We start from the raw sequence: 57,671 nt of genomic DNA on the forward strand, positions 1-57,671 counted from the left end.
ATCGAGGACCTCGACGTCTATCCCCAGCTACCCCGCACCACCGGCGCGCCCACACTCAACTCTGAAGAGCCGGTAATCGGCATAGCTCCCTCAGCGCTGGCTCTTACTCATGGGCGCTCCCTTGGTGCTTTGATCAGGACTGGGATGTCAGTCGGCCCAGGACACCCGTTTGGGCCAGCAGAGCGAATCGGTCCGGCACTCCCCAGTGCTCGACGATCTGCCCGTCCACCACCCGTGCAACGTCGATCACGGTGAAGTCCACTTCACAACCGGTGGGTGGTCCGAAAAATGGACCTGTATTAGTGCCGTGCCCATGAGCACGGACCCAGACTGTGTCACCTTGTGGGCCAGGAGTCGTTGTTGAATCTTCAATGGTGAACTTGATGTCCGGGAAAGCTCCGTGCACATCCGCCATGGCAGCTTTCACATGCTCAATAGCTTCCGCGCCGGTGCCCGCCAAGCCGAATTGGTGATCGATCATGTCCGGGGAACATAACTCATCCGCCACTGCCCCGTCACCGGTGGCGAAACCTTCCTCGAACATTCGTTGCATGACCCGGACCGGATCGTTGGTGCCATTCTCATTCATGGCGTTCTCCGCTCAAGTGGGCTGTCCCACGCACGGCAAGGCAACCGACGGTTGATGCCTTTGACAGTAGACCTGTGGTGACGGCGCCACCAGAGTTTCCCTCGCCGGGTGAACTTGACCTCGGTTTCGCCTGGCACACAACACCGGTCAGAATGGTGGAATACGCGTTGGGCCGCGCAGTCTCGGTTCACGCTCCCACCATCGAAAGGTGATTTCACTCTTGCGGCTCATTCTCGTTCGACACGGTCAGACCAGCTCCAATGTCGGTCATTGCTTGGACACCGCGGAACCCGGTGCAGATCTGACGGAGCTCGGACGAGAACAGGCCGAAGCGCTCGTGGACACATTAAGGAGCGAACCAGTCCGAACGATGTTCGTGTCCAACCTCGTGAGGACGCAGCAGACCGCCGCTCCCCTGGCTCGCCACTTCGGTTTGGAGCCTCTGGTGCGCGAAGGTCTCCGAGAGATCTCGGCGGGTGACCTGGAAATGGCCAACGACGAGGAATCGATTCAGACGTACGTCCGCACCGCCGTGGGCTGGTCCGCGGGTAACTGGAACGCTCGGATCCCGGGCTCCGAAGAGAACGGCCACGACGTGATCCGGCGATTCGACGCCGTCGTGTCGGAAGCCATCGACAGCGCAGCAGACGGAGACGTCCCCATCCTCGTGTCCCACGGTGCCATCATCCGTGCCTGGACTGCGGCCCGGTGCGAGAACATCGGCGTGGATTTCGTGGCGCACAACGCGCTCTCCAATACTGGCGCCGTGGTGATCGAGAGCTCCGACGACCGCTGGGTGGTGACGCACTGGCAGGAGCAGGCCCTGGGCGGGGCGCCGTTCGAGGACCCCGCGACCGACGGTGCGGCAGCGGATCCCGTCCGCTGACCGCTCAAACGGTCAGCAACACCTTGGTGGCTCGACGTTCGTCCATGGCCGTGTAACCCTCCGCGGCCTTTTCTAGCGGCAGTGTCAGGTCGAAGACATCGCCCGGGGTGATCTCACCCTTCATGATCAGGTCGATCAGCTCCGGCAGGAACCGTCGCACCGGAGCGGGACCGCCATGTAGGTGCACCTCGGACATGAAGAGCTGACCGCCGTCGATGGACACACCGTGCGAGACGCCCACGAATCCCACGTGCCCACCCGGACGCGTGGACTTGATGGCCTGTTGCATGGCTTCTTGCGTTCCCACAGCCTCGATGACGCAGTGCGCGCCCAGTCCCCCGATCAGTTCTTTGATTTTCTCGACGCCGTCGTCGCCGCGTTCCTCGACGATGTCGGTGGCGCCAAACTTGGTGGCCAGGGCTTGGCGATTCTTGTGTCGGCTCATGGCAATGATGCGCTCGGCGCCCAGCTGCTTGGCGGCGAGAACCCCGGAAAGGCCCACGGCGCCGTCGCCGACCACCGCTACCGTCTTGCCCGGCCCGACCCCGGCCGCCACTGCGGCGAACCATCCGGTGCCCAGGACGTCCGAGGCAGCCAGCAAGTGCGGAATCTGCTCGTCGGCCGGCTGGGACGGGGTGGCGACCAGGGTGCCGTCGGCCAGGGGAATGCGCGCATACTCGGACTGCGTGCCGATCCCGCCCATGCCCACGTTGTTCACGCAGCGGCTCTGGTAACCGTCCTGGCAAATTTCGCACGTGTTGTCCGAGGCGAAGAAAGAGCCGATCACGAAATCCCCGACCTTCAGGTTCTTGACGTCGGCACCGATTTCTTCGACCACGCCCACGTACTCATGCCCCATGGGTGCGGGTTCGGAGATATCGCCGTAGCCGCGGTAGGGCCACAGATCGGAACCACAAATGCAGGTGGCCGCCATGCGGATGATCGCGTCCGTGGGTTCTTCGATGACCGGGTCCGGGCGATCTTCGACTCGGATATCGCCGGGGGCGTGAATCATGACACCGCGCATAACGAGACTCTCCTTGAATTAGTGTGCGCCGTATTCTTACCGGTCAGGCTGCGAATTCCCCGAACGGCGCCTAGAGGTGTGTGTCGTCGATCCAGCGATTGAATTTCATGCGTAGCGCGCGGTCCAACCCGGCCAGGATGCCGCCGATCTGCAGGGCAGTGTTCAGCCAGCCCGGCAGGTCGAACGTGGGAACGGTGAAGTCGAGCAGCCGTCCCAGAAAATTCAGGAGTTCCGGAATCTGGGTCACCAGAGCCAGGACCAACACAATCCAGGAACAAGCGGAAATGATCCTGTCAGCCGTCGGGTGATTGGCCGAGAATTTCGCACGCCGGTCCTCGCCCGTCCCCGCGCTTGGCCGGAATGATTCGGCGCGACGGCCGTCCAGATAAACCAGCCGCACGTATTGCATCCCGTACAGGGACAAAGCCGCTTCCACGGTCGCGTAATCGTCCACGCGCAATCGGGCGGGCGAGCTGTCTACTGCCACAAACTTGCCGTCCCGGTACAACCGGATCTTCTCCGAGAAATCGAAGAAGTCCACGTCCGCAACCAGTAATGAGCCCCGGTACTCCAGCTCGAAGGTCGACCGCCAGAGCCAGTCCCACTTCTTGTATGGCGGAAGGTGTTCCGGATTCTTGGCCACGCACGTTCCCTTCGGCACCGGGGGTTCAACTGGGACTTCTGTTGCCCAGACTAGGCGAAGGTTGACGAGGCTACAGCAAACGCGGCTGAGTGGCGGTTTCCTGCTGTTTCTTGGCCGGGCGTTTGCGCCGGGGCTTGGGCTCGCTCTCCCCCGCCTCATTCGCCGTTGCCGGCGACGACGCCGCTGCGGTTCCTTGCGATGGCTTGCGCGCCGGGCGGCGTCGTGCGGCGGCCGGTGCGGTGGTCCGACGGGACGTGTCCGGCACCAGGGTCTGCTGGCCGGCCAGTTCCGCTTGCTGCTCGCGCAGCACGTCGATGGCGCGCTCGAAGTCCTCGAGACCCTCGAAGGCCTGGTACACCGAGGCGAACCGCAAGTAGGCCACCACGTCCAGGCGCCGCAGCGGGGTGAGGATCGCCAGGCCCACATCGTGGGCGTCGATCTCGGCTGAACCGGAGGCGCGCACCGATTCTTCGACCTCTTGAGCAAGCATCGCCAGGTCGTCCTCGCTCACCGGACGACCCTGGCACGCCTTGCGCACGCCGTTCACGATGTTCTGGCGGTCGAACGGCTCGGTCACGCCGGAGCGTTTGATCACCGAGATCGAGGTGGTTTCTAACGTGGAGAATCGTCGCCCGCACTCCGTGCACTGACGGCGCCGTCGAATGGCGGTGCCGTCATCGGTGGTGCGGGAATCGACCACCTTGGAGTCATTGTGTCGGCAGAACGGGCAGTGCACGGATCAGCCTTCCCGGCCGGATGCTTCGGAGCGGATGGTCACGGCCCGGCCGTGGGCGGGCAGATCTTCGCTCGTGGCCAGTGCCACGATGTCGTCCTCGAGCTCGGCCAAGGCGTCCCGGCTGTACTCGATGACCTGCACGGCCTTCATGAACGACGCCGCGTGCAGACCCGAATTGAAGACCGCCGTGCCGCCGGTGGGCAGCACGTGGTTGGACCCGGCCGCGTAGTCACCCAGCGGGACGGGGCTGTAGGAGCCGATGAAGATGGCCCCGGCGTTGCGCACTCGACCCGCTACCTCGCGAGCGTTCTCGGTGTGGATTTCGAGGTGCTCGGCGGCGTAGGCATCGGCCACTTCGATGGAGCGGTCCAGGTTGTCCGTGAGCACCACACCGGACTGGGGGCCGCGCAGGGCAATCCCGATGCGTTCCTGGTGCTTCGCCTCGGCGACCTGAGGGGCCAACTCGGCTTCGACGGCTTGGGCGAACTCCAAAGAATCGGTGATCAGTACCGAACCCGCATCCGGATCATGTTCGGCCTGGGAAATCAGGTCTGCCGCGACAAAACGAGCGTCGGCGCTGTCATCGGCAATGATCGCGATCTCGGTGGTGCCTGCCTCAGCGTCCACGCCCACGATGGAGCGCAGCTGACGCTTGGCCATCGCCACGAAGATATTGCCCGGACCGGTCACCGTGTTCACGGGTTCCAGCTCATCCTGGCCGTCAGTCAGGCCGTAGGCCATGGCGGCCAGCGACTGCGCACCACCGATGGCCCAGACCTCATCCACTTCGAGTAGACCAGCTGCGGCGAGAATGACGGGGTGCGGGAGGCCACCGAAGTCCTTTTGCGGCGGGGTGCACAGCACCACGGACTCCACGCCGGCCGCCTGCGCGGGCACGACGTTCATGATCACGGACGAGGGGTACACGGCCAGCCCGCCGGGAATGTAGAGGCCCGCACGCTTGACCGGGGTCCAACGGTGGTTCAGGACGGCACCGGGCGCGATCTCCACCTCGACGTCCGCCGGGCGTTGGGCCTTGGCGAAGCGACGTGTCCGGTCGATGGCGGTTTCCAGGCCCTTGCGCACGGCGGGATCCAGCTCGGCAACGGCCTTCTGGATCTCTGCCGGATCAACCTTGATCCGGCCCTGGTCCACGCCGTCGAACTTCTGGGCGTACTCGCGGATCGCGGCAGCGCCGTTGGTCTGAACGTTCTCAATGATCGATCGCACGCTGGCTTCGGCCTCCGCCACGGACGACGCCGTCTGCCGGGGTACCGCATGACGCAGCTCGTTCCAGCTCAGGTGCTGTCCGCGCAGGTCAATGACCCGCAGGAAGCCGGAGGGAGTGGTTGCGGTTGCAGAATCCAGGGTTTGTTCAGTCACCCTTCCATTCTACAAGCGCGCGGCCACAGCCCCGGGTATCCCCGGCCCTGGATACTCGAGGCACCAATCGCACGCGCCTGACCTCCAGATGCCCGGTTACGCCTCCAGGCAGGCCGGTCCCAACAGCACCTTGAGATCCCCGAACAACGCCGGAGTGGGATTCACCCGATAATCAGGGCCCAGCCGAAGCACTTGCAGTGACCGGTGGGTGTCCAGGTGAATGCGCACTTCAGACTCGCCGCGGTGATTGCGCAGCACCTCCCCGATCTGGCGGATGGTGGCTTCCGTGGCGCGGTGCTCCGGCAATGCCACGCACACCGGGCCGGCCGAGCCATCCATACTGAGTTCCGGAACCGTGAGTTCCTGCGCGGAGATCGAGATGGACCCGTCGTCGCGGCGCTGCATACGGCCCTTGATCACACAGATCAGGTCCTCCGCGAGCACCCCGGCAATCGGAGCGTAGGCCTTGCCGAAGAACATGATCTCGATGGAACCCGAGCGGTCCTCGAGCTCGATCCGGGCGTACGCGTTACCCGAGGTCTTGGCAATGCGTCGCGAGAGAGAGGTGATCATGCCACCCACGGTGACAATGGCACCGTCGGGCCGGTTGTTGTCATCGGACAACAGCGGCTGGATGGCCGTGTCCGTGTACTGGCTCAGGGCGTCGTCGAGCCCGCGCAATGGGTGGTCCGAGACGTACAAGCCCAGCATCTCGCGCTCGAAGGCGAGCATGTCCTTGCGCTCCCACTCGGGGACGTCGGGAACCTCGACCGAGAACGTGTCGCTCTCGGGATCGTCGGAACCGCCCATCGCGAAGAGATCGAAGGTGAATTCGCCGTTGTCTTCCTTCTTCTTCTGGGCGACCACGTCTTCCACGGCCTGCTCGTGACACATGACCAGGCCGCGGCGGGTGTGTCCGAGTTGATCGAACGCGCCAGCCTTGATCATGGACTCGATGGTGCGCTTATTGCAGACCACCGCGGGCACCTTGGCCAGGAAGTCGTTGAAGGACGTGAAGCGTTCCTTCTCGTTGCGGGCGTTGACCATCGCCTGGACCACGTTGGCACCCACGTTGCGCACGGCTCCCATGCCGAACCGGATGTCCGTGCCCACAGGAGTGAAGTTCAGCTCGGACTCGTTGACGTCCGGCGGGAGCACCGTGATGCCCATGTGGCGGCACTCGGTGAGGTAGAGGGCCAGCTTGTCCTTGTCGTCGCCCACAGAGGTGAGCAGTGCCGCCATGTATTCGGCCGGGTAGTGCGCCTTGAGGTAGGCGGTCCAGTAGGACACCAGACCGTAAGCAGCGGAGTGCGCTTTGTTGAACGCGTAGTCGGAGAACGGGAGCAGGATGTCCCACAGCGACTTGATGGCCGCCTCGGAGTACCCGCGGTCGATCATGCCCTGGTGGAAGCCCTTGTACTGCTTGTCCAGCTCCGACTTCTTCTTCTTACCCATGGCGCGGCGCAGAATGTCTGCCTGGCCCAACGAGTAGCCGGCCACCTTCTGCGCGATCGCCATCACCTGCTCCTGATACACGATCAGGCCGTAGGTCGTATCAAGAATCTCCGCGAGCGGTTCTTCCAGCTCAGGGTGGATGGGCGTGATCTCCTGCGCGCCGTTCTTACGCAGCGCGTAATTGGTGTGCGAATTCGCGCCCATGGGACCTGGACGGTACAGGGCGATGGTCGCGGAAATGTCCTCGAAGTTGTCCGGGCGCATCAGCTTGAGCAACTGGCGCATGGGCCCGCCGTCCAGCTGGAACACGCCCAGCGTCTCACCGCGGGCCAGCAGGTCGTAGGACTCCTTGTCGTCCACGTCCAGCTGTTCCAGATCGAGCACGAAACCGTCTCTGTTAAGGGTGATGTTCTCGATGGCGTCCGAGATGATCGTGAGGTTTCGCAGCCCCAGAAAGTCCATCTTGATCAGGCCCAGACCCTCACACGTGGGGTAATCGAACTGGGTGATCACCTGGCCGTCCTGCTCGCGGCGCATGAGCGGGATGATGTCGATGAGCGGGTCCGAGGACATGATCACACCCGCCGCGTGCACACCCCACTGACGCTTGAGCCCTTCCAGGCCCTGCGCGGTTTCGAAGACCTTCATGGACTCCGGATCATCGGCCAGGGTGTCCCGGAGCTCGCCGGCCTCGTCGTAGCGCTTGGCGTCCTGGTCGTAGACGTCTTTGAGCGAAATGCCCTTGCCCATGACGTCCGGCGGCATGGCCTTGGTGAGCTTCTCACCCATCGAGAACGGGTAACCGAGCACGCGGGATGAGTCCTTGAGCGCCTGCTTGGCCTTAATGGTGCCGTAGGTGACGATCATGGCCACGCGCTCGTCGCCGTACTTCTCGGTCACGTAGTGGATGACCTCGGAACGGCGCCGATCATCGAAGTCGACGTCGAAGTCGGGCATGGACACGCGGTCCGGGTTGAGGAAGCGCTCGAAGATCAGTCCGTGCTGGAGCGGGTTGAGCTCCGTGATACGCATGGCGTACGCGACCATGGAACCGGCACCGGAACCACGCCCGGGCCCCACGCGGATACCGTTGTCCTTGGCCCAGTTGATGAAGTCGGCCACGACCAGGAAGTACCCCGGGAAGCCCATCTGGATGATGATGCCCTTTTCGTACTCCGCCTGCTCACGGACGTCATCAGGGATGCCGCTCGGGAACCGGTAGTGCAACCCCTTTTCGACTTCTTTGACGAACCAGGACTCTTCGTTCTCGCCCTCGGGAACGGGGAATCGGGGCATGTAGTTGGCGGTGGTGTCGAACTCCACGTTGCAGCGCTCGGCGATTTCCAGCGTGTTGTCGCAGGCCTCAGGGAAATCGCGGAACAGCTCGCGCATCTGCTCCGGGGATTTGAGGTAGAACTCGTCCGCGTCGAATTTGAAACGTTTGGGATCCTGCAGTGTGGAACCCGACTGCACGCACAGCAGCGCGGCGTGGGACTTGGCATCCTCCGCGTGGGTGTAGTGCAGATCGTTGGTGGCCACGAGCGGCAGGTTGAGTTCCTTGGCGAGCTTCAACAGGTCCTGCGTGACACGCTTTTCGATGCCCAGACCGTGGTCCATGAGTTCGCAGTAGAAGTTCTCGGCGCCGAAGATATCGCGGTACTCGGCGGCCGCCTGCACAGCCTGGTCGTACTGTCCCAGGCGCAGTCGGGTCTGCACCTCACCGGACGGGCAACCGGTGGTCGCAATCAGGCCCTTGCCGTATTGGTTCAACAGCTCCCGGTCCATACGCGGTTTGTAGAGCTGCCCTTCCAGGGACGCCTTAGTCGAGGCGCGAAAGAGGTTCTGCATACCCTGGCTCGTTTCGGCCAGCAGCGTCATGTGGGTATACGCGCCACCGCCCGAGACGTCGTCACGGCCGCCGTCCGCAAATTTCACGCGCGTTCGATCCTGACGGGCGGTGCCCGGGGTCAGGTACGCTTCCACGCCGATGATCGGTTTGATGCCGGCGTTGCGCGCGCGGTTCCAGAAATCGAACGCACCGAACACGAACCCGTGGTCCGTTGTCGCCAGCGAGTCCATGCCTTGCCGGTGGCATTCCTCGAACAAATCGTCCAGGCGCGCTGCACCGTCGAGCATCGAGTACTCGGTGTGTACGTGGAGGTGGGTAAAGCCTTTTTTGCCGGTCGCCGTGGTCACCGGACCAGTCTAGGGCGGGTCACCGACAACCTCACGTTCCGGCGGGAGCGATCTATGCCTCATCCCCGCGATCCCCGACGACGACGCCGCTCACCCGCCCAGTTGCCCTCGGTCACGGATCGTTCCGACCACGGTCCCGGCGCGTTCACAGTTGCGGTCCGCCGTCCCTGAGCGTTTCCACCGCAAACGCGAGGTCCGCGGGATACGCGCTCTCGTATTCCACGTACTCCCCCGTTTCCGGGTGAGCGAAACCGAGCCTCTTGGCGTGCAACCACTGCCGAGTCAAGCCAAGCCCGGCTGAGAGCGCTGGATCTGCTCCGTACGTCAGGTCCCCCGCACACGCGTGCTTGAGGGCGGAGAAGTGAACGCGAATCTGGTGGGTGCGTCCGGTTTCCAGGTGCACCTCCACCAACGATGCGCGTCCGAAGGCCTCCAGCACCTCGTAGTGGGTGATGGAATCACGGCCGTCTTCGAGCACGGCGAAACGCCATTCGTGTCCGGGGTGACGACCAATGGGTGCATCGATGGTGCCCTTGAGCGGATCAGGAATTCCCTGCACCACCGTGTGGTACACCTTGGTCACCGTGCGTTCCTTGAAGGCCCTTTTGAGCACGGTGTACGCGTTCTCGTTGCGAGCCACGACCATCAGCCCGGAGGTTCCCACGTCCAGGCGGTGCACGATCCCCTGCCGCTCGGGTGCGCCCGACGTGGAAATGGACACTCCCGCTCCGGCCAACGCCCCAACCACTGTGGGTCCCTTCCACCCGGGTGACGGGTGGGCTGCGACACCCGCCGGCTTGTCGACCACCACGTAGCTGGGCGTCACGTGAACCAGCTGCAGATCGGCCACATGCTGGGGTGCGATGCGCGTGGGATCCTCAGGTACCGGGACCTCCACCGCGTAGGTCTCCGACGTCTCCACGCGGTGGGACTTGGCCACCGGCCGCCCCTTGAACAGCACACGGTCGTCGGCGCATAACTGGGCCGCCGCGGACCGTGACAGGCCCGTCCAAGCCGCGACGGCGGCGTCGGCGCGGGCACCGTCGAGTGCGTCGGACACGGTGAAGCGCTCGGCGACGAACTCGGGTTCGGAACCTGTGGGACGGGTGCGGGAGTCAGTCATTCTTGGGGCTGGGTCCTTCGGTCTCTGGTTCCTGCGTGGCGGATTGGTCGGCCTTGACGCCGCGATGCCCAGCGGGCTGCGTCAGGTCCCGGTCGCCCAGGATCAGGACCATGATCACCGCAATACCCACGACCACGCCGCAATCGGCAAGGTTGAAGATCGCGAAGTTCGGCACGGCGATGAAATCGACCACGTGCCCCTGACCGAAACTCGGCTCGCGGAACAAGCGGTCGGTGAGATTACCCGCGGCGCCGCCGAGCACCAGACCCAGGCCCACGGCCCAGAACGAGTGCCGAACCTTACGCAGGGTGAAGGCGATGAACACCACCACCACGGCCATCACAACCGTGAAGATCCATGTGAAATCCGACCCCAGTGAGAAGGCAGCGCCACTGTTGCGGATGTGCTGCCACCACAGCAATCCCGGAATCACCGGGAACTGCTGGCCCAGGGGCAGTTCGGCCACGACCCACAGCTTGGTGAGCTGGTCAGCGCCATAGATCAGCGCGGCAACGAGCAAGGACAGAATGAGGCAGCGGCGGCCCCGACCCGAAGGTGTGGGAGCCGCCGCTGCCTCGCGAGCTTGATGCGACACCGAGTGTTACTTGACCACGGTGCGGTTCGAAGCGTTACCGGAGGGCGCGTTGCTGGGCGCCAATGAACCGGTGGAATCGATGTCACGCAGCTGACCGTTAATGAAGTTCTTCAGATTGCTGCGGTAATCGCGTTCGAAAGTACGCAGTTCGCTGACGGAAGCTTCCAGACGGGACTTTTCCTTCTCCAGCGTGGAGAGAGTCTCTTCCTTGGTCCGCTTGCCATCGGAAACGAGCTTGTCGGCCTGGGTGCGGCCTTCGGAGATGAGACGTTCGCGCTCGGAACGACCCTGCGCCACGTACTCGTCGTGGAGCTTCTGGGCCATGGCGAGCACGCCCGCGGCGGACTCGGCAGATTCGGTGCCGGGCTGGCCTGCATCCGTGGTGGTACCCGCAGTTGCCGTCGCGGTGGGAGCCGCAGCGGAAGCAGGAGTAGTGGTCTCGCGAACCTCGGTGGTCTCGGAGACCTCGACGGCTTCCTTGGGTGCAACCGGTGCGGAAACAGCGGAGTCGCTGCGACCCTCAGTCGCCGCCTGGCCACCGGAGGTTTCAACCTGCTTGCGCAGGTCCTCGTTCTCCTGGTTCAGACGACGCAGTTCGACCACGATCTCGTCCAGGAAGTCATCGACCTCGTCCTGGTCGTATCCCTCGCGGAACTTGGTGGGCTGGAACCGCTTATTAATGACGTCTTCTGGTGTCAAAGTCATGTGAGTGCTTCACTCCTACTTCTAATCAAGCCGCGAATGCCAGGCCTCGGTCAAGATATCTAACGCTAAGGATACAACTACGGCGTAACCAACGCGCGGTGATCGGGGTATCACCGCAACTTATCCCCGCAAGAGCATTCCCCAAAGGATCGATTGAATGATGCTCACGGCGAAGACCAAGATCAGGAAACCCAGGTCCAGGGCGACACCACCGAATCGCAACGGTGGCACCACCCGTCGCAACAAATTCATGGGCGGGTCCGTGATCGAGTAGATCAACGACGCCGCAATCAGCACGATGCCCTGAGGTCGCCAGTTCCGGGCGAACATCTGCACCCAGTCCAGCACGAGACGGCCCAGCAACGCCACATAGACGAGGTGGACCACCAGGTACAGAACGGAGATGAGAAGATCCACGATCAGCCCTCAGCCTGTCCGTAGGACTCCGTGTCCTCGTCAATGTCACTCGTGTGGCCCTGATCGCGCACCTCGACGTACGAGGGGGTGAGCAAGAACACCTTGGCAGTGACACGTTCGATGGAACCGTGCAGGGCGAACACCAAACCGGCGGCGAAGTCCACCAGGCGCTTGGCCTCGGCCTCGCCCATGTCCGACACATTCATGATCACGGGGGTGCCGTCACGGAACGCTTCACCGATCGACTTGGCGTCGTTGTAGGAGCGGGGGTGCACAGTGGTGATGGTGCGCAATTCGCTGTCGTCCTCTCGGGAACTGGGAGCCCTTCTAATGGGCGTCACGGGGGCTCGATACTCCGCGGAACGGCGCGCCACGGCACCGTTTCCGCTGTCACCGACCACTGCGGTGGAACCGCTTGCCGGTGCCTGCGTGACTTCCCGGGGACGGCTGGTCTCTTCGGAGGTGTAGTCGTCGTCGGTCTCGGCGAGGCCGAGATAAATCATGGTACGACGCAGCGCTCCGGCCATAGTCTCTCCTCAATCACTGGACGAGTGACAGAAATGTCACCCGCGAAATTATCTCTCATTACGCTACCGCACGGCGGGACGCGGCCCGAGGACATCCGAGCCGATGCGCACGTGAGTGGCTCCCGCTGCCACGGCGGCCTCCAGGTCCCGGCTCATGCCCGCCGAGACGGCGGTGGCCCCGGGATGCTCTCTCTGCAATTGCTGGGAGATCTCCCACAGTCGTTCGAAAGACTCACGGGGGTCGCCCTCCTTGGGGGCCACAGCCATCACTCCCGCAAGTTCCAGCCCGTCGGTGTCGACGATCAGCCGTGCGAGCTCGGCCACCCGAGCCGGGTGCGCTCCACCTCGCTGGGAATCTTCCTCCGCCTCCGGGTCCAGGTTCACCTGGATGCAACACTTCAGGTCGGCGGTCGCTGCGGGGCCCGGGGCGACGTCGTTCTGGTCCACGGCGGCGCGATGGTTACCCACGGCCTTACCCAGGGCAACGACCAGTGACTCTCGATCCACAGAGTGCACCCAGCTTGCGTAGCGCACCACCCGCTTGGCCTTATTGGACTGGAGTTGCCCGATGAAATGCCACACGGGCTCGCTCGTGTCCGCTTCCCGCTCGGTCAAAGACTCGGACACCTCCTGCGACTTGGGCAGGGCTTCTTGGTCCTTGTTCTCGCCGACGGCGCGCACCCCCAGATCCCGCAGCCTCACCACATCTTGGGCGGGGAAGAATTTTGTCACCACGATCAGTGAGGGCAGTTCACCACCGTGGGCGCGGTCCTCCGTCCGTTGCTCTGCCGCCTCGAGAATGCGCTGTCTCACCGCGGACAGGCGCTGGGCCAGTTCGGCGGTGCGCGCACCGTCATCGGTGCTCTGCATCTGGTCTTCGGAATGCGTCACGGAGTGTCCTTTCCCGCGGAGGTGGTTGCCGAAGGTACCCAAACAACACCCGCAAGGCGAGAGGTCGTCTTGTCGCGCCGGTACGAATAGAGCACATCGTGTTCCAGGGTGCACCATTCGGAACGATCGGCACTGCTCTCGCTCACCCTGACGTCTAGACCGTCGAGCAGCGTGCGGGCGGCTCCAGGCAGATCGAGCCCGGGGGTCTGCCACGAGGTTACGGTCTCGATCCCGGGCAGCAGGTCAGCCGACTCGGTACGCATGTCATCGGGGACTTCGTAGCACGAGCCGCAAATCGCGGGCCCCACCCACGCCGTGATGGATTCAGCACCGCGCTCGCGCAGTTCTCGAACAGTGTTCTGAAGTACACCGTCCAGCAGGCCCCGCCGGCCGGCGTGCGCCACGGCCGTGAGAGGGACGGTCATCTCGGCCCGTTCGGCGACGAAAACGACCGGAAGACAGTCCGCGGTGAGTACGGCCAGGGGTGTGCCATCATCGCTGATCGCCGCGTCCGCTTCGGGAGCTTCAGGGGCGTTCGACATCTCCTGGCCATTCGAGTGGTCGGTGGTACCGGTCGAGAAGGACACCACGGTGGTCCCGTGAACCTGACGCATGAATCTCAAGGACCCCACGGGCAGTCCTAGCGTCACTTCGAGCGCGGCCCGATGGGCCGCTACCTCCGAGGGGTCCTCCCCGGTGTGCGCCGCAACATTTCCCTCGTCCGCGTCCGTGAACGCAATGGCCGCACCCGCGTGCCGGTCGGTGAACCACACGACCCATCATCTCCTCACCACATGACAACGGGGTGGGTACCGCTTGGCGATACCCACCCCGTGATCCAATCTTTCGGGGGTCAACCCGGCGGGCAGAACCCGCTCAACTCACTTCAGGAAATCCGGGAAATCCAGGGAATCCTTGCGGGACGAGTTGGATGACGAGTTCGAGGACTCGCCCTCGGCGGGCAGATCGACGTCGAAGCCGGCGTCATCCGGGATGTCGTCTTCCTGCGACTGGCGGGAGCCGAAGGACTGCGAGTTGTTGTTGCCGTAGGAAGAGCCACCGCGCTGCGGGGAACGACCCACGCCCGAGGGACGCGACGCGTCGCCGCCGAAGGCAGCACGGGTGTTGGCCGCCTGACGCTCCGCCGGGGAGGAGTTGTTGGCGTTGGTCTCCTGCGAGACGGAATCGAAACCGGCGGCGATCACGGTGACGCGGGCCTGATCACCCAGGGCGTCGTCAATCACGGCGCCGAAGATGATGTTGGCCTCGGGGTGAGCCACTTCCTGGACGAGGCGAGCGGCCTCGTTGATCTCGAACAAACCAAGGTCGGAGCCACCCTGGATGGACAGCAACACGCCGTGAGCTCCGTCAATGGATGCCTCGAGCAGCGGGGACGCAATGGCGAGTTCGGCAGCCTTGACGGCGCGATCTTCACCCTGCGCCGAGCCGATGCCCATGAGTGCCGAACCGGCCCCCTGCATGACGGATTTGACGTCCGCGAAGTCCAGGTTGATCAGGCCCGGGGTGGTGATCAAATCGGTGATGCCGGAGACACCGGACAGCAGAACCTGGTCCGCGGACTTGAAGGCATCCAGCATGGACACGTTGCGGTCCGAGATGGAGAGCAGACGATCGTTGGGGATCACGATGAGCGTGTCCACTTCGTCGCGCAGGGTCTCGATGCCGTTCTCAGCCTGGTTGGAGCGGCGACGTCCCTCGAAGGTGAACGGGCGGGTGACCACACCGATGGTCAAGGCACCCAGCGAGCGAGCGATGCGAGCAACGACCGGCGCGCCACCGGTGCCGGTGCCGCCGCCTTCACCGGCGGTCACGAAGACCATGTCAGCGCCCTTGAGCACTTCCTGGATTTCTTCTTCGTGGTCCTCGGCAGCCTGGCGTCCGACATCCGGGTTGGCTCCGGCGCCGAGGCCCCGGGTCAGTTCACGACCGACGTCGAGCTTGACGTCTGCGTCCGACATCAGCAGTGCTTGTGCATCGGTGTTGATGGCGATGAACTCAACGCCGCGCAGACCTTCCTCGATCATGCGGTTGACAGCGTTGACACCGCCGCCGCCGATGCCGACCACCTTGATGACAGCCAAGTAGTTCTGGGGGGTTGAGGAGTCCATATGCACCTAACTCGCGTGGGGCTTACCGACAACCGTTCCGCTCATCCAATAAGTTCAAGAATTACTTGAGACTTGAGCGATTTATGCGCAAACGGGAATGTCGCATTTCATGTCGACCATAGAGTACCAATCACCTGCGCGTTCTCCATATCACGACCGTTTGTGTTTCCTGATAAGTCGCCACTCCCCCTAGTCACAGCGGAAGTGGGCAGATTCAAGGTGAGCTTGAAGCTGAGATATGCGGGTGAATGGGGATTATTCGATCGTGGGATGAAGCGGCGCGGAAACGTCGTACACGGTGCCGTCCGCCGTGGCCTGGTCGCCCACAAGAGCCGCGAGCACCTGGGCCTTCAACTCGCTGTCGGAGGAATCACCCCAGATCGCCTTCCGGCCGTCTGCGAAGGTGAGCTCGACCGACGATTCGGAGGGCGCGGAGGCGGTCTCGAGTTGGGTCAGTACGTTCGAGGGCAAGGACGCCAACACATTGGAGATCGCCGCAAACTTATTGGTGCTCAGCACGTCCCGACCGCCCTCGATCATGGGGACGTCGGGACGATCGCCCTCGCCGTAGGTTGCCAACTGCTGCCCTTGAGAATCCACGAGGATGAGGTCCTGCCCGTCCTTCACCGCGGCCACTCCCACGCGCTCGTGCAACTGCACGGTGATGGTGTGCGGCGGTTCCAGTACCACGTCCACGGATTTCACCTGGGGCACGTCACCCACGGCGGACCGTACGTCTTCCTTCGAAATCCGGGTCAGCGGAACGCCTTCGAATCGCTGCAGAGCTTCCTCGACGTTCTGGGGATCCGTCAGGCGGGCTCCCTCGACATCGATGGAACGGGTCGCGAACAGCGGTGAGAAGAACACGATGCCCACGAATAAGGCCGCCACCAGCAATGCGGCGAGCAGTGCGAGCCAGCGCTTGCGGCGGCGTCGGCGATGGGAACTACGGGGAAACGCGACCACGGTGTCCGGATCAGTGGAATCCGCATCGGTGTCGTCGGCGGCCGCTTCCGCTTTGGCGGACTTGCGGCGCTGTCGCCAGGTCGAGAACCGACCACCCGGTAGCGGTGTCTCCTCCAACTGGCCGGTGTCCACGCGCGAGACCTTGGACTCGTCGTTGACGCTGACCCGCACGGGCTCGTTCTCACCCGCGTCGTCGAACTCGTCGTGGGCGGCGCCGTCGAACGGGCTGTCCTCGCTCTGTCCGGTCAGCTGAGGGTCCTCGGCGTCGCGGTCGCGGCCCAGGCGCGGTTGATGTGGTGGTGTGGGCCTGACCATCAGTTGAGCGCCAACCCGTCCACAATCTTGGGACCGAGTGCGGTGACGTCACCGGCACCAACGGTCAGGATCAGGTCGCCCTCGGCCGCGGATTGCAGGACTGCTCCGATCGCCTCTTCCGCCTCGGGTGTCGACACCACTCGACCGGACGGTGCCAGATCCGAAATGCTGCGACCCGTGATGCCCGGTAGCGGCTCTTCACGAGCGCCGTAGACGTCCAGGACGTACGCGTGATCCGCCAGCTCGAGCGCGGCGGCGAATTCGGCGGCGAACTCACGGGTCCGCGAGTACAAGTGGGGCTGGAAGATGGCGTGCACCTTGTGCTCGCCCGCGACCTCGCGAGCTGCCTTGAGCGCAGCCTGGACCTCGGTAGGGTGATGCGCGTAATCATCGAAGACCCGCACCCCACGGGCCGTGCCCTTCAGGTCGAAGCGTCGCGCCGAACCGTGGAACTGACCCAACCCATCGACCAGGGCTTCGGGCTCCGCACCGGCTGCGAGGCCAGCGGTGAACGCCGCGGCGGCGTCGGCGATGTTGTGCGCACCGGGCACCAACAGGTCCAACTCGAGTGACCGGGGCTCACCGCCTGCCAAGGAGAAGGTCAGGGTGCAGTGCGAACCCACGCCGCGCGCCTCGATGCCCGAGACGACCACGTCCGCCGCAGGGTCCACTCCGTAGGTGAGGACGGCTTCGCCGGTCCCTCGACGCCGCTCGGCCAAATCGCGCGAGCCTGCGTCGTCCAGGCACGCGACCAGCGTGCCGCCGGGGCGAATGGTCTCCACGAAACGATCGAAGGACGCGAAGAACTCGTCCGGGGATCCGTAGTGATCCAGGTGGTCGGGTTCGACGTTGGTGATCACGGCGATTTCGGGCAGGTAGGCCAGGAAGGAACCGTCGGACTCGTCCGCCTCAGCGACGAACCAGGCGCCGTCGGCGAAGCCCGCGTTGGCTCCCAGGTCCGCCACGAAGGCTCCGATGGCCCACGACGGATCCAGGTCCGCCGTTCGGAAGGCCACGGTGGTCATCGAGCTCGTGGTGGTCTTGCCGTGGGTTCCCGCAACAGCCACCACGCGGCGACCGTGCATGGCGGAGGCCAGAGCCTCTGAACGGTGTACAACGCGCAGGCCGCGCTCCCGTGCGGCGACAAGTTCGGGATTGCTGGGCTTGATCGCCGTGGAGATCACCACTGTCCCGGCACCGTCAACGTTCTGGGCCCGCTGGCCCACGAAAACGGTGGCGCCCAGTTCCTCGAGCTCACGTAGGCCCTTGGAGTCCTTGGCGTCCGACCCGCTCACGTCCACACCGCGTGCCAACAGGAGGCGAGCCACGGCGGACATGCCCGCACCGCCCATGCCGATGAAGTGGACGCGCCCCAGCGCGTGGGGGTCGAGCTGGACCTGGGAGTTCACGGTGGTCTCCTCCGAACGGGAAGTGGGAAGTGATGAGTGGTCGGTGACTAACCTTAACGGCGTGCTGCGTGCTCCAGGACCAACCGCGCCATCGTCTGGGCGGCATCGCGGATGCCGTGGGCCGCTGAGGCCTGAGCCATGCTCGCCAGACGGGGCGCGTCGGTCACGAGCGCGGCGACCGTGTCCCGGTAGTACTGCGGGGTGAAATCGGAATCCTTGACGAGTTCCGCTCCCCCGGCCGCTACCAGCGACCGGGCGTTGAGAGCCTGTTCACCGTTACCGATCGGCAAGGGGACGAACACTGCCGGGAGCCCCACGGCGGCAACTTCACACACCGTGGCCGCTCCGGCTCGGGCGACCAACAGGTCCGCCGCGGCGTACACCTTCTCCATGCCGTCCACGTATTCGGTCTGCACATAACCCGGTGCCCGCAGCAGTTCACCCTTGTCGGTGCGGACCTCCTTGGTGCGCCCGGTCACGTGCAAGAGTTGATAGCCCTGTTCGGCCACTTCATGCGCGATCTTGGCCACGGTGCGGTTCATGGATTGAGCTCCGGAGGAACCTCCGGTCACCACCACGGTGGGCAGGTCCGGATCCAGTCCGAGGTCTTCACGCGCCCGGGCACGCAGGGCGCCCCGGTCGAGCTGGGCGATCTCCTGGCGCATGGGCATCCCCACGGCAACAGCCCCTTTGAGGGGGGTGTCGGCGAAGGCCGTGGCCACCACGGACGCGAAGCGGGCTCCCACTCGATTGGCGAGTCCGGGCCGCGCGTTGGCCTCGTGGATGATCACGGGAATTCGACGCCGCGCAGCGGCTAGGTACACGGGCGTGCACACGTAGCCGCCGACGCCCACCACCACGTCCGCTTGCTGGGAGTCGAGAATCCGACCGGCCTGCTGAACCGCCCGGTTAAGCCGTGCCGGTAGCCGCAGCAGATCTGCTGAGGGGCGGCGCGGCAGCGGTACCCGCTCAATGAGTTCAAGGGGCACGCCTGCGGCCGGAACCAGCCGGGTTTCCATACCCGACGCCGTTCCCACAGCGCACACGGAGGCCGTAGGGTCGGCGTCCCGAATGGCGTGCGCGATGGCGAGCAAAGGGCTCACGTGGCCCGCGGTGCCACCACCGGCGAGCATCACGTTCACCGTGGCCTCGGCGTTGTCCAGCGGTTCACTGGTCATCATGTGCCTTTCCACCCTGCGAAGTCATACGTCGCAACCATTGTGGCCCCCGACGCCGCGGGTCCCCGTCACCGGAGACCTCGTGGGCCTCCTGCCGATCCAGGATCGCGGACTTGTCTCCCACCTCGACCGACCGTGGCACGCGGGCGAAGGACATGACCACGCCCACCGCGGCCAAGCTGATCAGCAAGGCCGAACCACCGTAGCTGATGAAAGGCAACGGAATACCGATCACGGGGAGCAACCCGGTGACCATGCCGAGATTCACAAAGGCTTGACCGACGATCCAGGTGGCAACACACGCCGTGGTGATTCGGACGAAAATGCTGCGGGTGCGCAGGATGATGCGGGCCATGGCAACCACGATGATCGCGAAGAGCAACAGGATGATCGCGGTACCGAGCAGGCCGAGTTCTTCTCCGATGATCGAGAAGATGTAGTCGTTGTGAGCCTCGGGAACGTAGTTGTACTTGAGTCGCGACTGGCCCAGGCCCACGCCCCACCAGCCACCGGTGGCCAGCGCGTTCAGTCCCTGCTCGGCCTGCCAGCACGCATCGGTGGCACCGCATTCACCGAACAGCCAGCCCGTGATGCGGTCCACGCGGTGCGGGGCGGTGATGATGGCGCCCACGCCGAGCACAACGCCCACGGCGGCTGCCCCGGCAAAAATTTTGAGCGGCGCACCGGCAAAGAAGAGCCCCGCCGCATAGATCAGCACGAACACGATGGCGGTGCCCATGTCACCGCCGGCCGCAACCAGGCCGGTGGGTACCAGGAAGCCGATGGCCGAGGGCCACAGGGCCTTCCTCCAGTCCTTGACCTCGTCACCCTGTTTCGCGAACTGCGCGGCCAACCACACGCACAGGGCTAATTTCGCGGCTTCGGAAGGCTGCAGGGTCAGACCGCCCAGGCTCAGCCAGTTGCGGTTGCCGTTGACCTCCTCACCCAACGGAGTGAAAACCAGGAGCAGCAGCCCGACACCCAGCCCCCACAGCCCCCACGCGAACTTTCTGAAGAGCCACGCGGGAACGAACGACAAACCAATCATCACGATCAGTCCGACCACGCCGAACATGGCTTGGCGTTGGAAGAGGAAATAGGCGGAACTGTCCTCGGCAATGGCCTCGACCGCAGAGGCGGACAACACCATCATCATGCCGATCGCGGTCAGCATGATCACGGTGCCCGCGAGAGCCCAGTAGGAGTGGAACAAGGGCCCGTCCACCAGCTGGTGCCACAGGTGGCGCAGTTTGCTGGTCAGGGGACGCCCTCCCCCGCCGCTGGCCCGCACCACACCCAGATCCTCGTCACGTACGCCGGGGCCCGGGCGGGTCACCGTTGAGTAAGTTCCCTTCGGGTGATCGGCTACCGCGCCGTTGCGGGTCGTGTTGGAGCCTCGGCCAGGGGATGTCGCCATCAGAGTCCCAGTTCCTCGCGTACGCCGTTCACAAAGGCATCTCCGCGGTCCGCGTAGTCCTGAAATTGGTCCATCGACGCGGCCGCCGGTGCCATGAGCACGGTGTCTTTCGGATTCGCGAGCTTCCGCGCCTGTTGCACGGCGGCGTGCATGGCGGCGTGGCCGTCCGTGGGATCGGCGGCAGGATCGAGCGCGTCGGGGCCCGACGTCGCCACGACGGCCACATCGGGCGCGTGGCGTTCCAACGCGTCCAGCAGCGACTGGTTGTCGGTGCCGATCAGGATCACCGTGTGCAGACGGGAGGCATTGCGTTCGATGAGCTGGTCGTAGCTCACGCCCTTGGACAGCCCACCGGCGATCCAGATGACCGAGTCGAAGGCGGACAGTGCTGCCTGGGCTGCGTGCGGATTGGTGGCCTTGGAATCGTTGACCCAGCGAACGCCGTCGGACTCGGCCACCAACTGGATTCGGTGGTCACCGGGCTGGAAGGCGAGCAGCCCCTCTCGGACAGCCTCCGGAGCGACACCGGCCGCGCGTGCCAGAGCTGCGGCGGCCAGAGCGTTGGCGACCACGTGCCGGGTGGGCAGCGCTCCCGTGTCGGCAACGGTGCCCAGCTCGGCGGCGGTGTTCTTCCGATCCGCCACGAATGCCCGGTCCACCAGCAGGTCGTCCACCACACCCACCATCGACAGATCCGGGGTGCCGGTCGTGAAGCCGATGGCGCGGCAACCTTCCTGCACATCCGCTTCCTCCACGAGCCCGACGGAGCCCTCTTGCTCCACGTTGAACACGCACGCGACCCGGGTGTTCTCGTAGACGCGGGACTTGTCCGCCACGTAGTTCTCGTATCCCTCGTGCCAGTCCACATGATCCTGGGCCAGGTTGAGCACCACGGACGCCAAAGGCGCCATCGAGTGGGTCCAGTGCAGCTGGAAACTCGAGAGCTCCACGGCCAGGACGTCGTATTCGACCGGATCGCGCAATGCATCCAGAATGGGCGTTCCCACGTTTCCTACCGCGATCGCCTTGAGGCCCGCGGCCTGGAGGATGGATGCGGTCATTCCCACCGTGGTGGTCTTGCCGTTGGTGCCGGTGATGCACACCCATTCGGCGGTCTTGCGGCCTTCGCGTTCCCGCACCCGCCAGGCCAGTTCCACGTCACCCCAGATTTGGATGCCCTCTTCACGAGCGGCGACGAGCAACGGATGGGTGGGCGGGAAACCCGGAGAGGTGACGATCACGTCGGGGCGGTCCCCCGCGACGTCGGGAACGAATGTCATGGCGTCCTGGCCGAGGTTGACGTCCAGGGCCCCCACGATGCGCAGTGTGTCGGCGCGCTGTCGGTTGCGTGCGGTGTCGTTGCCGTCCAGTACGACGACGCGCGCGCCGAGTTCGATGAGGGTGTCCGCGGCCGCGAATCCCGAGACGCCGATGCCGGCCACGACCACTCGAAGGCCGCGCCAGTCGGCGTCCCAGCTGGTCAGCCCGGCTAGCCGCGGGTTATCGAGCACTGGGTTGTCATTACTCGCGTGAATCATCGAAGTGCCTCAGCTCCGGGGAAAGCCCCTCCGTTGTGAATCAACCAGTCACCGTAGAACACACCCAGTGCCGCGGCCACGAACAATCCGGCAATGATCCAGAACCGAACCACGATGGTGACTTCCTGCCAGCCCTTGAGTTCGAAGTGGTGCTGCAGCGGGGCCATCTTGAAGATGCGCTTTCCGCCGGACAGTTTGAAGTAGCCCACCTGCATGATCACGGACAACGTGATGACCACGAACAGACCGGCGATCAGGATGAGCAACAGTTCGGTCCGGGACAGCACGGCGAACGCGGCCAACGCGCCACCGAGTCCCAGCGAACCGGTATCGCCCATGAAGATCTTGGCGGGTGAGGTGTTCCACCACAGGAAACCGATCAGCGCGCCCACCAGGGCCGCGGCAACGATGGCGAGGTCCATGGGGTCGCGCACCTCGTAGCAGGCCGCCTGGTTCACGTTCTCGCACAGGTGGCCGGACTGCCACAGGGCAATGAGCATGTAGCCGCTGAACACCAGGATGGAGGCGCCGGTCGCCAGTCCGTCCAGGCCGTCGGTGAGGTTCACCGCGTTGGTGGTACCGGTCGCGATGAGGTTCACCCAGATCACGAACAGGATGGCCCCGATGATCGGCCCGGCAAAGGCGAGATCGACATTGGTGTCGCGGGTCCACGAGATGGCGGTGGATGCGGGGGTGTTGCCCGCCTCGTCCGGGAAGAACAGCACGAGCACGGCAAAGGCCACGCCGATGGTTCCCTGCAGGATCATCTTCCCGGCGGCCGTGAGACCCAAGTTCTGCTTCTTGGCGATCTTCTTGTAATCGTCCAGGAACCCCACCAGACCCATGCCGAGCATGAGCCCGAGGGCAAGGACTCCGGACAGCGTGACGCCGCCGTTTTCTGGCCAGGCCAACATGCTGACCACATGGGTCACCAGATAAGCGGCCACCACGGACAGCAGAATGGTCACACCACCCATGGTGGGCGTGCCGCGTTTGGTCTGGTGGCTAGTGGGCCCGTCGTCGCGGATGTATTGACCGTACCCGCGGCGGGCCAACATCTTGATGAGCGCGGGGGTGCCGAAGATCGAAAAGACGAGGCCCAGCCCCGAAGCCATGAGCAACTGAATCATGCGGGCTCGTTCCCCTTGCCGTTGGTCGTTTCATGGGTGGAGGCCGTTTGGTCGGACCCCTCGGCTGCCACGCGATCCCCCAGATGGTTGAGTCCTGCGGCGTTGGAGGATTTGAAAAGCACGATGTCACCGGGTTGCAATGCGCCCTTCAGATGATCCTCCGCTTCCTCCGCGGTGGCCACCCACTGGGCTTCGTCCCCCCAGGAACCTTCAAGGGTAGCCGCGGTGAAAATGGGGCGTGCCAGGTCGCCCACGGCCACCACGTGTGAAATGTTCATGCGGACCAGCAGCTGGCCCAGTGCGTCGTGGGCCGCCACGGACTCGTCTCCGAGTTCGTACATCCCGCCCAGAACGGCCACGGTTCGACGCGGTGCGGTCTGTCCGTCGCCACGCCCCATTTGCGCGAGGGTCTGCAGTGCAGCGCGCATGGACTGCGGGTTGGCGTTGTAAGCGTCGTTGATCACGGTCACGCCGTCCGGGCGCTCGGTGCGTTCCATGCGCCAGCGCGACTGCGCACCCTGGCCGTTGAGACCGGCCACGATGGCCTGCGGCTCGATCCCTGCAGCGAAGGCGACGGACGCGGCCGCCAGAATGTTTGACACGTGATGCGCGCCGATGAGTTTGGACTCGATCTCATGCGCGGAACCATCGGGCAGATGCAGGGTGAAACGCGGGCACCCGTCCGCGCCCACCGTCACGTCCTCAGCCCAGACCCGGTCGTCGCCGTGCTCGGGCGCGTTCGGCTCAGACCCGAGGCCGAAGGACACGATGTTGGCCTGGGTGCGGGTGCGCATCTCCCGTACACGGGGATCGTCGTCGTTGAGCACAGCGGTGCCGTTCGGGGCGAGACCCTCGACCATTTCGCCCTTGGTGCGCGCAATGTTCTCGACGCCGCCGAACTCACCGGCGTGCGCGGTTCCCACGCACAGCACGGCGCCGACATCCGGGTGCACCATGTTGCACAGGTATTCAATATTGCCCAGGTGATTTGCGCCCATTTCAATCACGAAGTACCGGGTGTCCTCGTGCGCGGTGAACACGGTGAGCGGGACGCCCACCTCACCGTTGTAGGAATTGCGCGGCGCCACGGTCGGACCCTGGGATCCGAAGATTCCGGCCAGCAGGTCCTTGGTGGTGGTCTTCCCCACCGAGCCCGTCACTGCGACCACGGTCACCGGGTGCTTCTCTCGCAGCCGGTCGATCACGTTGCTCGCGAGAGCGCCCATGGCCTCGACGACGTCGGGCACGACCACACCGGGGTAAGGCTCCCCCGCGTCGTTGGTCACCTCGCGCTCGAGCAGGTTGAGCACGGCACCGGCCTGGGCCGCCTGGGGTACGAACTTGTGCCCGTCCGTGGCCTCACCGGGTTTAGCCACGAACAGCGTCCCGTGAGTGACCTCGCGGGAGTCCGTGGTGACGGACGAGATCACCACGGACTCAGCGTTCTGGACACCGACCAGGCGGCCTCCGGTGGCTTGCGCCACCTGAGTGGCGGACAGGGAAATCATTTCTGCTCCTTACGGCCCGAGTGCAGCGCATCCAGCGCCGCCCTGAGCTCCACGCGGTCATCCAGCGGATGTGCCACGCCGTTGAGATCTTGGAAAACTTCGTGGCCGCGCCCTGCCAGAATGATGGAATCCTCCGGTCGGGCCATGCGGACCGCCGTGTGAATGGCTACCTCGCGCGGGGCGATCACGTGCACCTCAGCGGCACGTGCTCCGCGCTCTTGGGCCTCGCGTGCGCCCTGGGCCACCTGTTCGCGAATGGGTGCGGGATCTTCGTCGTGGGGGTCGTCATCGGTCACGATCACGATGTCCGCACCCTCCGCGGCGATCCGCCCCATGATGGGTCGCTTGGTGGTGTCGCGGCGTCCGGTGGCACCGAACACGATGATCGTGCGGCCACCTTCTTCGGTGGGTTCCACGGACTGCAGAGCTCGGACCATGGCATCCGGGTTGTGGGCAAAATCCACGACCGATGTGGGCCGGGTGCCGATCAGCTGCATGCGCCCGGGCACATCGGTGGTCAACGGATCGTGCTCGTCCAGAGCCTTCTGCAGGGTGTCCAGGTCCACCCCGGAGTCCAACACCATGAGGACGGCCAGGGCCGCGTTGGCCACGTTGAAGTCGCCCGGCAGCGCCGTGGAGACCGACAGCTGGCGGCCGTCGCGGTGCTGCAGGGTGAACGCGTGACCGATTCCTCGGCGGGTCAGGGAGTTCAGGGTCCAGTCGGCACCGGAGCGTTCGGGGCCCGCGTGGGCGTCGTCCCCGATATTGCCGCGCAGCGCAACGGAGGTGACGTGGTCCGAGCCCAGGTTCTCGCGGGCTCGGCGGGCCATTGCTTCTCCCCATTGATCACCTTCGGTCAACAGAACGACGGCGCGCTCCGCCCGCTCGGCGGTGAACAACTGGGCCTTGACCTCGAAGTAGGCCTCCATGGAGCCGTGGAGATCCAAATGGTCCTGGGTGAGGTTGGTGAATCCGGCCACGTTGTAACGGACGCCGTCCACGCGGTGGAACTCCAGGGCGTGGGACGAAACCTCCATGGCGGTGGCACCGATGCCCCGCTCGCGCATGAGCGACAACAACGAGTGGACGTGCGGTGCCTCGGGCGTGGTGAGCTTGGAGGGGATGGGGGTGTCTCCGGCCAGGATCTCGATGGTCCCGATCAGCCCGGTCGTGTGCCCCAGGGCCCGCAGAATGGAGGTCAGAAAGTACGTGGTGGTGGTTTTACCGTTGGTTCCGGTGACCGCGAACAACTTCTGCGCGCTGCCGTCCTCCGGCTGGGAGTTGTAGATCTCGGCGGCGATCCGACCCGTCCACGCTCGCGGATCGTCACTCACCAGTACGGGGAGGTCCACGGCTGCCTGCGCGACAAGGTCCGCGCCCGCCGCGTCGGTGAGAATGGCCACGGCACCGGACGCGGCGGCGTCGGCGGCGAATTGTGCCCCGTGCGTGCGCGCACCCGGAAGTGCCGAGTACAGGTCCCCCGGCTGGATCTCCCGAGAATTCAGGACCACGCCCGTGACGGGGACGTCCGAGGCACCCTGTGAGGTGACGATCTGCGCGCCCGTGAGATGAGCTAACTGCTCAACGGTGTGAGCCACGGGTCGGGACGGACGCACCGACTGCGCGTCGCGTCCCTGTTCGGCAGATGCAACCATGGAAGTCCTCTTCAAAAAGCTGTAGCGAGCGAACCCCGCTCACCGGGGCCGGTACGTACCGGTAAATAAGGTGGTGCTGCGAGTTTATCCCTGTGATTCTTCCCGAGCCGGTGAAGGCCACGTTTGGTCCAGCGCGTTCGTGGGAGTCACGGAGCGGTCGAGATTGTCCGGAACTTCCTTGGGGATCTCCACGGGATCCGTCGTAGAAGGAGGCACGTTGTAGTGGTGCAGGACCTGTTCCATGATCGTGGAGAAGGTTTCCGTGACGCCAATAGTGTGGACGTCCCCCTCGGGGCGCTGGAGTGTCACGGCCACCAGGTACTGCGGATCTTCCATCGGTGCCACGCCCACGAACGACGTGGTGTAGCCGTCGTAGCCACCCTGGTCGCTGGGCGCCTCCGCGGTACCGGTCTTGCCGCCCACGCGGTAACCGGGAACCGCTGCCTCCTTGGCGCCACCCTCGGTCACCACGGTCTCCATGACGTCCATGGTCTGCTGCGCTGCTTCGGGCGAGACCACTCGCTTGCCTTCCGGCTGTTCGGGAGTGGTGACCGAGCCGTCGGCTTCCTCCGTGGACTCCACGAGGCGAGGTTCGATCAGCACGCCGTCGTTGGCAACCGCCTGGAAGATCGATGCCGTGCGCAGCGGGCTCTGTGAAACGCCCTGGCCGAACAGCACGGTGAATTGCTGGCGGAAATCCCAATCGTCAGCGGGAGCCAGGATGCCGGAGGTCTCACCGGGGAGCTCGATGCCCGTGGACTGGCCAACCCCGAAATCCGCCATGTAATCGTGGCGGGTCTGCTTGTCCATCTTGGAGCCCATGATCACAGTTCCCGTGTTCATGGAATCCGCGATGATCCCGGCCACCGTGCGGTTCTGGGTGCCGTGATCAAAGGCGTCCGTGATCTTTTCCGAGTCGATCTGCAGGTGCGGAGGCACCGTGATCTCGGTGTCAGGATTGGCAATGCCCTGGTCCATGACGGCGGCGGTGGTCAGGATCTTCTGGGTCGAACCGGGCTCCACCGCGTGTGTCACGGAGCGGACGCCCAGGTCCTCCCCTTCGGCCTCGCCGGGCACGTTGGGGTCAACCGTGGACGAGTCCGCCATCGCCAGGACCTTGCCGGACTTGATGTCCATCACCACGGCGCTGCCCCATTCAGCATTGAGTTCCTCGGCGCGCTCGGACACTGCCTGTTGCGCGAAGTACTGGACGTCGCTGTCCATCGAGAGTTGAACATCAGCGCCGTCCTGCGGTGACTGCAACTCTTGCGGGGCAACGGGAATGCGCACCCCGTCACCGGAAATTTCGTAACGACGCTCGCCGTTCACGCCGCGCAGCTTGTCGTCCTGGGTCTGCTCGATACCGCCAAGGGCCTCGTTGTCGCCGCCCAGGAATCCCACGATGGACCCGCCCACCGCGCCGTTGGGGTAGCTGCGTTGGAAGGTCGGTTGACCGAACACGTACGGGAGATTGAGGTCCTGAATCTTGCCGTACTGCTCCGGGGTCACACCACGGGCCACGTAGTTGAAGGTCTTGTCGCCGTCCAGGGCGTTCTTGACCTCGGTGTCCGGGAGGCTGAGTGCATCGGCGATCTCGTACACCGCCTGGGTGGGAGTCACCACTTCGGTGGATTGGTCTTCCTTCACGCGGGTATAGGCCGCCACTGCAGTCTGATCCACCGTGATGTCGTAACGCTGCAGGGTGCGGGCCAGGACTTCACCGTTCGTGTCCTTGATGTCACCGCGTACAGCCGGAATCACCTCTGTTTGGGTGCGGCTCTCCGCCGCGGCTTCCGCGCGACCGGTGGGATCCAGCCCCTGCACCCAGAAGAGCTTTCCCGCGACCACCAACAGCAACGCCAGCAAGAGGGCGATACCCACCTGCGCTCGCGTCCAGCGGGGTCGCCAGGACGCGTTTCCGGTTGCGGGTGATGACACGATGAATCCTCAATTCCTAGCAGTCAGCGTAGCGGGCTACCTCCGAAGGTGCGGCTGTGGTTCCGGCACCGTTGCCGGAAGTGCATAGTTTACTGGCCGGGCTCGCGCTGTGCAGGCGCCGGGATGGAACCGCCGTTGAGGTTCTCCTTCTCCTGGGCCTTCTGCTGCGCCTTGCGGTCGGCTGCCTTCTTCTCGGCCTCTTCCTTGGCGCGCTTTTCCGCGCGTTCCTCGGCAGCCACGCGGGCGTTCTCCGCTGCTTCGGAGCCCTTCATCTTGGCCGGGGGCACCAGGATGTCCTGGGCGTTCCCCTTTTCTGCCACGCCCGACGCCGCCGCAACGGCACCGGTGCTCAATTCCACGGTTCCCACGTCCTTGGCCTGGACCATGCCCAGGTCGTTGGCGCGTGCGGCGAGGTTCTGGGGAGCGGCGTTGGCTTCGATGTCCTGCGTGAGCGCCTCGTTCTCCTGGGAGAGAGCTCGTTCCTGAATGGTGAGTTCGGTGAGCCGGTACTGACCCGAGGAGATCTGGATGTTGAGGAACAGGATGCCCATCAGCGCGGCCGCGAGGGCAATGGCGCACATCACTACGGTGGAGACTCGGCTGCGACGGGCCTGACGCTGCGGGACGACCGACAGCGGCGTGCGCGATTGTTCGGAGCGGAGCTCTTCCTGAGGGGTCGATGACGGCGCCGGATGTGACATAGCCGCGCTGCTCATCGTGTACTCCCTGACTTCATGGTGGTGCGAATCTTCTCTACAGCCCGCAACCGAGCCGAGGCCGCTCGGGGGTTGGTTGCGGTTTCCTCGTCGCTGGGCCTCTCAGCTCCGCGAGTTAGAACCTTGAGCGTGGGTTGATGTTCCGGCAATTCCACAGGGAATCCCTTGGGTGCCGTGGACCGCGCTTCACGCGCAAATTCCTGCTTCACAATTTTGTCCTCAAGCGAGTGGTAACTCATAGCGACGACACGCCCGCCGACCCTAATAGTTTCCAACGCGGCAGGAATTGCACGGGTTAAAACATCAAGCTCTTCATTAACTTCAATGCGTAACGCTTGAAAAGTTTGCTTGGCAGGATGCCCCTTTTTATGTTGCGCACTCATGGGCACGGCGGACTTGACCACGTCCACGAGTTCACCCGTGGTCTTGAGGGGTTTCACGGCGCGCGCGGCGACTATGGCTCGCGCAATGCGCGGGGCAAAGCGTTCCTCTCCCCAATTGCGCAAAATGGTGCGCAATTCATCCTCGCTGTACTCGTTGACGACCGTTTCTGCGGTGAACTCCGCTTGGGAGTCCATGCGCATGTCGAGTGGTGCGTCGAACGAATACGCGAAACCACGCTCGCGTTCGTCCAACTGCAACGAGGAAACACCCAGATCGAAGAGGACACCGTCCACCGCGTCCACACCGGCCACAGCTGCGGCATCGGCGATGTGCTCGTATGTGGTGTGAATGCTCCGGAACCGATCGCCGAAGGGTGCCAATCGGCGCCCCGCGAGTTCAAGTGCCTGCGGATCCCGATCAATCCCCACGACCGTGAGATTCGGAAAGCGTTTGAGCATGGCCTCACTGTGCCCACCCATTCCCAGGGTGGCATCCAGAACCACTGGTGAGTCAGTTTCGAAACCGGGTGCAAGAAGGTCCAGACAGCGCTCGAGCAGCACCGGTACGTGGCGCTGCTCTGCTGGTGTGTCCTGCATTCGGGCTCCTGATCTGTTCCGGGTTCAGCCCTGGTTGCTGTCACCCGCGTGGTTGACGGTCAAAGGTCCTCCGCGGTCCGGCTACCAGATCCCCCTCCGCCACTCGCCTCTCGAATCCGGCCTGACTCGGGGGAAGTCGAGTCAGGACGGTGACGTGGGCGGCTGGAGATCTCGTATCCGGTGCGCGTGAGCTGCGGTGAAATCAGAACAGTCCGGGGATCACCTCTTCTTCGGTGTCCGAGAACGCTGCCTCCTTCTCCTCCAGGTACTGCTGCCATGCCTGTGCGTCCCAGATCTCCGCGCGACTTCCCGCACCGATCACGGCGAGCTCTTTACCGAGACCGGCGTAACTGCGGAGTGACGCGGGGATAGTCACGCGACCTTGCTTGTCCGGAACCTCGTCCGAGGCACCGGACAGAAAAACGCGGATGTAATCCCGAGCCTGCTTGGACGACAGCGGTGCCGCTCGCATTTGTTCGTGCACACGTGCGAATTCCTCTTCACTGAACACATACAGGCAACGCTCTTGCCCACGAGTCAGTACGAGTCCGTCCGCCAGTTCAGCCCGAAACTTGGCCGGGAGGATCAGCCGGGCCTTTTCATCAAGGCGCGGCGAGTATGTTCCGAGAAACATCTCCACCACCTTGATTTGGGGGTCCTACTGCACCCTCGTTCCTCTACCGCGCTCCACTTTACTCCACTTACCTCCACCGTCAACGCAGCTACTCCACTTCCCCATGTTTCCAGGGAACCTGTCCCGCTCCTGACAGGTTTGAGGCAAAGAAAAACTCCCCGGTCAGCGACCGAGGAGCCAGAAATGAAGTTGTGGGGAGGAAAGTGGGGGAAAAGTGGAGGGACTAGTTTCCGCCACCCTGATTGCGCTGGTCCCACTTCTGTTCGAGGTTCTGCAAGAAGCCGGAGGAGGACTTGGGGCTGCCGCTCTTCTTGGGCCCGGCAGAGCTGGAGCCTGCGCGCTCCCCCTTGGCCGGAATGATGGCGACGTACACGCCGACCCCCATGACGATGAAGCCCAGCACACCCAGGAGAATCAGGTTGGTGGCGACACCGGCGAGGACAATACCCAGACCGACCACGGCAATCACCACGCCCAGCACCACGTTGCGCTTGGAACCACGCCCACGAGTGGGTTCCGGCTGCATGGTGGAAGCGAAGCGCGGATCTTCTTGGTGCAGTTGCTTTTCAAGCTGCGCCAGAAGTTGCTGTTCGTGCTCGGAAAGGGGCACGATTCCTCCTGCGTGTAGAGATGAAGATGACCGCGAAACCCAAATGATCATCACGTGTTATCAAGGATATCCCCTGCGGACCGGTTTGGCACGGTGGGATCAAGGAGCTTGGCGGGCCTGACCACTCCCGGACCGAAACGACTGTGAACTCGGTCCATGGCCTGCTCAGCGGCCCCCCATTCTTCCTCGCGGCCGTCCAGACTGAGCTGCAAAGCGTGGTCCGCGGCCGCCAGTTTTTCAGCGCGAACTCCCAGCAACCTTACCGATTGCTTTCTGGGTCCGAGGTGGTCCAGGAGCGCTGCCGACTCCGTGTACAGGTCATGGGCGGACGTGATCGGGTGATTCAGAGTCCGCGAGCGCGAAATGGTCGAGAAGTCCGAGTACCGCAGCTTGAGACCCACCCGTTCAGCGCGCAATCCGTGTCGGCGCAATCGGGCGGCCGTGTCGTGGGACAGGCCCAGCAGAACCCGCTTGAGTTGGGCGGTGTCCGAGATGTCCTTGTCGAAGGTCCGCTCTGCGCCCAGGCTCTTTTCCTCGCGCACGGGGGTGACGGGACGTGGATCGTGGCCGTTGGCCAGCTGGTGCAAGTGGTGGCCGGCGGCGTCACCCACGAGCGATCGCAACCTGGTGACGGGTGTCCGAGCGATGTCTCCCACCGTGCTCAGCCCGGCACCCTCAAGGATGGCCGCGGTGCGTTTACCCACTCCCCACAGCTTGGTGACGGGCAATTGGGCCAGAAAAGCCAGGGTGTGCTGCGGCTCCACGATGAGAAGCCCGTTGGGCTTGCAGTAGGCGGAGGCAATCTTGGCCACGGTCTTGGTTTCAGCCACCCCCACCGAAGCGGTCAGGCCGGTGCCGTTCTCGATCTCGGCACGGATGCGCCGAGCAATCACTGCGGGCGGCCCCAACCGGCGAATGGCGCTCGAGACATCCAAAAAGGCCTCGTCCACACTGAGCTGCTCCACGCGGTCGGTGATGTCCCGGAACATGCCCATGACCAGACCCGAATAATAGGTGTAGTCCTCCCGGTGTGGTTCCAGCACCACGGCGTGCGGGCACGCCGCGCGCGCTTGTACGAGCGGCATGGCGGAGTTCACACCGAACTTCCGCGCTTCGTACGAGGCCGACAACACCACGGACCGCGGGCCCAATCCGGCCACGATCACCGGTTTCCCTCGGTGCTGGGGTGTCCGCAGCAATTCGACACCCACGTAGAACATGTCCATGTCCACGTGCAGGATGGCGCAGCGGCGGTACTTCTCGAGTTGTTCAGGAGAGGGCCCGCGGGTGGGCCGGGTTACCGGACTGTCGTTCACCGAAAACCATCCCTCCCCGTGACTCGTGCTGGTCATTCAACGGCCACACAGGGGCCTCATTCCGTGAAAGCGCTCTGCGCGGCCAGCAATTCTTCTTCCGTTGTCCCCAGCCTAGGCACGGGCACCGACACGTTCAGAGCGGTTGTCATCCCGTTAGGCTGGAGCGGTGCTCCTGGCCACTGGTGGGAGCAGCATCAACCACATCACCAGGACAACGAGGTGCCCGCCGTATGACCGAGACGCCAGACCCCGCAGCCGCAGCAGGTGCCGAGGACGCACAGTTCTCGCGGGCGCTCAACGATCTATTGGCTGAATTCTTCTCGGTGGAACGCGAGCGCGTCTCACAGATTTCCCAGGACGCCCCTCGGTTGGTGGATTCCATCGAGCGGCTCACATCCGGCGGCAAGCGGTTACGAGCCAGGTTGAGTTATTGGGGTTGGCGCGCCGCGGGTGGCGAAACACTCGCGCCCGCCATTGTGCGGGCGGCGGCGTCGCTCGAACTGTTCCAGTCCGCTGCCCTCATTCATGACGACATCTTGGACCGTTCGGACACCCGCCGTGGGCAACCCAGCGTGCATCGGGACTTCGAACGGGTACACACGCAAAAAGGCTGGCGCGACGACGCCGCCCACTTCGGGATCAGCGCGGCCGTCCTGACCGGTGACATGAGCCTGTCCTTTGCCGAGCAGCTGTTCGCCCAGGCCTCCACATTGCTCCCCCGGGACTACGAACGTGCCGGCCGCGCGATCTTCGACACGATGCGCACCGAGGTCATGGTGGGTCAGTACCTGGACGTGCACGCGGAGGTCGCCCCCACGCCCGAAGATCCCGAAGAACAACTGACTCGCGCCATGGCGGTGTTGCGTTACAAATCGGCCAAGTACTCGGTGGAACACCCCGTGCGGATAGGTGCCGCCCTGGCCGGTACGGATGAGGATTTCTTGGCTCATTGTTCGGCGTTCGCGTTGCCGGTGGGTGAGGCGTTCCAATTGCGGGATGACGTTCTGGGAGTGTTCGGCAACCCTGAAACGACCGGCAAACCCGCCGGCGACGACATCCGCGAAGGCAAGCGCACCGCACTCGTCGCATTGTGTGCCAAAGGCGGGTCAGCAGAAGACATCGAATGGTTGGACTCCACCCTGGGCCGCAGTGACCTCACGGAGGACGAGATCCAGCGCGCGCGCACGCTCATGGAGATCAGTGGGGCGCTGGGACATGCCGAGGACCTGATCGGCGAACTCGTCGCCACCGCGGACCATCAGCTCGCGACACTCCCGACGAACGAGGTGGCCCGCGCCGGGCTGCGCGCACTCGCGGATGCCGCGGTGCGGCGCAGCCGGTAGGGCTACCAGCCCAGGGCTTGGGCGCGGCGTCGTACTTCGGTCTTGCGACCTTCGCGCAGTGCGTCCACCGGCCGACCCGGCAGGGACTCGTCCGCGGTGAACAACCAGCGGATGGCCTCGGCGTCCGTGTAGCGGGCGTCCCGCAGCACGGCAATGGTGCCCTTGAGAGCGTTGAGCGGCTGACCTTCGGCCATGAACCCCGCAGGGACCACGCGAATACCGTCGGAGGGGCGGCGGACTTCCAGGAACTCACCCTGATCCATCATGCGGTGCACCTTGGTGATCTGGATGTCCAAGGCTTCCGCGATGTCCGGCAGGTAGGTCCACTCCCCCACCAGGGAGTCGAGTTCGGCAAAGGTTTCGGCGCTGATATCGGATGAAGGATTCACGGACAATACTTTGCCACGGTTGGCCGTTGCGGTCAGTTCTTCAACTCGCTCAGTCGGGTCGGGTACTCTGGTCACGCTGTCACGGCTCGCGTGAGTCGGTGGCCTTCCCCTCACTCTCGTACTTAGGCAGGAAGCACGAACATGCCGGTTGAGCCGCCAGAAGATCGCCCGTCCGCTCGTTCCACGTGGGCCCGTCGAGCCACCAAAGGTTCGGCAGTCACCGCACTTGCCGCCCTGTCAGCACTCGGAACCCTGGGCACGGCACACGCGCAGTCGCCCGTGACACCCCAGAACACCGGCACCTCCCAGCACGCCCAGGCACCGGGTGAGATCACCGTGGCCGCCGGTGATTCGGTCTGGTCGCTGGCCACCAAGCACGGCGTCACGGTCACCGGGTTGATGAAGGCGAACAAGATTCCCGCCCACGCCATGGTGCGCCCGGGCGACCGCCTCGCGATTCCGGGTCAACAGGACAAGGCCTCGGAGACCAAGCCCGCCCAGACCGAGCCCGCCGAGAAGCCGGAGCCCAAGGAACCGACCGCTCGCCACACCATAGCCTCCGGTGACACCATCTGGGACCTCGCGGCCAAGCACGGGGTCAGCGTGCTCGAACTGCAGCAGGCCAACGGCCTCACCGCGTCCTCGCTGCTCCGTCCGGGACAGGCCCTCAAGATTCCCGGTTCTCAGGCCGCACCCAAGGCCGACGACGCCGCTCACGCGCCCGCCGCGGCGTCGGCACCCGAACCCGCACCCAAGACCAAGGCGCCGGCGGCGCCGAAGGCGACCCCGATGCCCGCCGTGGGCGATACATTCGCCGGTCGGACCTACCCCCAGCACGTGGTGGATTCCGCGAACAAGCACCACGCCGAACTGCAGCGGCGCGACCTGCCGTCCCAGCAAGCAGTGCAGTCGATGATCCGCGAGACCGCGGAATCCATGGGTGTGGACCCCAAGCTCGCGCTGGCCCATGCGGCCCAGGAGTCGGGTTTCCAGCAGGGCGTGGTCTCCCCCGCCGATGCCGTGGGAACCATGCAGGTCATCCCGTCCGCCGGCGAGTGGGCTTCCAGTCTGGTCGGACGCGACCTGGACCTGCTGGACACGCAGGACAACATCACCGCTGGTGTGGCCATCATCAAGGAACTCCAGGACAAGGCGCCGTCCAAGCACATGGGCATCGGGGCTTACTATCAGGGTCTGCACGGCGTGAAGACCTATGGTTTGTTCTCGGACACCAAGGACTACGTACGAGCGGTTACCGCTCAGGAAAAGCGATTTGCCTGATCATTCCCCCCACGATCGCCTGACCGGCACGCTGCTGGACCACCGATACCGGATCCAGCGGCGATTGGCCACGGGCGGAACGGCCTCCGTGTACGTGGGGCTGGACGAGCGTCTCGACCGACCGGTGGCGCTCAAGATCATCCACCCGCACTTCGCCGACGATCCCAAGTTCGTGGAGCGCGCCCAGCGCGAGGCGAAGTCCGCCGCACGCTTGCATCACCCGAATGTCGTGGCGGTGCTCGACCAGGGCCAGACCGCTGACGGCGTGGTCTATCTGGTGCTCGAGTACGTGGACGGCCCCACCCTGCGTCACGTGATCGCCCGCGAGTCCCCCATGACGGCCCGTCGCACTTTGGACCTGCTCGTCCCGGTACTGCGCGGCCTGGCGCAGGCTCACCGCTCGGGCATGGTCCACCGGGACATCAAACCCGAGAACGTCCTGCTGACCACCGGCGGTGACGTCAAGGTCGCAGACTTCGGTCTGATGCGCGCCGTGGACGAACACACCTCCACGAGCACCATCCTGGGCACGGTCGCGTACGCCGCCCCGGAGCTCGTGGGCCACGAACCCGTGGATCAACGCTGCGATGTCTACGCGCTGGGCATCATGGCTTACGAAATGCTCACCGGGTCACGCCCCTATACGGGCACTGCCCTTCAAGTCGCCAACGCGCACGTCAGCCGCGACGTCCCCGCGCCGAGTCGCATCTCCTCCGGCATCCCGGGCAGTTTGGACGAGTTCGTGCTGCGCTGCACCGCCCGCAATCCGGACGCTCGTCTCGCCGACGCCGCCGCCCTCCTGGATCTGGCCCTCGCCATTCATCGTTCGTTGCCGGCCGTGAATGATCCGGTGTCGCTGAATCAGGCGACCCATGTGATTCCTGCTTCCGATGAGACGCAATCATTGCCGCAGTCCGGTCAGGCGCTTTTTTGGGGAGATGCAGAAACCACGGTGCTGTCGGCTCAGCCGCAGGATTCACGGTCGACCGAGCCGATCTCTAGTTCTGGGGTTCGGGATGCGGCCACGCGCGCGATTCCCGCTTCCGGAATTCTGCCGACCTACGATCTGGACGCCACCCAGACCGTGGCCATCACCGCCGCCGGCTCCACCGCACACCGGACCCCGGAGCAGCCGCGCGTCACACTCAACCCGCAGCCCTCGCCGCTGCAGCTGGCGATCGGTTCCGTGGTATTCGTACTCCTGTTGGCTTTGGCCGGTTTCCTGGGGTGGTGGCTCGCCTCCGGCCCGGGAACGGCGGCCAGTACCGTGCCGGATGTATCTGGTGTCCCCGTGGCCAACGCCGAACGCACGCTCAGCGCGGCGGGGATCAACAATGTGGGTGTGCACACGATGACCAATGCCCAGATTCCAGCGGGTTCGGTAATCGGCACGGACCCCGATGAGTCCGCACGTGTTCACGGCATCGAACAGGTGGTGTTGTTGGTCTCCGAGGGCCCCGCACAGCTGGACGTGCCGATGTTCGAGGGGATGACCCTGGACGAGGCCCGCAATGCGATCAGCCAGGCCGGCTTCACCGTGGGCGGTGTGCAGACCCAGTACTCGGATCAGCCGGACGGAACGGTGTTGCAGCAACAACCATCGCAGGGTTCCAAGGCCGAGGAAGGGACAGCGGTGGACCTTACCGTGGCCACGGACAGCCCGCCGGACCAGGTCCCGAACGTGGTGGGCCAGAACGTCGATTCAGCCAGGGAATCGCTCGAAGAACTCGGTTTCACGGTTGAGGTGAACCGTCCCGTGGGCTCGACACTGGACCGCGTGGTTCATCAGCGCGAGGACGGCGACACGGTGATCCTCACGGTGTTGTGAGTCTGTACCCATCACGTAGGACGGCGGCACCGCTGGATGACGTCCATGACAGGAATCATTCAGCGGTGCCGCATTCGTGGTTCTAAGGGATCAGTTCTGCTTGGAGAGGTACTCCGCTACGAGGAACGCGATCTCAAGGGACTGCATGTGGTTCAGGCGCGGATCACACAGGGTCTCGTAGCGCTCCGCGAAGGAGGACTCGTTGACCGGGTCCGAACCGCCCAGGCACTCCGCGACGTCGTCGCCGGTCATTTCCACGTGAATGCCGCCGGGGAAGGTACCCAGGGCCTGATGCACCTCGAAGAAGCCGCGGACCTCGTCCACCACGTCGTCGAAGTTGCGGGTCTTGTAGCCGGAGGGCAGGGAGACCGTGTTGCCGTGCATGGGGTCAGTGACCCACACGGGCTTGGCCCCGGAACCCTCGACCGCCTGGATGATGGCCGGGAGCTTCTCGCGGATGTTCTTGGCACCCATGCGAATGATGAACGTGAGACGGCCCGGTTCGCGATTCGGATCCAGGGCGTCGATCAAGCGCAGTGCGTCCTCGCCCGTGGTGGACGGGCCGAGCTTCACGCCGATCGGGTTGCGCAAGCGCGAGAGCAAGTCCACGTGAGCGCCGTCGAGCTCGCGGGTGCGCTCACCGATCCACAGGAAGTGGCCGGACGTGCCGTAGGGCAGGTGCGTGCGGGAATCGATGCGGGTCAGAGCGCGCTCGTAATCGAGCAGCAGCGCCTCGTGACCGGCGAAGAACTCGGTGGTCTTGAGCGCATCGAAGTCAGCGCCGCAGGCCGCCATGAACTTCACGGCGTGATCGATTTCTCGAGCCATGGACTCGTACCGGGCGTAGGCGGGGTTGGCCGCGAAGCCCATGTTCCATGCATGCACGCGGCGCAGGTCCGCGAAACCACCGGTGGTGAAGGCGCGGATCAGGTTCAGCGTGGACGCGGACGTGTGGTAGCCGCGCAGCATGCGGTTGGGATCGTGGACGCGGGAGGACTCGTTGAAGTCGAACCCGTTGACCATCTCACCGCGGAAGGTGGGCAGGGTCTGATCACCGCGGGTCTCGAGGTTGGACGAACGCGGTTTGGAGAACTGTCCCGCCATACGGCCCATCTTGACCACGGGCAACGAGGCGCCGTAGGTCAGGACGACGGCCATCTGCAGGAGGGTCTGGACACGACCGGAGATCTTGTCAGCGGTAGCGCCCGCGAACGTCTCGGCGCAGTCACCACCCTGTAGGAAGAAGGCCTCGCCCGCGGCCACGGAGGCCAGGCGCTCACGCAGCAGGTCCACCTCGCCCGCGAAGACCAGCGGCGGAACGGCGTTGAGCTCTTCGATGGTGGAGGCGAAGTCCGGGTGCTCCGCCCACTGCGGGTGCTGACCAATGGTCCGATTGCGCCATTCGTCCAGGCCGGGATAGTTGGCGGCACTGGGCGAAGGGGTGGTCATGGCGCGTGATTGTTCAGACTGAGTTACAGAGGTCATTACCCCAGTCTAGGCGTTTCGGTCCGAGGACTGGTCATCGTTTCCATCATGTGAACGCCCCGGGAATTTGGAACCGAGCTGCTCCGCCTGCTGCGTGACGGATGCGGACACGGATCGACCCTTTTCCCGTGCCGATTCGGCAGCGTCTTTGACCTGGGTCCGGAACTGTTCGCGCTTCTGCTCCGCCAGTTCCTTCTTGTAGTTGGCCGCGTACACATCCGCGGTTTCCTGACCGGAGAGTTCCTGGATCGCGGCCATGATCTTGTCGGTAACCTCACGCATTACTGCGTGATCACCGTGCTGACCCTTGAGGTGGGAGAAGTCCAGGGGCTTACCGAAGATGGTGGTGACCTTGGCTTTGCGAGGGTCAGGAAACTTGGAACCGAGGGGCTGGATCTTGTCCGTACCCACCATGGCGATCGGGACCACGGGAGCACCGGTTTCCAGGGCCAAGCGCGCCACACCGATCTTGCCGCGGTACAGACGACCGTCCGGCGAGCGCGTGCCCTCCGGGTAGATGCCCAGCAGTTTGCCGTCCTGCAGGGCCTGACCGCCGGCGCTCAGGGCCTTGGCACTGGCCTTACCGCCGTTACGGTCCATGGGGATCTGATTGATGGCACGGAAGAAGGCGCCCACGATCTTGCCCTTGACGCCCGGCCCCGTGAAGTACTCGGACTTGGCCAGGAAGTACACCTGGCGGGGCACGGCCACCGGCATGAACACGGAATCGGAGATCGACAGGTGGTTGCTCGCCAAGATCGCCGTGCCCTGCGACGGGACGTTCTCCAGACCGATGGCCTTGGGGCGGTACACCGTGTTCACTACGGGGCCCACCACGTAACGCTTGAGGAACATGTACACCATGACTCGGATCCTTCCGGAAAGCTTCTGTTGCCCTGTTGACCGCGGCTTCGAACGGGTTTGATATGCGCGGATCAGCAGTGCGCGTATCGGATTCCCCGCTGGATTCTCTCACGACAATTGCTCGGACTGGCACAATGGCGCCATGAGCTTCGATCCCGCCACACACGGCCATCAATTCTTCCCGGGTTCCGCGTCCGTGGGCGTGCTGGTACTGCATGGTTTCACCTCCACGACCGCCTCGGTCATCGAGTGGGCGCGCGCCATTCACCAAGCCGACGACGCCGCCGGCCGCCACCCGTCCGTGTCCGTTCCGTTGCTGCCCGGTCACGGCACCACGTGGGAAGACCTGGCCAAGGAGAGCTGGCACGCGTGGCGTGACGCCGTGGATGAGGAGTACTGGGCATTACGCTCCCGGCACGAGCACGTGGTGGTGTGCGGCCTGTCGATGGGCGGCGCGTTGGCGGTTCAGCTGGCCGCACGATATCCGGTGGCAGGTCTTTTGAAGGTGAACCCCGCACTGGCTCTGACGAATCGCGCGGCCGCGTACAGCCACGTTGTCAAGCACGTGGTGCCTTCCGTTCCGGGGATCGGTAGCGACATCAACCGGCCTTCCAAGGGTGAGACCACCTACGACCGCACACCCGTGGCCGCCGTAGCGCAACTCAATATCCTGATTCGCCAGGCGATCAAGACCCTGCCCGCCGTTACAGCGCCGGCCATCGTGTTCCGTTCGACGACAGACCGGATTGTGGCCGACGCCTCTGTTGACCTGATCCGCGAGCGCAGCGCGGGCCCGGTGGAGGTCATTGCGCTGCCCAACAGTTTTCACGTGGCCACCATGGACTACGACCAGGGCTTGGTGGAGACAGCCTCCCGCCATGCGGTGCAGAACCTCATGCGCGGCTTTGGTCTGACGGTCGAGACGGGCCGAGCGGCGGCGTCGGCGTGAGCAAACGAGACCCCGAGGATCCCCAGCCGGACGACGATTTCCGCCGCATCATCGAGGGCAACGACTGGGAGAACGTGCCCCGCGACGATGAGGACGCCGAGCCGTGGGCGGACGAGATTCCATGGGAACCGGCGGAGCAACCCGCGACCGAAGTGCCGCTCGAACTCTTCGAATCCGAGGAGGACGAGTCCTACAACCCCGATCCCGGTGACATCACCCGCGGCGTGAGCGCCAAGATGGTGCGGGCCGTTACGGTGATCCTGGCGGTCCTCGTGATCATGATCGGCTTGGCTGCGCTGCCGGGCCCGCTGCCCACGGTGGTGTGGGCTGCAGGTGTCGCCGGAGTGATCGGTGGCCTGTACCTCGTGTATCGCGCCCTGCCCGAAGATCCCCGCGATGACGACGGCGCGGTGGTCTGAATGAATGTGCCGCTTCAAAGGTGGACACGTCCATAAATGCCACATCATGACCTGGATCACACAGTAGGCTGGCTCCATATCTCCACGAAGAAGGTGCTAAATGAGACGCGTGAGCGTACCCCCCGTAGTTGACCCGCTTCCGCACAACAGCGTGGCCGAGATCCTGGCCCGCCAAGCGAGCGAGAACCCGGACATTGTCCTGTACACGATCCTCCATGAAGGCAAGGAACGCGACGTAACGGCGCGTCAGTTCCGCGAAGAAGTCATTGCCGTGGCACGAGGCCTGGCCGCCCGGGGTATTCAGCCCGGGGACCGCGTAGGCATCCTGAGCCGCACGCGCTACGAGTGGTCGCTCGTGGACTTCGCCCTGTGGTGGGTGGGCGCGGTTCCCGTGCCCGTGTACGACACGTCCTCCCCGGATCAGATCGCCTGGATCCTGTCGGACTCCGAATCCAAGGCGATCTTCGTCGAAACCGATGAGCTCGCGGAGCGCGTCCAGGCGGCCGCCGCCATCACGCCGTTCGCAGCGTCCTCACGGATCTGTGTCTTCGACACTGCCGATCCCAAGTCGTCCTTGGAAACCTTCATTGCCGAAGGTGCCGACCGGACCGATTTGGAGGACCCGCACGACGGTGATTCTCTGGATCGGACCGCCACCATCATTTACACCTCGGGTACTACCGGGCCGCCCAAGGGTTGCGAGCTCACGCACCGAAACTTTATTGGGTGCTCGGCCAACACGATTCCCGTTGCGTCTGAGGTGATCTATCCCGGTGCCCGCACGCTGATGTTCCTTCCGCTGGCTCACGTGTTCGCACGTTTCGTGGAAGTCGTCGCGTTGGACGCCGGTGTCACCCTGGCGCACACCCCGGACGTCTCCGGACTGATGGAGGACCTGGGTCGCTTCAAACCCACGTTCATCCTTGCCGTACCGCGCGTGTTCGAGAAGATCTTCGTGGGCGCGCGCCTGAAGGCTGCCGCTGCGTCCCCGGTCAAGAAGTTGATCTTCGCCCGTGCCGTAGCAGTGGCGGTCGAGTGGTCCAAGGCTTCGCAGGCGGGCAAGGTTTCGCCGTTGCTCGAGGCTCAGCATCGTCTGTACGACAAGCTCGTCTACTCCACGCTGCGCAACGCCATGGGTGGCGACGTGCGCTATGCGGTATCCGGAGGTGCACTCCTGGGTGCGCGCCTGGGGCACTTCTTCAACGGCATCGGCGTGTACGTGGTGGAGGGTTACGGTCTGACCGAGACCACCGCACCTATCTCCGCGAACTTCCCGAGCATCAACCGCCTGGGTACCGTGGGCCACCCGATCCCGGGCCATGAGATCGCCATCGCTCACGACGGCGAGATCCTGGTGCGCGGCAACAACGTGTTCCACGCGTACCACGGCATGCCGGACAAGACCGCAGAAAGCTTCATCGACGGTTGGTTCGCCACCGGTGACCTGGGTGTCCTCGACGAAGAAGGCATCCTCACCGTGACCGGTCGCAAGAAGGAAATCATCGTGACGGCTGCGGGCAAGAACGTGGTCCCCAATACCCTGGAGGATCCCATCCGAGCTTCGGCCACCGTGGGTCAGATCATCGTGCTGGGCGACAACAGGTCATTCATTTCCGCGCTCATCACGTTGGACCCGGACACCCTGCCCAAGATCCTGCCGACCCTGGGCCTGGACTCCTCGCTCACACCCGCTCAGGCGGCCAAGGAGCCGGCAGTCATCGACCACGTACAGAAGATCGTGGACCACGCCAACGCCAAGGTGTCCCGCGCCGAGAGCATCCGTAAGTTCACCATCCTGGATCGTGACTTCACCATCGAGGACGGTTATCTGACGCCCTCCATGAAGCTCAAGCGCCCCAAGGTCATTGAGGACTTCTCGGACGAGATTGAGGCGATCTACGCCAAGTAAGTCTTGGCGCATAGCTCACCATGACAGAGCGGGGCCCTGCGGATCAGTGATCCACCGGGCCCCGCTCTGTCATGGCCCTGCCACGTGGCGACACCGAGTGGCTTGCTTACATCGCGACCTGTCCCAACCGCCGGCGAGAATTAACTATCGGTCGATGACGCTCAGCGTTGCTCCGGCACGTCCAGCCCTAGCAGCGCGTTCTCGACCACTTCGGCCAGTGCCGGGTGAATCCAGTACTGACCGCGAGCCATTTCGTGGGCCGTCTGACCGAAGGACATGGCCTGGATGAGCGGCTGAATCAAGTTGGACGAGTCCTTACCGATCAAGTGCGCGCCCAGCAGCAATCCGGTCTTCCTGTCCGCAATCAGTTTGCAGATTCCCACGGAGTCCTCCATGGCCCAGCCGTAGGCAACATCGCCGAAGTTCTGTTCCTTGACGGTGATGCCCGTGTCGTTCTGCTCGGCCCAGACGCGTGCCTGTTCCTCCGTCATACCCACAGTGGCGATCTGTGGCTCGGTGAACACCGCGGAGGGCACGAACCGGTGATCGGTTGCACGCAGGTCATCGGGGTGGACCACGTTGTGCGAAACCGTGCGCGCCTCCGCGTTGGCCACGTGCTTGAGCTGGTACGGAGAGCAGATATCGCCCAGAGCCCAGAGGCCTTCAACGGGTTGATCATCGCTGAGCACGCGCTGGTACTCGTCCACGGCCAACAGACCGGAATCGTAGACATCCAGGTTTGCCGCCTCCGGATTCAATGTGTCCGAGTTGGGCACGCGGCCGGTGGCCACGAGCACCACGTCCGCCGTACCTTCCCAGGTCTCCAGGGATTCGTCCGACGCCGCCGCGGTCACCGTGAGCTTGCCGTCCGGGGTCTGCTCGATGCCGGTGATGGAACGGTTCAGTTGCAGGTCCCATTGCAGGGCGGCCTCGCGCTTGAAGCGCTCGGCAATCGTGTGGTCGTGTTGGCGCAAAAGTCGTTCGGACCGGTTGAGTTGGGTGACCTTGGATCCCAGCCCGTTGAACACGTGGCAGAACTCGGCGGCAATATAGCCACCGCCCACCACGATGATCGACTCGGGCAACTCGTCCAGGCGCATCACGGTGTCCGAGGTGTGCACGCCAGGAAGATCAATACCGGGAACGTCCGGGAGCTGAACCCTGGAGCCGTTCGCCAGGACAATCTGGGGCGCGGTGATCTGCTCCCCCGATTCCGTTTCCAACACCTTGGGCGCCACGAAGTGCACGTATTCCTGGATCACGGTCACGTTGTCCAGGGATTTTCGGTAGGTCAGACCCCCGTTGGCGATGGCGTCGATGCGGCTGAAAATCCGATCCCGCATGGCCTGCCAATCCACGGAGTCCCTGGATGCGTGCACCCCGAGACGGGAAGCATCCAGAGCCTCACGGGCCACCGTGGCCGGGTACACGTACATCTTGGTGGGGATGCACCCCACGTTGAGGCACGTGCCACCAAAAGTACCCGGTTCCACGATGGCCACGTCCAGATTGTGGTACTCCTCCGTGAGGATGGAATTACCGGAGCCAGAGCCAACAATGATGAGATCGAATTCGCGCATGGATCCCATCCTAAATAGCTTGGCAAATCAGCGATCAGGCGGGGTCGATCACCAGCACCAAGTCGCCGCCGCTCACCTGCGCCACGTCCCTCAAAGCCACGCGGGACACGGTTCCGCCGGTGGGCGTGGTGATGGAGGCTTCCATTTTCATGGCTTCGATGGTGGCCACCGCCTGACCCGGCTCCACGGTGTCGCCCTCGGCAACCGTGACCGTGACGGCCCCGGCAAACGGCGCAGCCACGTGACCCGGATTGGCGGAATCGGCCTTCTCGAGCTCCACGGAGTCCGTCTTGACGGAGTTGTCCCGGATTTCCAGCAGGCGCAGCTGGCCGTTCAGTGTGACCATCACGGTGCGCATGCCCTTGTCGTCCGGCTCCGAAATCGCCTGCAGGGTTACGAGCAGCCGCACTCCCTTGCCCAACGAGATCACGTGCTCGAAGTCCTGGCGCAGACCGTAGAGGAAGTCACGCGTGTGCAGCACGGACAGGTCTCCGTACTTGACCTGTGAGGCCTCGAACTCCTTGGTCGGCGCGGCGAACAGCAACCGGTTCAGCGTGGCCCGGCGGACCTCACCCGGCTGGTTCAATCCTTCCTGGTCCTCATCGCTCAGTTCCTTGTCGCCCAGGGTCACGTTGCGACCCTTGAGTGCCTTGGAACGGAACGGCTCGGGCCAGCCCGCGGGCGGGGTTCCGAGTTCACCGGCCAGGAAGTTGATCACGGAGTCCGGGATGTCGAACTTGTTGGGGTTGGACTCGAACTCGGCCGGGTCCACGTCCATACCCACGAGCTGCAGCGCCAGGTCACCCACGACCTTGGAGGACGGGGTCACCTTGACCAGGTGGCCCAGCATCTTGTCCGCGGCGTAGTACATGTCCTCGATGGCCTCGAACTTCTCCCCCAGGCCCAGTGCAATCGCCTGCTGACGCAGGTTGGAGAGCTGGCCACCCGGAATCTCGTGACGGTACACGCGACCCGTGGGGCTGTTGAGTCCCGACTCGAAAGGCTTGTAGATCCCACGCACGACTTCCCAGTACGGCTCCAAGTCGCTCACGGCGTCCAGGCCCAGGTTGGTGTCGCGCTCGGTGTTCTCGAGGGCGGCCACCAACGCGGAGGCCGAAACCTGCGACGTCGTACCCGCCATCGAAGCCGAGGCGACGTCCACGGCGTCGACACCCGCTTCCGAAGCGGCCATCAACGTGGCCAACTGGCCGCCCGCGGTGTCGTGGGTGTGCAGGTGCAGCGGGAGGTCGAAGCGTTCGCGCAGTGCGGTGACCAGCTTGCGGGCGGCCTCCGGACGCAGCAGTCCGGCCATGTCCTTGATCGCCAGGATGTGGGCGCCCGCATCCACGCACTTCTGCGCCAGATCCAGGTAGTAGTCGAGGGTGTAGACCTCTTCGTTGGGATCCAGGAGATTACCCGTGTAACACAGGGCGACTTCCGCCACAGCAGTTCCGGTCTCCCGGACGGCCTCGATCGCGGGGCGCATTTGCTCCACATCGTTGAGTGCGTCGAAGATCCGGAAGATGTCCACGCCAGTCTCGGCGGCCTCGGCGACGAACGCGTTGGTCACTTCGGCCGGATACGGCGTGTAGCCCACGGTATTGCGACCGCGCAGCAGCATTTGGATGGGGATGTTGGGCATGGCCTCGCGCAGGCGGCGCAGGCGATCCCAGGGGTCCTCACCCAAGAAGCGCAGAGCGACGTCGTAGGTGGCACCGCCCCAGGCCTCGACCGAGAAGAGGCCCGGCAGCGTGTGAGCGTAGGCGGGTGCGGCCGCGAGCAGGTCGCGGGTACGTACACGAGTTGCCAACAGTGACTGGTGAGCGTCACGGAAGGTGGTGGACGTGACGGCCAGCGGCTTGTACTCGCGCAGTTCCTGGGCGAAACCCTCCGGGCCCTTCTCCTGAAGCACCTGACGCCAACCGGCCGGGGGTTCGTGGCTCGACGCGCCGTCGAAGGGGCTGCGGTAGGGCTCGTCCGACTTGTCGCCGGGGTAGTGCGGGAGCTTGGTGCGCGGGTCGATCCCGTCCACGCGATCACCGTTGGGCTTGTTGACCGTGACTTCGGCCAGGTAGGTCAACGCACGCGTCGCACGGTCCGCGGAGGTCTTGCCCTTCAGCAGTTCGGGGTGATTCTCGATGAAGTCCGTGGCCACGTCCCCGGCGATGAAATCGGGGTCGTCCAGCACGGACTGCAAGAACTGAATATTGGTCGCGATACCGCGAATTCGGAACTCCGCCAGAGCACGGCGCGCGCGGTGAACGGCGGTCGTGTAATCAATGCCGCGACACGTGAGCTTCACGAGCATCGAATCGAAGTGCGGCGAGATCTCGGCGCCGGCGTAGAGCGTACCGCCGTCCAGTCGGACACCCGCGCCACCGGCGGAACGGTAGGCCGACACCTTGCCGACGTCCGGGCGGAATTCGTTGGCCGGATCCTCCGTGGTGATACGGCACTGCAGGGCCGCGCCGCGAACGCGCAGGTTGTCCTGGCTGATCCCCAGGTCCGCCAGCGTCTCGCCTGCGGCGATGCGCAACTGCGCCTGCACCAGGTCGATGTCCGTGACTTCCTCGGTCACGGTGTGCTCCACCTGGATGCGCGGGTTCATTTCGATGAACACGTGCTCACCGGCGCGCTCACCGGCGGTGTCCACGAGGAACTCCACGGTTCCGGCGTTGACGTATCCCAATTCCTTGGCGAACTTCACGGCGTCGCGGTGCAAGGCCTGGCGGATGTCCTCGTCCAGATTGGGCGCCGGGGCGATCTCGATAACCTTCTGGTGGCGACGCTGGAGTGAGCAGTCACGTTCGAACAGGTGCACCACATTGCCCTCGTTGTCCGCGAGGATCTGCACTTCGATGTGCCGGGGGCGCAGCACGGCCTGCTCAATGAAAACGGTGGGATCTCCGAACGCGGTATCCGCTTCGCGCATGGCCGCGTCAAGGGCACCTGGCAGGTCCTTGGACGTCTCCACACGGCGCATACCGCGACCGCCACCACCGGCGACGGCCTTGACGAACAGCGGGTAGCCGATCTTCTCGGCCTCTTCGATCAGGGCCTCCCTGTCCGCCGAAGGTTCCGTCGATTGCAACGTGGGGATACCCGCGCGCTTCGCTGCGCGCAGGGCCTCGACCTTGTTGCCCGCAAGTTCCAGGATGTCCGCCTTGGGCCCGACAAATTTAATGCCCGCGGCATCAGCGGCGCGGGCAAGATCGGGGTTCTCGGACAGGAAGCCGTAACCGGGGTAAATGGCATCAGCGCCGGATTCTTTGGCAACTCGAACGATCTCATCGACGTCCAAGTAGGCGCGCACAGGATGGCCCTCTTGGCCGATGGGGTACGCCTCGTCAGACTTCTGACGGTGGATGGAATTGCGGTCTTCATGCGGGAACACAGCCACGGTTTTCGCGCCGAGTTCATATGCGGCACGAAATGCACGGATAGCGATTTCGCCGCGATTAGCCACCAGGATTTTGGAGAACATGTACTGCCGTTCCGCACCCCCGGACCAGTGGGCCTCAAAGGGCGCTGCGTTAGAAAGCGAACTAGCTGTCTCAGCATACGTGAGACCTACATCATACCTATGGACTGACCACACCATGTAAGGGAACTGGTCAATCTGTGACGAAAAGACTATGGGTCCAGCCGTTAGCATGGACAGGGTTGTGTCCCGGTGACCGGGGCACCGTACGGGAGAGGTCGAAGTGCAGATCGTCAGCATCAGCAGCCTTAAAGGCGGCGTGGGTAAATCATCGGTAACTCTGGGCCTGGCTTCGGCGGCCTTGGAAGCGGGCATCCCCAGCCTGGTCATCGATCTGGACCCCCACGCGGATGCTTCGACGGCCCTGGGCGTGCACGCCCAACCCTCCCGAGACATCGGTTCGCTTCTCCGCAAGCCCAAAAAGGGCGCTGTGTCCAAGATCACAGTGCAGTCTTCGTGGACCGAGCACCCGATCACGCCCGAGTCCTACCCCCGGACCACCCTGGACGTAGCACCGGGCTCCGCCGCGTCCTCCCACCTGGACCGCTCCGGCTTCACGGTCAAGGATCTCAAGCGCCTCGAAACCGTGATCCAGGGCGTGGACAAGTACGAGTTGGTGCTCATCGACTGCCCGCCGAGCCTCACCGCGCTGACGCGCATGGCCTGGGCCGCTTCACACAAGGTGCTCTCCGTAGCCGAGCCGTCACTGTTCTCCGTGGCCGGTACCAAGCGTACGATGACCGCACTGGCCCAGTTCGAGGGTTCCAAGCTCTGGGCCGTACCCGCCGCAGGTGTGATCGTGAACCGGGCTCGCGACGATTTCTCCGAACACGCGCACCGCATCAGTGAACTCCACGAGTTGTTCGGTGAGCTCTTGGTACAACCGACCCTCCCGGATGCTCCCGTCATGCAGCAGGTTCAAGGTGCGGCATGGCCCGTGCACAGGTGGCCCGGCGAACAAGCAGCGGTCCTGGCCGAGCGATTCAGCACCATCCTGACCGGCCTACTCAAGTAGTCACCGGCTCGCCACAGACTCGGCGCCGGTCGGGAACATTTCCGAAAGGTGCCATCATGCACTTCACGTCTCAACACCGTCTCGACGGCGGAATCGTCGAACGAGAGTTCAACCATCACGGGATCCCTGGCATCTTGTGGATACCGGCTTCCTCCTCGGCGCCCGTTCCGCTGATCCTGCTCGGTCACCCCGGTGGCTTACCGGGAATGTACCCCCGGCTGCTCGGAAGGGCCCGGCGTAGCGCCGCAGATGGCTTTGCTTCGGCCACCATCGAGCTGCCTGGGGGCGGGGGTCGGCCACAAGAGCTTGCCATCGAGGCCGCCCGCAGCGATCTGGTGCACGCATTGAAAGCCGGGGAACCGGTGTCCGAGGACATTATTGATCGGCTCATCCTGCCACTTGTCGAGCAGGCCGTTCCGGAATGGCAATTGACGATGGATGCGCTGCTATCGCTGCCGGAGATCGACGGGCCCGTGGGCTACTCGGGTGGCGTGCTTGCCCTGGGTGTTCGGCTCGCCGTGGTCGAACCACGGATCACGGCCGCCGGCCTGTTCGCCGGCAGCTTCGTGCCGACCTCGACACTCGAGGAAGCCCGCCGGGTCACCGTTCCGGTTCATGTTCTGCTGCAGTGGGACGATGAAGGCAATGATCGGCAGCAAGCACTGGAGCTGTTCGACGCCCTGGGCTCCGCCCAGAAGACCCTTCAGGCCAATATGGGCGGCCACACTGGCGTGCCTTCTTTCGCCGCCGACGACGCCGCTCGATTCTTCGCCCGACACCTCACCTGAGGCTCCTACGCCCGCCACATGCCGCGCCGTCGAACCCGCCGCCAGCTGGCACCCTCACAACCGCCGCCCACGACGAACGCCGCCACGAACCCATGGGTTCATAGCGGCGTTCAAAATCTCGATCGTCGGCGTCAGCCGGCATTCTGCTTACGGCGGCGGGCCCGTCGGGCGGAGAGCTCGTCCTCCGGGAACTCTTCGGCGGCGTCGGCGGCGGTGACGCCGGTGTGCTCGGAAGGCATCGACGCCAAGGCGCCCTCGATCTCGCGCCAGACGCGGCCCACCGCAATACCGAAGACACCCTGACCGCCCTGAACCAGGTCAATGACCTCGTGGGGTGAGGTGCATTCGTACACGCTGGCGCCGTCGGACATCAAGGTCAATTGCGTGAGGTCTTCGATCCCGCGCAGGCGCAGAGCACTCACCGCGGAACGAATCTGCTGCAGGGAGACGCCGGTGTCCAGGAGTCGTTTGACGACCTTGAGAACCAAGATGTCGCGGAAGGAGTAGAGCCGCTGGGAACCGGAACCCTTGGCGCCGCGCACCGTGGGCTCGACCAGACCGGTGCGTGCCCAGTAGTCGAGCTGTCGGTAGGTGATGCCGGCGGCCTTGCAGGCCGTAGGCCCGCGGAATCCGACGGTCTCGTCAAAACTGACCAGATCTTCGTCGAAGAGCATCCCCTGCGTTCCGCCCGTGAGGGAGGTCTGGAGCGGATCTGCTGCGTCCAGCGGCAGGTTTCCGTGGCTCACATATCCTCCTCGGGATCGGCTGGGGTGGTTCATGGCGGAGCGACCAGATGGTGTTCTCGGTGCTGATTAGACGGTAGACCTCGGGGTGCGGCGGGTCAAAGACATCCGCGCGGGTCCTCAACGTGTCGCAGAGTCAGTCTGCTTGCTGACGCACTGGTCAGGTCTGGAAATCGTCCGGGTCCACGTGGTCCAGAAAGTCACGGAACTCACGCACCTGGGCGTCGGCTTCGGCCTGGTCCGGGGCGGTCTGTTCGCGCAGTTCTCCGTCCGCGCTGAGCACCAGTCCGGAATCGTCCAGGACGGACTGCGCACACACGATCTGGCACTTGGTCCGCACGGCCACCGCGAGCGCGTCCGAGGCTCGGGCATCCACCACGGTGCCCTGGTCGAATTCAATGGCGGCGTGGAACACGGTGTCCTCCACGGTGTGGATCACCACCCGGTTGATGTTTCGGCCGACCGCGTCCACCACGGAAATCAGTAGGTCATGGGTGAGCGGCCTGGGCGGCTTGATGCCCTGCATTGCGAAGACGATCGACGTCGCCTCGTTGGTACCCACCCAGATGGGCAGGTGTCGGGAACCATTGAGCTCGCGCAGGACTACCACCGGTTGTCCAGTGGGCACGTCCATGCGGACGCCAGCAACTTCCATGGGTACGTCCGGGGAGGCCACCTATCGCTCCTGTTCGAATGGACGGAGGGTGTCTTTGAGCTGGGAGTTCACGAGCGCCGTGGTCATGGTGAGGCACAGTGACGCGATCTCCCGTGCCCGTTGCGGGGCTTTCTCGCGGGACACCGGGTCACGACGGCTGATCAGCGGGGCGATGGTGCCCTCCACCAATCCGATCATGCGCTCCGAAGCACCTCGCAAGGCCCTCAGGTGCCGCGGTTCAATCCCATACGCGCTCAGTCGCTTGGCCGTAGCCGCCACTGTGAGCGAGTAGTCGTCGAAATATCCCGAGCGCTCCACGAGCCACCCGTTGTTCATCAGCTCGCGCAGCAGCGTGGTTTCGGCGCCTGTGCGCGCGGCCACTTCACGCAGGGTGTAGCGCCGCCCCGACATTCGGACCGCACTGGCCATTGCCTGCTGCGGATCTTGCGGTTCGTTGGCCGGAGCGGACGACGTCGCTCGCTCACTTTGGCGCGGCTCCTGCGGTTCCGTGTCCGCTCCCGGATCCTCCCCTCGATCCAACCGGTCACGAATGACCTTGAGCGGGAGGTACCGCTCCTGCTGCAGGCGCAGCACCGTAGCCAACCGTTCGATGTCTTCTTCCGAGTACTTGCGATACCCCGAGGGCGTGCGGTGCGGACGCACCAACCCTTGGTCCTCCAAAAAGCGGATCTTAGAGGCGGACAGGCCGGGGAACTCAGGCTGCAATTGCCGCAGAAGTACCCCGATACCCACCAGCGAGGTATGCGAGTGACCGGATTCAGGCATGAGGAGTGTCAGGAGTCCTTTTGTACGGAGTGGTAGAAGGTGAAGCGGAACTTGCCGATCTGGACTTCGTCCCCGTTCTCCAACTGCTTGGAGTCCACCCGGTCACCGTTGACGTACGTACCGTTGAGCGAAGACTGGTCAACCAGTTCGTACGAGTTGGAGCGCCGCAGGAAGCCGGCATGCCGGCGAGACACCGTGACGTCGTCCAGGAAAATGGAGCACGCCGGATGGCGTCCTGCAATTACTTCGTCCCGGTCCAACAGGAATCGCGAACCCGTGAGCCCGCCATTGGTTTCGAGCAGCAGCGCTGACCCCGGGGGCAACGCCGCGACAGCATTCTGCTCGCTCTCGGTCATTCTGTGCCGAGCGGCAGTGGAAAGTACATCCGCGACGATCTGAATGGATGTGGTTTCCGGACCCGAGTTAGGTACGGAGTTGTCCTGCTTTGACATAAGTATCTCTCCTGGGTGTGGAGTATGCGGGTCAGTCCAGCTGTTGCTGATACTGGTCAGCGTCCAAGAGGTCCTTGGTCGCCTCCGGAGAATCAGCACGGATCGTGAAGAGCCAGCCGTCCTCGTAGGGGGAAGCGTTCACAGCGCCGGGGTTGTCCTCGAGCTCGGGGTTGACCTCGGTGATCTCACCGGAAACCGGTGCGAACAGGTCACTCACGGACTTGGTGGATTCGATCTCGCCCACAACAGAGCCTGCGGATACTTCGTCCCCAACCTGAGGCAAGTCAACGAAGACCACTTCACCCAGTTCATCCTGGGCATGATCCGTGATGCCCACCCGGTAGGTGTTGTAGTCTTTGAGGTCTTTGACCCATTCGTGCTCCGAGGTGTACGCGAGTTCCGCGGGAATGTTACTCATGCCGCTCAGTTTAGGGCACGGAGGGTGTAACTTGTCTGCGTGCCTCGCACCTACTTGCGACAACGACCGGAGATGACACCCTCCCGAACCGCTCGCTTCATTGTTTCGGCTTTCGCCATCGCCCTGGTGGTGGGAACCGGGTTGCTCATGATTCCGGTGGCGTCCACCGGCCCCGGCGGAACCGACCTGCTGACCGCTCTGTTCACCGCAACGTCCTCTTTGTGCGTCACCGGTTTGATCACCGTGGACACGGCTACGTACTGGACCCCGTTCGGGCAGACCGTCATTCTGTGCCTCATTCAGGTGGGCGGCCTGGGCGTGATGACTCTGACCACCATGTTGGGTATCGTCCTGGCCCGAAAGTTCGGTCTTTCCATCAAGCTCCTGGCACGAGCGGAGACCAAGTCGTTCGGTTCCGGCCGCGTACGCCATGTGGTGTTGAGGATCGTTGCCACCACGGCCGTGATCGAGTTCGCCGCGGCCGTGCTGCTGTTTCTGAGGTTCCTCCTCCACTACCACTACTCCCCCGGTCAAGCCGTGGCCCACGCAGTGTTCCATTCCGTCTCCGCGTTCAACAACGCAGGGTTCGCGCTTTACACGCTCAACGTCATGGACTTCAACGAGGACCCGTTCATCTTGTTGCCCTTGGCCGGCTGCGTGATCCTGGGTGGGTTGGGGTTTCCCGTGCTCTATGAATTGCGCCATCATCTTCGGTTGCCGCGGATGTGGTCCATGAATACGCGTCTGGTCCTACTGGCCACGCCCGTTCTACTGATTGGCGGCACCATATTCATCGCGGTCCTGGAGTGGTCCAATCCCGGCACCTTGGGTCCCCAGCCGGTGGGATCCAAGATTCTCAATGCTTTCTTCCAATCCACCATTGCCCGCACCGCAGGGTTCAACAGCCTGGACATCGCCCAGATGCATCCGGTGTCCTGGCTCGGCATGGATGTGCTCATGTTCATCGGCGGTGGGCCGGCCGGCACCGCGGGTGGTTTGAAGGTCACAACCTTCGGAGTGCTCTTCTTCATCGCATGGACGGAAATCCGGGGCGGTGCGGCCGTTCCAGTTCTGGGCAAGCAGCTCTCCCGTTCCGTGCAGCGCGAGGCCATCACGCTGGTGGTGCTCGCCATGGGCGCCGTGATTGCCGGGACCATGTTGCTCATGCTCTCCGACATCGCGCTGGGACTGGACCGCGCACTTTTCGAGGTGGTCTCCGCCTTCGCCACGGTCGGCCTGTCGACCGGTATTACCGCTTCTTTGTCACCGTTCGCGCAGGTCGTCCTCATCTGTCTCATGTTCCTCGGTCGCCTAGGGCCGGTCACGGTAGCCACTGCCCTGGCCGTGGGGCGACAACCACGCGCCTACGAACTTCCCAAAGAACGCCCGCTCATTGGCTAATGAATTTCCGATCGAAGGTTTGAGTCATGTTCGACAAATTTCGCACGAGTACCCCTGCTAACCGCACCGACAACGCCGTAGTGGTGATTGGGCTCGGCCGCTTCGGGGGTTCGCTGGCCGTGGAATTGATGTCCCGCGGCACCGATGTCATGGGGATCGACATCTCCGAGTCCATCGTTCAGTCCTTCAACGGAAAACTCACCTCGGTCGTTCGCGCTGACGCGACCGATGAGGACGTGCTGCGGCAATTGGGCGTGGACGAATTCGAACGCTCAGTGGTGGGTATTGGGTCGGACATCCAAGCGAGCATCCTGGTGACGTCCCGGCTCCTGAAGTTCCAATGCCCCGAGGTCTGGGCCAAGGCCATTACCGCCCCGCACGCGGAGATTCTCGAACAACTGGGCGTTCATCACGTGGTCAATCCCGAGCGGGACATGGGCTTGCGCACCGCACACCTTATTCAGGGCCACATTTTGGATTTCGTGCCCATCGACCAGGGGTTCGCAATGGTCCGCTGCACCGCCCCTGCATCCGTTCAGCAACGACCCATGGACCTCTTGGACGTCCGACGGCGCTACGGGGTCGCCATTGTCGCGGTCTGCCGACCGGGTGGCACGTGGGAGCCCACCGAGCCGGGCACCATGTTGTACGACGACGATCAGATCCTGGTCACCGGGCCGACCGATCAGGCCGAGCGGTTCTCCAGCATGGGGTGAGTCTTCGTTGCGTTAGGTGCGGAACCGCGTGAGGCGACGCAGCTGCGATGCGGTGGCGGGCGGCGTCGTCGGCGGGAGGCACACTGCGTTAAGTCTTGCCTGCAGATCCGCCTCGTCCAGCTCCAGGCCAATGGCCACGAGCGACGACGCGAGCGGTTCGGCCTTGCCGCGGCTCATCGAATCCACGGTGACGTACCCCGCGACCGAGTGGACCACGAAACGGCGTGGGCCGGAACTCGTAGCGATGTCGACGATCGCCTTGATCCGATAAACGGAGTCCGGCGGGTCCAGGGCGAACTCGGACAGCGCCAAGGGATCGACCGGACCGTCGTGTTCGACTGTCACGGACTGATGGTGCACGTGATGGTGGTGGGCGTGACGGTGCTCGTTCCTGAGCTCCCCCAGAGTTTCGCCCGGGTTCCACAGCGCCAGCTGGCCGAATTCGAGTTCGTCGGACTCACTGGCGTCCACGAACAACGCGGGGTCGAACACGCCGTGGGGCGCCTCAATGATCATGGCGTGAGGATTCGCCTGCTGAATCCTCGTTTCGAGAGAGGTCCTGGCATCCGGGTCCGTCACCAAATCCGTCTTGGTCAACAGGACGACGGCGGCCGCCCGCACGTGCTGCTCCAAATCCCACCCGGCGGCTTCCGCCTGGGGGACGTGAGCGGCGTCGACTACCTCGATCAGCCCGCCGAAGCGGATCTTCGGCACGCGCGAATCCATCACGAGGCGCAGCAGGGCTGGTGGCTCTGCGACGCCGGAACCCTCAATGACGATGGCATCCAGTCGGAGGTCCGGACGCGTCAACTTCTTGAAGGCATCATCCAGTTGCTCGGGGTCGGAGATACAGCACAGACACCCGCCCGCCACGGACACGGGTTCGTCCACCTGACCCGCGACCAGGGCTGCGTCAACGTTCACGTCACCGAAGTCGTTGATGATCACGCCAATGCGGGCACCACTCGCGGCGAGGAATCTATTGAGGACCGTTGTCTTCCCGGCGCCCAGGTATCCGGTGAGGATGAGAACGGGAATGCGCGCGGAGCCGGGCAATGGGACGGGACCTCCTGGTGAGACGGTGGGGTCGCCAGTGTAGCCGGTGGCTCAAACTCCGAATGTTGCGCGGTTGCGCAGGCAGATGAAAACCGCCACCGCGCTTCTTGATGGCGACACGCCCAACGGTGTGGTCAGACCAAGCGTAGAATTGCGGTACCCATCGTGTCGATGCGTTCGGAGCCAGCCATGGGAACTGCACGTGCCACCCGCCCAACAGGTCGTTCGACGGACACCGTCTCCATACTCTGGAAATTCGGCGTCATGCTGGTGGTGGGTGCGGTCATCTTCTTCATTCCCCCGCCCGAGGGGGTCGATCCGCGCGGCATGCACATGCTCGGGATCTTTGTGGCCACTATCATCGGGCTGATCCTGCAGCCGCTACCGACACCGTCGCTAACCCTCATCGGCCTGGCCGTGGCCATGGTGACCGGAACCATGAGTGTCCCGGACGGCGAAGCTCTCGCCGGTTTCGCCAACTCCACCGTGTTGCTCATTGTCGCGGCATTCTTCATCGCGGATGGATTTCTGCTCACGGGCTTGGGACGACGCGTGGCGCTCATGTTCGTATCGAGACTCGGTAAATCGCCCATGGGTATCGCCTATGGGATGGCCGCCACTGATCTAATCCTTGCACCGGCGACTCCCTCTAATACCGCTCGCGCGGGTGGTGTGGTCTATCCGATCATCCGGTCGATTGCCGAGGTGCAGAACTCCACACCCGAAACCGATGAGTCCCGCCGCAAGCTCGGCTCCTATCTGACGTTCACGGCGTCGCACGTCAATGTGGTCACCTCCGCCATGTTCGTCACCGCTATGGCGGGTAACCCGGTGGCTCAGCAGGCGGCCATCGACATGGGAATCGAAGTCACGTGGGGTAACTGGGCTCTGGCCGCCATTGTCCCCGGCCTGTTGAGCCTCGCGGTCGTGCCGTGGGCGATGAGCAAGATTTACGGCCCGACCGTCAAGAAAACCCCCGAGGCTCCCGACATGGCCCGGCGCGAGCTCACCACCATGGGCAAGATCTCGCGCGGTGAGATCACCATGATCTTCACCTTCGTTCTACTTCTGGTGCTGTGGATTTTCGGCTCCAGCATCGGTATCGACGCCACCACGGCGGCCTTCGTGGGCATCGCCATCATGCTCCTCACCCGCGTTTTGACGTGGAAGGACATGGCGGCCAACGGATCCGCGTGGAACACCTTGATCTTCTTCGCCGTACTCGTCGGCATGGCCGGCCACCTCAACGACCTGGGCGTGATCGACTGGATCGGCTCCGTGGTCCCCGGAATGGTCGGCGGCATGCCCTGGGGTCTGGCCTTCGGCATCCTGGCGCTCGTCTACTTCTACGTGCACTACCTGTTTGCCTCCAACACCGCACAGATCGTGGCCATGTACGCGGTGTTCCTCGCCGCGGCAGTTGCAGCCGGAACTCCCCCGCTGTTCGGTGCCCTGGCCTTCGGTTTCATCGGCAACCTGTTCGGCACCCTGATGCACTACT

General features: G+C 64.1%; 51 protein-coding genes (1 of these 51 running past the window's edge). 12 read left to right on the top strand and 39 right to left on the bottom strand.

The features are described 5' to 3' along the window. Positions 1-133: 133 nt before the first annotated feature. A complete protein-coding gene (locus tag RF638_RS11255; protein ID WP_368842044.1) occupies positions 134-589 on the bottom strand; it encodes an ester cyclase in 456 nt (151 codons plus the stop codon). A gap of 208 nt (positions 590-797) precedes the next feature. Here RF638_RS11255 and RF638_RS11260 point away from each other — a divergent pair, with 208 nt between their 5' ends. Further along, positions 798-1,475 carry a histidine phosphatase family protein gene (locus RF638_RS11260; protein ID WP_368842045.1) on the top strand — a complete coding sequence of 226 codons (678 nt, stop codon included), beginning with the start codon at positions 798-800 and terminating at the stop codon, positions 1,473-1,475. A 4-nt stretch (positions 1,476-1,479) separates the two neighbouring features. Here RF638_RS11260 and RF638_RS11265 read toward each other — a convergent pair whose 3' ends face one another. The 27 genes from RF638_RS11265 to dinB all read right to left on the bottom strand — a co-directional run bounded on the left by RF638_RS11265 (position 1,480) and on the right by dinB (position 32,612). Continuing rightward, the gene (locus RF638_RS11265) at positions 1,480-2,502 is read right to left on the bottom strand and encodes a zinc-dependent alcohol dehydrogenase family protein (RefSeq protein WP_368842046.1); all 1,023 of its coding nucleotides are present in this window, start codon (positions 2,500-2,502) and stop codon (positions 1,480-1,482) included. Between the two features lie 70 nt (positions 2,503-2,572). Then, positions 2,573-3,145, bottom strand: a complete 573-nt coding sequence (locus RF638_RS11270; protein WP_095798407.1) for a hypothetical protein — start codon at positions 3,143-3,145, stop codon at positions 2,573-2,575. A gap of 70 nt (positions 3,146-3,215) precedes the next feature. Then, positions 3,216-3,881: a transcriptional regulator NrdR gene (nrdR, locus tag RF638_RS11275; protein ID WP_368630913.1), complete on the bottom strand. Its 666-nt coding sequence runs from the start codon at positions 3,879-3,881 to the stop codon at positions 3,216-3,218. Positions 3,882-3,884: 3 nt separating this feature from the next. Then, positions 3,885-5,264, bottom strand: a complete 1,380-nt coding sequence (gene hisD, locus RF638_RS11280) for a histidinol dehydrogenase (RefSeq protein WP_368842047.1) — start codon at positions 5,262-5,264, stop codon at positions 3,885-3,887. Positions 5,265-5,360: 96 nt separating this feature from the next. Next, positions 5,361-8,915, bottom strand: coding sequence for a DNA polymerase III subunit alpha (gene dnaE, locus RF638_RS11285; RefSeq protein ID WP_368842048.1), 3,555 nt, complete (start codon positions 8,913-8,915; stop codon positions 5,361-5,363). A 145-nt stretch (positions 8,916-9,060) separates the two neighbouring features. After that, positions 9,061-10,038 carry an RluA family pseudouridine synthase gene (locus RF638_RS11290; RefSeq protein WP_368842049.1) on the bottom strand — a complete coding sequence of 326 codons (978 nt, stop codon included), beginning with the start codon at positions 10,036-10,038 and terminating at the stop codon, positions 9,061-9,063. Next, positions 10,031-10,633: a signal peptidase II gene (gene lspA / locus RF638_RS11295; protein ID WP_368842050.1), complete on the bottom strand. Its 603-nt coding sequence runs from the start codon at positions 10,631-10,633 to the stop codon at positions 10,031-10,033. Before lspA ends, RF638_RS11290 begins: the two co-directional genes overlap by 8 nt. Positions 10,634-10,639: 6 nt before the next feature. After that, positions 10,640-11,338, bottom strand: coding sequence for a DivIVA domain-containing protein (locus RF638_RS11300; protein WP_368842051.1), 699 nt, complete (start codon positions 11,336-11,338; stop codon positions 10,640-10,642). Between the two features lie 120 nt (positions 11,339-11,458). Then, positions 11,459-11,755 (bottom strand): YggT family protein, encoded by a 297-nt coding sequence (locus RF638_RS11305; RefSeq protein ID WP_095798401.1) that lies wholly within the window; start codon positions 11,753-11,755, stop codon positions 11,459-11,461. Positions 11,756-11,757: 2 nt separating this feature from the next. Continuing rightward, positions 11,758-12,282 carry a cell division protein SepF gene (locus tag RF638_RS11310; RefSeq protein ID WP_095798400.1) on the bottom strand — a complete coding sequence of 175 codons (525 nt, stop codon included), beginning with the start codon at positions 12,280-12,282 and terminating at the stop codon, positions 11,758-11,760. Positions 12,283-12,345: 63 nt separating this feature from the next. Beyond that, positions 12,346-13,152: a YggS family pyridoxal phosphate-dependent enzyme gene (locus RF638_RS11315; RefSeq protein WP_129701172.1), complete on the bottom strand. Its 807-nt coding sequence runs from the start codon at positions 13,150-13,152 to the stop codon at positions 12,346-12,348. Between the two features lie 17 nt (positions 13,153-13,169). After that, positions 13,170-13,946 carry a polyphenol oxidase family protein gene (locus tag RF638_RS11320; RefSeq protein WP_368842052.1) on the bottom strand — a complete coding sequence of 259 codons (777 nt, stop codon included), beginning with the start codon at positions 13,944-13,946 and terminating at the stop codon, positions 13,170-13,172. A 108-nt stretch (positions 13,947-14,054) separates the two neighbouring features. Next, positions 14,055-15,302 carry a cell division protein FtsZ gene (ftsZ, locus tag RF638_RS11325; protein ID WP_016995772.1) on the bottom strand — a complete coding sequence of 416 codons (1,248 nt, stop codon included), beginning with the start codon at positions 15,300-15,302 and terminating at the stop codon, positions 14,055-14,057. A 255-nt stretch (positions 15,303-15,557) separates the two neighbouring features. Continuing rightward, positions 15,558-16,583, bottom strand: coding sequence for a cell division protein FtsQ/DivIB (locus tag RF638_RS11330; protein ID WP_368842053.1), 1,026 nt, complete (start codon positions 16,581-16,583; stop codon positions 15,558-15,560). Further along, a complete protein-coding gene (gene murC, locus RF638_RS11335) occupies positions 16,583-17,992 on the bottom strand; it encodes a UDP-N-acetylmuramate--L-alanine ligase (RefSeq protein WP_129701058.1) in 1,410 nt (469 codons plus the stop codon). The genes RF638_RS11330 and murC overlap by 1 nt, the downstream gene beginning before the upstream one ends. Positions 17,993-18,045: 53 nt before the next feature. After that, on the bottom strand, positions 18,046-19,170 hold the full coding sequence (gene murG, locus RF638_RS11340; protein WP_368842080.1) for an undecaprenyldiphospho-muramoylpentapeptide beta-N-acetylglucosaminyltransferase: 1,125 nt from the start codon (positions 19,168-19,170) through the stop codon (positions 18,046-18,048). After that, positions 19,160-20,587, bottom strand: coding sequence for a putative lipid II flippase FtsW (gene ftsW, locus RF638_RS11345; RefSeq protein WP_129701060.1), 1,428 nt, complete (start codon positions 20,585-20,587; stop codon positions 19,160-19,162). The genes murG and ftsW overlap by 11 nt, the downstream gene beginning before the upstream one ends. Continuing rightward, positions 20,587-22,125 (bottom strand): UDP-N-acetylmuramoyl-L-alanine--D-glutamate ligase, encoded by a 1,539-nt coding sequence (gene murD / locus RF638_RS11350; protein ID WP_368842055.1) that lies wholly within the window; start codon positions 22,123-22,125, stop codon positions 20,587-20,589. Before murD ends, ftsW begins: the two co-directional genes overlap by 1 nt. Further along, the gene (gene mraY, locus RF638_RS11355) at positions 22,122-23,255 is read right to left on the bottom strand and encodes a phospho-N-acetylmuramoyl-pentapeptide-transferase (RefSeq protein ID WP_368842056.1); all 1,134 of its coding nucleotides are present in this window, start codon (positions 23,253-23,255) and stop codon (positions 22,122-22,124) included. Before mraY ends, murD begins: the two co-directional genes overlap by 4 nt. Further along, positions 23,252-24,763, bottom strand: coding sequence for a UDP-N-acetylmuramoyl-tripeptide--D-alanyl-D-alanine ligase (gene murF / locus RF638_RS11360; protein WP_095798392.1), 1,512 nt, complete (start codon positions 24,761-24,763; stop codon positions 23,252-23,254). Before murF ends, mraY begins: the two co-directional genes overlap by 4 nt. Further along, positions 24,760-26,418, bottom strand: coding sequence for a UDP-N-acetylmuramoyl-L-alanyl-D-glutamate--2,6-diaminopimelate ligase (locus RF638_RS11365; RefSeq protein WP_368842057.1), 1,659 nt, complete (start codon positions 26,416-26,418; stop codon positions 24,760-24,762). Before RF638_RS11365 ends, murF begins: the two co-directional genes overlap by 4 nt. An 84-nt stretch (positions 26,419-26,502) precedes the next feature. Beyond that, a complete protein-coding gene (locus RF638_RS11370; RefSeq protein WP_368842058.1) occupies positions 26,503-28,356 on the bottom strand; it encodes a peptidoglycan D,D-transpeptidase FtsI family protein in 1,854 nt (617 codons plus the stop codon). An 89-nt stretch (positions 28,357-28,445) separates the two neighbouring features. Beyond that, positions 28,446-29,072, bottom strand: a complete 627-nt coding sequence (locus RF638_RS11375; RefSeq protein WP_315278579.1) for a hypothetical protein — start codon at positions 29,070-29,072, stop codon at positions 28,446-28,448. Then, a complete protein-coding gene (rsmH, locus tag RF638_RS11380) occupies positions 29,069-30,052 on the bottom strand; it encodes a 16S rRNA (cytosine(1402)-N(4))-methyltransferase RsmH (protein ID WP_368842059.1) in 984 nt (327 codons plus the stop codon). The genes RF638_RS11375 and rsmH overlap by 4 nt, the downstream gene beginning before the upstream one ends. Before the next feature lie 202 nt (positions 30,053-30,254). Then, positions 30,255-30,686: a division/cell wall cluster transcriptional repressor MraZ gene (gene mraZ, locus RF638_RS11385; RefSeq protein WP_129701066.1), complete on the bottom strand. Its 432-nt coding sequence runs from the start codon at positions 30,684-30,686 to the stop codon at positions 30,255-30,257. Between the two features lie 223 nt (positions 30,687-30,909). Next, positions 30,910-31,296 carry a DUF3040 domain-containing protein gene (locus RF638_RS11390; RefSeq protein ID WP_095798387.1) on the bottom strand — a complete coding sequence of 129 codons (387 nt, stop codon included), beginning with the start codon at positions 31,294-31,296 and terminating at the stop codon, positions 30,910-30,912. 50 nt (positions 31,297-31,346) lie between these two features. Beyond that, on the bottom strand, positions 31,347-32,612 hold the full coding sequence (gene dinB / locus RF638_RS11395; RefSeq protein ID WP_259913542.1) for a DNA polymerase IV: 1,266 nt from the start codon (positions 32,610-32,612) through the stop codon (positions 31,347-31,349). Positions 32,613-32,842: 230 nt separating this feature from the next. Between dinB and RF638_RS11400 the strand changes: the two genes are divergently transcribed. Further along, positions 32,843-33,955: a polyprenyl synthetase family protein gene (locus RF638_RS11400; protein WP_368842060.1), complete on the top strand. Its 1,113-nt coding sequence runs from the start codon at positions 32,843-32,845 to the stop codon at positions 33,953-33,955. 2 nt (positions 33,956-33,957) lie between these two features. On the opposite strand, the gene RF638_RS11405 is transcribed toward RF638_RS11400, so the two are convergent. Next, positions 33,958-34,350 (bottom strand): Rv2175c family DNA-binding protein, encoded by a 393-nt coding sequence (locus RF638_RS11405; RefSeq protein ID WP_095798384.1) that lies wholly within the window; start codon positions 34,348-34,350, stop codon positions 33,958-33,960. 135 nt (positions 34,351-34,485) lie between these two features. Here RF638_RS11405 and RF638_RS11410 point away from each other — a divergent pair, with 135 nt between their 5' ends. Together RF638_RS11410 and pknB are read left to right on the top strand one after the other, a co-directional pair. Continuing rightward, entirely contained in the window at positions 34,486-35,625 is a 1,140-nt protein-coding gene (locus RF638_RS11410) for a LysM peptidoglycan-binding domain-containing protein (protein ID WP_368842062.1), read from the top strand. After that, on the top strand, positions 35,618-37,453 hold the full coding sequence (pknB, locus tag RF638_RS11415) for a Stk1 family PASTA domain-containing Ser/Thr kinase (protein WP_368842063.1): 1,836 nt from the start codon (positions 35,618-35,620) through the stop codon (positions 37,451-37,453). The genes RF638_RS11410 and pknB overlap by 8 nt, the downstream gene beginning before the upstream one ends. A gap of 90 nt (positions 37,454-37,543) precedes the next feature. Here pknB and RF638_RS11420 read toward each other — a convergent pair whose 3' ends face one another. Together RF638_RS11420 and RF638_RS11425 are read right to left on the bottom strand one after the other, a co-directional pair. After that, positions 37,544-38,938: a class II 3-deoxy-7-phosphoheptulonate synthase gene (locus RF638_RS11420; RefSeq protein WP_254049399.1), complete on the bottom strand. Its 1,395-nt coding sequence runs from the start codon at positions 38,936-38,938 to the stop codon at positions 37,544-37,546. Positions 38,939-38,947: 9 nt separating this feature from the next. Next, on the bottom strand, positions 38,948-39,802 hold the full coding sequence (locus tag RF638_RS11425; RefSeq protein ID WP_259913530.1) for a 1-acyl-sn-glycerol-3-phosphate acyltransferase: 855 nt from the start codon (positions 39,800-39,802) through the stop codon (positions 38,948-38,950). Positions 39,803-39,944: 142 nt separating this feature from the next. Here RF638_RS11425 and RF638_RS11430 point away from each other — a divergent pair, with 142 nt between their 5' ends. The 3 genes from RF638_RS11430 to RF638_RS11440 all read left to right on the top strand — a co-directional run bounded on the left by RF638_RS11430 (position 39,945) and on the right by RF638_RS11440 (position 43,079). After that, positions 39,945-40,751 (top strand): carboxylesterase, encoded by an 807-nt coding sequence (locus tag RF638_RS11430; protein WP_095798379.1) that lies wholly within the window; start codon positions 39,945-39,947, stop codon positions 40,749-40,751. After that, positions 40,748-41,170 (top strand): hypothetical protein, encoded by a 423-nt coding sequence (locus RF638_RS11435; RefSeq protein ID WP_095798378.1) that lies wholly within the window; start codon positions 40,748-40,750, stop codon positions 41,168-41,170. The genes RF638_RS11430 and RF638_RS11435 overlap by 4 nt, the downstream gene beginning before the upstream one ends. Positions 41,171-41,270: 100 nt before the next feature. Continuing rightward, positions 41,271-43,079: a long-chain fatty acid--CoA ligase gene (locus RF638_RS11440; RefSeq protein WP_368842064.1), complete on the top strand. Its 1,809-nt coding sequence runs from the start codon at positions 41,271-41,273 to the stop codon at positions 43,077-43,079. 161 nt (positions 43,080-43,240) lie between these two features. On the opposite strand, the gene RF638_RS11445 is transcribed toward RF638_RS11440, so the two are convergent. Together RF638_RS11445 and RF638_RS11450 are read right to left on the bottom strand one after the other, a co-directional pair. Next, the gene (locus RF638_RS11445; RefSeq protein WP_095798376.1) at positions 43,241-44,659 is read right to left on the bottom strand and encodes a mycothione reductase; all 1,419 of its coding nucleotides are present in this window, start codon (positions 44,657-44,659) and stop codon (positions 43,241-43,243) included. 34 nt (positions 44,660-44,693) lie between these two features. After that, positions 44,694-48,143, bottom strand: coding sequence for a pyruvate carboxylase (locus RF638_RS11450; protein ID WP_129701082.1), 3,450 nt, complete (start codon positions 48,141-48,143; stop codon positions 44,694-44,696). Between the two features lie 220 nt (positions 48,144-48,363). On the opposite strand from RF638_RS11450, the gene RF638_RS11455 reads away from it, so the two are divergent. Together RF638_RS11455 and RF638_RS11460 are read left to right on the top strand one after the other, a co-directional pair. Further along, positions 48,364-49,155, top strand: coding sequence for a ParA family protein (locus RF638_RS11455; protein ID WP_095798374.1), 792 nt, complete (start codon positions 48,364-48,366; stop codon positions 49,153-49,155). Positions 49,156-49,211: 56 nt separating this feature from the next. Then, the gene (locus RF638_RS11460) at positions 49,212-49,943 is read left to right on the top strand and encodes a dienelactone hydrolase family protein (RefSeq protein WP_095798373.1); all 732 of its coding nucleotides are present in this window, start codon (positions 49,212-49,214) and stop codon (positions 49,941-49,943) included. A 131-nt stretch (positions 49,944-50,074) separates the two neighbouring features. Here the strand turns inward: RF638_RS11460 and RF638_RS11465 are convergent, their stop codons facing one another. From RF638_RS11465 to gcvH, 5 genes are all read right to left on the bottom strand, one after another. Continuing rightward, a complete protein-coding gene (locus RF638_RS11465) occupies positions 50,075-50,617 on the bottom strand; it encodes a MerR family transcriptional regulator (protein ID WP_259913624.1) in 543 nt (180 codons plus the stop codon). A gap of 229 nt (positions 50,618-50,846) precedes the next feature. Further along, the gene (locus tag RF638_RS11470) at positions 50,847-51,341 is read right to left on the bottom strand and encodes a bifunctional nuclease family protein (RefSeq protein WP_095798455.1); all 495 of its coding nucleotides are present in this window, start codon (positions 51,339-51,341) and stop codon (positions 50,847-50,849) included. A 21-nt stretch (positions 51,342-51,362) separates the two neighbouring features. Next, positions 51,363-52,127 (bottom strand): MerR family transcriptional regulator, encoded by a 765-nt coding sequence (locus tag RF638_RS11475; RefSeq protein ID WP_259913523.1) that lies wholly within the window; start codon positions 52,125-52,127, stop codon positions 51,363-51,365. An 8-nt stretch (positions 52,128-52,135) separates the two neighbouring features. Further along, entirely contained in the window at positions 52,136-52,579 is a 444-nt protein-coding gene (locus RF638_RS11480) for an FHA domain-containing protein (RefSeq protein ID WP_095798370.1), read from the bottom strand. A 31-nt stretch (positions 52,580-52,610) separates the two neighbouring features. Beyond that, on the bottom strand, positions 52,611-52,997 hold the full coding sequence (gene gcvH, locus RF638_RS11485) for a glycine cleavage system protein GcvH (protein WP_259913520.1): 387 nt from the start codon (positions 52,995-52,997) through the stop codon (positions 52,611-52,613). A gap of 39 nt (positions 52,998-53,036) precedes the next feature. Here gcvH and RF638_RS11490 point away from each other — a divergent pair, with 39 nt between their 5' ends. Beyond that, positions 53,037-54,398: a potassium transporter TrkG gene (locus RF638_RS11490; protein WP_315278537.1), complete on the top strand. Its 1,362-nt coding sequence runs from the start codon at positions 53,037-53,039 to the stop codon at positions 54,396-54,398. 26 nt (positions 54,399-54,424) lie between these two features. Beyond that, entirely contained in the window at positions 54,425-55,114 is a 690-nt protein-coding gene (locus RF638_RS11495) for a TrkA family potassium uptake protein (protein WP_259913518.1), read from the top strand. Between the two features lie 12 nt (positions 55,115-55,126). On the opposite strand, the gene RF638_RS11500 is transcribed toward RF638_RS11495, so the two are convergent. Then, complete coding sequence (locus tag RF638_RS11500; RefSeq protein WP_368842066.1) at positions 55,127-56,170, bottom strand: GTP-binding protein; 1,044 nt, start codon at positions 56,168-56,170, stop codon at positions 55,127-55,129. A 189-nt stretch (positions 56,171-56,359) separates the two neighbouring features. Here RF638_RS11500 and RF638_RS11505 point away from each other — a divergent pair, with 189 nt between their 5' ends. After that, positions 56,360-57,671, top strand: partial view of an anion permease gene (locus RF638_RS11505; protein ID WP_259913514.1) — the 5' portion only. 149 nt of this gene lie beyond the right edge of the window; only the first 1,312 of its 1,461 coding nucleotides appear in the window; the start codon lies at positions 56,360-56,362; its stop codon lies off the right edge, out of view.

Source organism: Kocuria sp. CPCC 205235 (assembly GCF_040980905.1).
Classification (GTDB): domain Bacteria; phylum Actinomycetota; class Actinomycetes; order Actinomycetales; family Micrococcaceae; genus Kocuria; species Kocuria carniphila.

Bases quoted from the DNA above. Each gene is read 5' to 3' on its own strand.
- RF638_RS11255 (WP_368842044.1), bottom strand. From the start codon at position 589: ATGAATGAGAATGGCACCAACGATCCGGTCCGGGTCATGCAACGAATG.
- RF638_RS11265 (WP_368842046.1), bottom strand. From the start codon at position 2,502: ATGCGCGGTGTCATGATTCACGCCCCCGGCGATATCCGAGTCGAAGAT.
- RF638_RS11290 (WP_368842049.1), bottom strand. From the start codon at position 10,038: ATGACTGACTCCCGCACCCGTCCCACAGGTTCCGAACCCGAGTTCGTC.
- RF638_RS11300 (WP_368842051.1), bottom strand. From the start codon at position 11,338: ATGACTTTGACACCAGAAGACGTCATTAATAAGCGGTTCCAGCCCACC.
- RF638_RS11310 (WP_095798400.1), bottom strand. From the start codon at position 12,282: ATGGCCGGAGCGCTGCGTCGTACCATGATTTATCTCGGCCTCGCCGAG.
- RF638_RS11315 (WP_129701172.1), bottom strand. From the start codon at position 13,152: ATGCAGAGCACCGATGACGGTGCGCGCACCGCCGAACTGGCCCAGCGC.
- ftsZ (WP_016995772.1), bottom strand. From the start codon at position 15,302: ATGGACTCCTCAACCCCCCAGAACTACTTGGCTGTCATCAAGGTGGTC.
- RF638_RS11330 (WP_368842053.1), bottom strand. From the start codon at position 16,583: ATGGTCAGGCCCACACCACCACATCAACCGCGCCTGGGCCGCGACCGC.
- murG (WP_368842080.1), bottom strand. From the start codon at position 19,170: ATGACCAGTGAACCGCTGGACAACGCCGAGGCCACGGTGAACGTGATG.
- ftsW (WP_129701060.1), bottom strand. From the start codon at position 20,587: ATGGCGACATCCCCTGGCCGAGGCTCCAACACGACCCGCAACGGCGCG.
- murD (WP_368842055.1), bottom strand. From the start codon at position 22,125: ATGATTCACGCGAGTAATGACAACCCAGTGCTCGATAACCCGCGGCTA.
- mraY (WP_368842056.1), bottom strand. From the start codon at position 23,255: ATGATTCAGTTGCTCATGGCTTCGGGGCTGGGCCTCGTCTTTTCGATC.
- murF (WP_095798392.1), bottom strand. From the start codon at position 24,763: ATGATTTCCCTGTCCGCCACTCAGGTGGCGCAAGCCACCGGAGGCCGC.
- RF638_RS11365 (WP_368842057.1), bottom strand. From the start codon at position 26,418: ATGGTTGCATCTGCCGAACAGGGACGCGACGCGCAGTCGGTGCGTCCG.
- RF638_RS11375 (WP_315278579.1), bottom strand. From the start codon at position 29,072: ATGAGCAGCGCGGCTATGTCACATCCGGCGCCGTCATCGACCCCTCAG.
- rsmH (WP_368842059.1), bottom strand. From the start codon at position 30,052: ATGCAGGACACACCAGCAGAGCAGCGCCACGTACCGGTGCTGCTCGAG.
- mraZ (WP_129701066.1), bottom strand. From the start codon at position 30,686: ATGTTTCTCGGAACATACTCGCCGCGCCTTGATGAAAAGGCCCGGCTG.
- RF638_RS11400 (WP_368842060.1), top strand. From the start codon at position 32,843: ATGACCGAGACGCCAGACCCCGCAGCCGCAGCAGGTGCCGAGGACGCA.
- RF638_RS11410 (WP_368842062.1), top strand. From the start codon at position 34,486: ATGCCGGTTGAGCCGCCAGAAGATCGCCCGTCCGCTCGTTCCACGTGG.
- RF638_RS11420 (WP_254049399.1), bottom strand. From the start codon at position 38,938: ATGACCTCTGTAACTCAGTCTGAACAATCACGCGCCATGACCACCCCT.
- RF638_RS11425 (WP_259913530.1), bottom strand. From the start codon at position 39,802: ATGGTGTACATGTTCCTCAAGCGTTACGTGGTGGGCCCCGTAGTGAAC.
- RF638_RS11430 (WP_095798379.1), top strand. From the start codon at position 39,945: ATGAGCTTCGATCCCGCCACACACGGCCATCAATTCTTCCCGGGTTCC.
- RF638_RS11440 (WP_368842064.1), top strand. From the start codon at position 41,271: ATGAGACGCGTGAGCGTACCCCCCGTAGTTGACCCGCTTCCGCACAAC.
- RF638_RS11445 (WP_095798376.1), bottom strand. From the start codon at position 44,659: ATGCGCGAATTCGATCTCATCATTGTTGGCTCTGGCTCCGGTAATTCC.
- RF638_RS11450 (WP_129701082.1), bottom strand. From the start codon at position 48,143: ATGTTCTCCAAAATCCTGGTGGCTAATCGCGGCGAAATCGCTATCCGT.
- RF638_RS11460 (WP_095798373.1), top strand. From the start codon at position 49,212: ATGCACTTCACGTCTCAACACCGTCTCGACGGCGGAATCGTCGAACGA.
- RF638_RS11465 (WP_259913624.1), bottom strand. From the start codon at position 50,617: ATGCTCTTCGACGAAGATCTGGTCAGTTTTGACGAGACCGTCGGATTC.
- RF638_RS11470 (WP_095798455.1), bottom strand. From the start codon at position 51,341: ATGGAAGTTGCTGGCGTCCGCATGGACGTGCCCACTGGACAACCGGTG.
- RF638_RS11475 (WP_259913523.1), bottom strand. From the start codon at position 52,127: ATGCCTGAATCCGGTCACTCGCATACCTCGCTGGTGGGTATCGGGGTA.
- RF638_RS11480 (WP_095798370.1), bottom strand. From the start codon at position 52,579: ATGTCAAAGCAGGACAACTCCGTACCTAACTCGGGTCCGGAAACCACA.
- gcvH (WP_259913520.1), bottom strand. From the start codon at position 52,997: ATGAGTAACATTCCCGCGGAACTCGCGTACACCTCGGAGCACGAATGG.
- RF638_RS11495 (WP_259913518.1), top strand. From the start codon at position 54,425: ATGTTCGACAAATTTCGCACGAGTACCCCTGCTAACCGCACCGACAAC.